Source organism: Actinoplanes rectilineatus, assembly GCF_000962825.1.
In the GTDB taxonomy this organism is placed as follows: Bacteria; Actinomycetota; Actinomycetes; order Mycobacteriales; family Micromonosporaceae; genus Actinoplanes; species Actinoplanes rectilineatus.
The window spans coordinates 1-53632 of the sequence record NZ_JZKF01000024.1 but is presented as its reverse complement, the minus strand read 5'-3'; the positions used below and the strand labels follow the sequence as shown (position 1 = coordinate 53632).

The window sequence follows — 53632 nt, the reverse complement described above, 5'->3', positions numbered from 1 at the left end:
TGCACTTTTCTGCATATCACGGGTAACACCTGTGGCCATGCGGAACCGGTACCTGGACCTCCTGCGCGCCGTGGCCACCGTTCGGGTGGTGGTGTACCACCTGACCGGATGGGCTGCGCTGACCATCGTCTTCCCGGCGATGTCGGTGATGTTCGCGCTGGCCGGCTCGCTGATGGCGAACTCTCTGGACCGGTTCGGGGCGTGGGCGGTGGAACGCCGCCTGCGCCGCCTGCTGCCCTCGCTCTGGGTGATCGGCGTGATCGCGGTGACCGCGATGCTGGCCACCGGCCGGCCGTGGGACACCCGGATGCTGCTCTGGGGGTTCCCGCTGGCCGACGCGACCGCGCACGGCTGGTGGGCGCAGGCGCTGAACCACACCTGGTACCTGCGCGACTTCCTCTGGTTCGTGCTGCTGTCGCCGCTGGCGCTACCGGTCTTCCGCAGGTTCCCGCTCGCCTCGGTCGTCACGCCCTACCTGGCGCTGATCGTGCTTACCCTCAGCGAGATCGAGATCCCGGCGGTCGCCTTCCACATGGCGTTCTACGGCGGGGCGTGGATGCTCGGCTTCGCCCACCACGACGGGCACCTGAACCGCCTCGGCCGTAAGAAGATCTTCCTGCTGGCCGGGGCACTCGCGGTGCCGGCCGCGATCTGGGTGCTCACCCACCCCGGGCCGCGGGGGTACGACCTCAACGACATCCCGCTCGGCAACGCCCTCTGGTCGGCCGCCTTCATCCTGATCGCGCTCGGCATCACGCCGCCGATGGTCAAGGAACGCCGTGTGCTGACCGTGCTGAACGCCCGGGCGCTGACGATCTATCTCTGGCACATTCCGATCATCGTGACGGTCGTGCAGTTCGGCGAACGGCACCATCTGCCCGGCGGCAACGCCGGACTCCTCTGGCGCAGCGCCGTCGTGCTCACGCTGCTGGCCCTGGTCACGCTGGCGGTCGGCTGGATCGAGGACCTGGCCGCCGGGAGGCGTCCCGCGCTGGTGCCGGGGCGCCGGCCGCCGGTCCCGGTGTCGCCGGCGCCCGGCGCCTCACCGAGCAGCGACCGTGATGTCGCCGTCGCTCGTTCGTAGGTTCAGCGTGTTCGTGGCCTTCGGGTCGTCGACCAGGTCCTCCACCCGGGCCTCGCCGCTGCCGGACTGCGCGCTGACCCGGTAGGCGCCCCGCGGCACGACCAGCTCGAGGTCGCCGTTGGCGAGGGTGGCGGTCACCGACGACGGCCCGGCCAGGTTGAGGTTGATGTCGCCCGAGGTGACGCGCGCGGTCACCGGCCCGGTCATGCCGACCGCGGTGATGTCGCCGGAGGTGGCCTCCAGGGTCATCTCGCCGCCGCCGAGCACGCTGATGTCGCCGGAGGTCGACCGGACCGACACGGCACCGGTCACGTCCTCCACCATCACGTCGCCCGAGGTCAGCTTCACGTCGACCGGGCCGACCCGGGTCAGGGCCACGTCGCCGGACCGCAGCTCGCCGCGGACCTTCACCCCGGGCGGGGCCTCGATGTCGTAGGAGACGCTGCAGCGGGAACCACAGTCGGTGGTCAGGGTCAGGACCCCGTCCGTCAGGGTGTAGGAGGAGCCCGGAGCGGTCCCGCCCTGGACCACCCGCTGGATCCGGGTGCCGGTCCCGGTGCCGGCCCGGACCAGTACGTCCCCGCTGCCGCCGGCCAGCACGATGTCGGTGACCTTGGCCGTCTCGGTGTCGTCGAAGGTCATCCGCGCGCCCACCGCCCGGTCGCAGCCGGTCAGGGCCACGACGGCGGCGGTCGCGGTGGTGAGGAGCAGAGCGGCACGTCGGGTCATGCCCTGACGCTATTTCCGGGAACCCCGGGGCACCACCGGACCCGCCCCGGAGCCGACCCTGAGATCCGGGTCAGGGTATGTCGTAGGCACCGGGCACAATGGCGGGGTGCCAGCCGCCGGATACCGCCGACAGCTCTACCGCGACGACGCGGTGGTGCTGCGTGTGCAGAAACTCGGCGAGAGCGACCGGATCGTCACCCTGCTGACCCGCCGGCACGGCCGGTTGCGCGCGGTGGCCCGGGGCGTGCGCCGCACCAACTCCCGTTTCGGTGCCCGGCTCGAGCCGTTCGGGCACATCGACCTGCAGCTGGCCGGTTCCCCCGAGGGGGTGGGCAGCTCGCTGCACTCGGTCAGTCAGGTCGAGGCGGTCGCGCTCTACGGCAAGAACCTGCTCGGCGACTACCCGCGATACACCGCCGCCAGCGCGATCTGCGAGACCGCCGAGCGACTCACCCCGGTCGAGCGGGAGCCCGCGCTGCGGCTGTTCCAGCTGACCCTCGGCGCGGTCAAGGCGCTGTCGTCCGGTGAGCACGCCGGCACCCTGGTGCTCGACGCCTACCTGCTGCGCGCCATGGCGTTCGCCGGCTGGGCACCGGCGGTCGCCGAGTGCGCGGTCTGTGGCACCCCCGGGCAGCACGCCGCCTTCGCCGTCCCGGCCGGCGGTTCGGTCTGCCCGGACTGCCGGCCACCCGGCGCGGCCCACCCCAGCCCTGCCACACTCGGCTTGATGAGCGCCCTCACCTCCGGCGACTGGACCGTCGCCGACGCCTCCGAGGCCGAGGTGCGCCGGGAGTGCAGCGGCCTGGTCGCCGCCCACCTGCAATGGCACATGGAACGAGCGCTGCGATCGCTGCCGCTCGTCGATCGACGGGAGTTGAACCCTTGAGCCCGCGTCCGCCCACCCCGCACATCTCCGGTGCCCAGCCGCCCAAGCTGCCCGCCGCGGCGATCCCGAAACACGTGGCGATCGTCATGGACGGCAACGGCCGCTGGGCCAAGGACCGGGGACTCTCCCGCACCAAGGGGCATGAGCAGGGCGAACACAGCCTGTTCGACACCATCGAGGGTGCCATCGAGCTCGGGATCCCCTATCTCTCGGCCTACGCGTTCTCCACCGAGAACTGGAAGCGTTCGCCCGAGGAGGTGCGCTTCCTGATGGGCTTCAACCGCGACGTCATCCGCCGTCGCCGCGACCAGCTGGTCGACCTGGGCGTGCGGGTGGTCTGGTCCGGCCGGTCCGGTCGCCTGTGGAAGAGCGTCATCTCCGAGCTGCAGACCGCCGAGGAGATGAGCAAGGGCAACAAGACGCTCACCCTGCAGTTCTGCGTCAACTACGGCGGCCAGGCGGAGATCGCCGACGCGACGGCGGCCATCGCCCGCGACGTGGCGGCCGGCAAGCTCAAGGCCGACAAGGTCAACGAGAAGACCATCGCCAAATACCTGTACCACCCCGAGGTGCCGGAGGTGGACATGTTCCTGCGGCCCTCCGGCGAGCAGCGCACGTCGAACTTCCTGCTCTGGCAGTCGGCCTATGCGGAGATGGTCTACCTGGACACCCTCTGGCCCGATTTCGACCGTCGCCATCTCTGGTATGCCTGCGAGCTCTACGCGCAGCGCGACCGGCGTTTCGGCGGAGCGCTGCCCAACCCGGTGAGTCCGACATAAAAGATTAAAACCGATGTCGTAGCGGGGTGGTGGGTGCGGACCGTCGCTCCCGCCGAGGGCCCGGCGACTCCCGCTGGCCGCTGCGCGTCCAACCCGCGAGAGCCACCGGGCGGCCTGCGTGAGTGGTGGCGCCCCTCAAGGTTTACGGCCGACGGCGGCCCACACGTTGATGTCGGAGCGGTCCGGGATCAGGGTGCCCGGGTCGGGACGCCACTCACTGGCCGGCACGACCCCCGGATCGACCAGCTCGAGACCGGCGAACAGGTCGGCGAACTCGTCCCGGGACCGGGTCCAGACGTCGGATCTCCCCTGCTCGACCAGCTGCTGATAGAGCGCCTGCTGCTCGGGCGTGCCGAAATCCGAGGTGGCGTGCGTGGCCACCAGGAAACTGCCCGGCGGCAGCGCGTCCAGCAGCCGGCCGACGACCGGTTTCGCCGCGCCGGGACCGTGCAGGAAATGCAGGACCGCGATCAGCATCAGGCCGACCGGCTGCGACAGGTCGAGGGTCTCGCGCAGCGTGTCGTGCGCGAGGATCGCCGCCGGGTCCCTCAGGTCGGCCTCGAGGTATGCCGTCCGGCCCTCGGCACTGCTCGTCAGCAGGTTTTCGGCCATCGAGGTGACCATCGGGTCGTTGTCGACATAGACGATCCGGCTGTCCGGGGCGTGCCGCTGCGCCACCTCGTGCGTGTTGTCGGCGGTCGGCAGGCCGGTGCCGATGTCCAGGAACTGCCGGATCCCGGCCTCGGCGGCCAGGAACCGGGTGGCCCGCTGCAGCAGCGCCCGGTTTGCCAGCGCTCCGACCCGGACCTTGGGGAAGAGCCGCTCCAGCTCGTCGCCGGAAGCGCGGTCGGCGGCGAAGTTGTCGGTGCCGCCGAGCCAGTAGTTGTAGCGGCGCGCGGGATGTGCCGTCTCTGCGTCCACGGCATCCACATTAGATGTTCGAGAGCGCCCTGACTGCCCTCTCGGTGTCGCTGAGGTCGGGCAGGACGACATGCGCGCCGGCCGCCACCAGATCGGCGGCCGCGGTCGCACCGGTCGCCACGCCGATCGCGACCGCGTCGTTGGCCAGGGCCGCCTCGATGTCGCGCACGGTGTCGCCGATGACGACCGGGTGGAAGTCCTCGCCGTACTTGGCGCGGGCCCGCTCCAGGCTGCGCCGCACCAGGGTGGCGCGCAGGCTGTCGTCGGTGCCGTAGCCGCCCACCTCCGCGTCGAACGAGCCGGTCAGCCCGAACGCCGCGACCTTCGCCGCCGCGACCTGCGGGACGTTGCCGGTGACCAGGGTCTGCACCACGGCCGGGTCGTCACCGAGCCGGGTCAGCACCTCGCGGACCCCGGGCATCAGGGTGCCCTGCTCGGCGAACTCGTGCCGGTTGTCGTGCACGATCGCGACGTAACGGTCGAAGAACCGCTCCGGCGTGCAGTCGGTCACCCCGTGGGTGGCGAAGACCTCGGCGCAGATGTCCAGATCGGTGCGCCCGCCGAAGATCGGCGTCGCCCGCCAGTCCAAACCGGTGATCTCGGTGAACGCGGCGATCCAGGACCGGGCGGCGACCCCGCCACCGCGCAGCAGCGTGTAGTCGATGTCCCACATCACCAGGCGCCTCATGAGTCGCCCAGGACCCGCTCGATGTGCGCGACCTTCGCGGTGAGGGCGTCGGTGACGCCGGGGCGGACGTCGGCCTTCAGCGAGAGGCTGACCCGCGGCGCGACCGCGGCGACGGCGTCGACGGCCTGCTTGACGACCGCCATCACCTCGTCCCACTCGCCCTCGATCGTGGTGAACATGGCGTCGGTGCGGTTCGGCAGCCCGGACGCGCGAACGACCCGGACCGCCTCGGCGACGGCGTCCCCGACGGAGTCGCCCGCGCCGATCGGCGTGACGGAGAAAGCGATGAGCATGCCGTCATTCTTCCCGGTGATCCCGCTTGAGTCGATCAATGTACGGATCTAACGTGTGCATGCGACCAGATACATGGAGCTAGTCGCAAGGGACTAGTCACGTCCCGCTTTTCGTCTAGATTGGGGAGGGCTCGACACGTGGGAGATGTGATGACGGAACTACGGGTCAACGTGGAGGTCGAGGCGCTCAAAGCCGCGGCGAAGATCCTTGGAACGGAGGGCGATCCGGAGGCCACCATCAATGCCGCGCTGCGCGAGGTCATTGCTGTGCGCCGCAGAGTCGAGGCATTCGAGCGGTTGGCGGAAATGGGCGACGCCGGCGAGTTCGACGCCCTCGCCGACAAGAAGAACTACCGCCCGCGATGATCAGGTATCTCATCGACACGAGCGCGTTCTTTCGGCTGCTGCGTAATCCCGAGCTGCAGGAGAGGTGGCGAGGCCCCATCGAGTCCGGTTCGATGGCGATCTGCCCGTTGACCGAGCTGGAGATCTACCATTCCGCGCAAACCCCCGAGCAGCGCGCGAGATGGAAGGAGGTGCTCGAGGAGAGCTACTGCTGGGTTGTCATCACCGACCGGGTGTTCGATCGGGCTCCAGAGATCCAGGAAGGGCTCTTCAACATTGGCGCGCATCGCTCCGCCGGGCCCGTTGATCTGGTGGTCGCGGCGGTGGCCGAAGACCACCGGATGACGCTTCTGCACTACGACAACGACTTCACGCAGGTGGCTAAGGTCACCGGGCAGCCGACCCGATGGGTGGCGGCCCCCGGGTCGGTCAACTGAGGCGCCGCCTGCCTCCCCGCGTCAGAGGAGGTAGGTGGCGATCAGCTGGCTCAGCTGGCGGATGTCGACGTTGCGCTTGAACTCGAGGCGCACGTTGCCGAGACCGCTGAACCACAGGTCCAGCTCCGAGTCGCGGTCGAAGCTGCCCGCGGTCTCCACCGAGAAGGCCTGGATCTTGTTGTACGGCAGGGTGGTGAAGTCCGTCTTCGAGCCGGTGATGCCCTGCACGTTGGCGGCGATCAGGCGCTTGTCGGTGAAGACGACGAAGTCGCGGACCGTCTTGAAGGTGAAGACGACCCGCTCGCCCGGCACGAGGAACGGGGCGATCTGGGAGTGCACCTCCTGCGGGTCGCACGGGTTGAGCTTGAACACGGAGTCGGTCTTGAAGTCGATCACGCAAACCACGGTAGCCGGAGCGGGCCAGCGGTCACGCCTTCCGCAGCAGGGCGGCGACCTCGGTGGCGAGGTCGGTGGTGGCCTCGATCTCGGCTTTGCGGATGGAGACGCTCTCGATGTTGAAGCCGTACGGGACGCCCAGGTGGTCGCAGAAGTCGATCAGGTCGCGGGCGATGGCGACGCACTGCCGGTAGGACTCGGCCAGCGGGTCGGGGGAGTGTTCGATCGAGTTCTGCAGCCAGCGCGGGATGTCGACGCCGAGCCAGCGGACGAACTCGAGGGTCTTCAGTGAGCCGCAGAGCGACAGCGTGAAGATGATCGTGCGCGGGGTGACGCCGCGGCGGCGGCACTCGTAGAAGTAGTCGGAGACCAGGTTCTTCGTCTCGTTGACGTGGTAGACGACCTGGGAGACGAAGAACGACGCGCCGCGTTCCTGTTTGGTGAGCATGCGCAGGTGTTCGTCGGCGCGTTCGCTGATCGCCACGGCGCCCAGCGGCAGGTCCGGCCGGACTTCGGCGCGCAACTCCTGGGCCCGTCGCAGGCCGGTGTGCACGTCCTTGCCGCCGGAGGAGGCGCCGACGAAGACGCCGAGGACCTCCGGGCCGGCGGAGGCCATCCAGTTGCGGAGTTCGTCCTCCGGGTATTTGCCGACGCAGCGGTAGATGATCACCGGCTTGTCCCAGCCGCCCAGGTGGTCGGTCAGGTAGCGGGCCGGGTCCAGGGTCGGCAGGTACGGGAACGGGCGCTCGTCCGGGTTGCGGTCGGATTCGTCGTCGATGTCGTACAGGATCAGGCCGTCGAGGTCGAGGCCGCCCAGCCGGTCGAGGGTGACCGTGGCGATCTCCTTGATTCTCTCCGCGGTGGCGCTGCGGCGGGGCGGGGTGATGCTGAAGAGCAGCACGCCGCCGCGTGCCTCGGCGAGTGATGTGTGCAGAGTGGGACGCGACGACATCCCCTCAGCCTAGGGAACCCGTGATCAGTGGGCGGCGTGGCAGGGAGTCGCATCCCGCCTTTCGAACGGGACCATCCCGCCACCGGTGGCGGGCGTGACGGTCGGCACCACTCGGGCGGCGAACGGTCAACTGATGACCGGCTGGAAGAACCCGGTGAGCACGGCGACGGTCAGGATCAGGGCGGCCAGTCCGGCCGCGCCGGCCAGCAGGGCGGTGTCCGCGCCCGTGAATCGCTGCAGGCGGGCATGGGTGCGGGGTGTCCGCGCGTCGAACCCCCGGGAATCCATCGCCACCGACAGCCGGACACCGCGCCGCAGCGCCCCGACCAGCAGCGCGAACGCGGTCGACGCGAACAGCCGCAGCCGGGCCACCGGGTTGCGCCCGGCGTCCACCCCGCGGGCGCGGCGGGCCAGGGCCAGCGCCCGCCACTCCTGCCCGAGCAGCGGCAGGAGCCGGAACGCGGCGAGCGCCCCGATCGCGAAACGGGCCGGGGCCTTGGCGTTCTGCACCAGCGCGTCGGCCAGGTCGGTGGGGTCGGTGGTGGCGAACACGATGATCCCGGGCAGCGCCACCGCGAAGATCCGCAGGATCAGGGCGGTGGCGGTGGTGAGTACGCCGGTGGTGATCTGTATCGGTCCGAGGGCCAGCAGTAGGGTGCCGCTGCGGTCGGCCGCGAACAGCACCATGGAGACCAGGATCCCGGCGGCGGCGAGCAGCAGCGGGGCGAGACGGCGGGCCAGCACCCGCATCCGGACGCCGAAGGCCGGCAGCAGGGCCAGTTCCACCAGCAGGGCGGCGGCCGGCGTGACCGGATCCACCGTGGAGATCAGCGGCAGCGAGAAGAGCAGCGCGGCGCCCAGTTTGGCGACCGGGTTGCGGCGGGCCAGCGGGGCGGCCGGGTCGGCGACCGGGGCGGGAGCGAGGATCACGGCCGCGATCTCCGGGGGAGTGGTTGCGGGTCGGGCGCGCCGAGCGGGAAGGTGCGATCAGCGAGGGTACGCACGAAGTCCTCGTCGTGGGTGACCGCGACGATAGCGTGCCCCTCGTCCCTGAGCCCCGCGAACAGTCCGATCAGTTCCCGCCACGTCCGCCGGTCCTGGCCGAATGTCGGCTCGTCCAGCACCAGCAGCCGCGGGGCGGTGGCCAGCGCCGTCGCCACGCTCAGCCGCCGCGCCTCGCCGCCGGAGAGGGTGAACGGGTTGGCGTCGGCCAGCCGGGTCAGGCGCAGACGGTCCAGCAGGTCGTCCACGATCCGCCGGATCTCCGCCGGGGACCGGCCGAGCCGTCGCGGGCCGAGGGCCAGTTCGTCGGCCACCCGGCCGGTGACGAACTGGTGTTCCGGGTTCTGGAAGACCGATCCGATCCGCCCGGCCAGGGTGGCGGCCCGCCATCGGTGCGGGGGCCGGTGGTCGCCGGTGACCCGGACCTGCCCCGTGTCCGGGGCGGTCAGCCCGCCGAGCACCAGGGCCAGGGTCGACTTGCCGACGCCGTTGGGGCCGGTCACGGCGAGGACCTCGCCGTCGCGGACGGTCAGCGAGACGGGGTCCAGCCGGCCGGTGACGGCGGCGCTCGTCACGCGTACGACATCGGTTGTCGGGGTTGAGGTGGCCTTGACCGGCGGAATGCTGAAGCCGGGCACCCAGACCCCTTCCGCCGCCAGCCGGTCGCCGTAGGCGGTGAAGACCACGTCGGGGGAGCCGTCGGCGCGCACGCCACCGCCGGGCTCCAGGACCACCACCCGGTCGACGAGTTCCAGTGCCTCGGCGACCCGGTGTTCCACGACGATCAGGGTGGTGTCGGCGCCGGTCGCGCGGGCCACCGCGTCGCGGATCAGCGTGGCGCCCGGCGGGTCGAGGTTGGCGGTGGGCTCGTCCAGCAGCAGAAGCCCGGGCCGCAGCGCCAGGACCCCGGCGAGAGCCAGGCGTTGCGCCTCACCGCCGGAGAGGGCCGCGGTCGGGCGATTGATCGGGTACGGGAAACCGACCCGGTCCAGTGCGTCGCTGACCCGTGGCCAGATCTCCGCGGCCGGCACACCCCGGTTCTCGAGACCGAAGGCCACGTCGTCCCCGCTGCGGGCCATCACCAGCTGGGTCTGCGGGTCCTGGAACACGATCCCGGTCCGGTCCCGGGCCTTGCGCGGCTCGAGGCCGTCGATCTCGATCGTGCCCTCGGCCTCGCCGGAGTCCTCGGGCAGCAGGCCGGCCAGCGCGGCGAGCAGGGTGCTCTTGCCGGCCCCGGAGGGACCCAGCAGCAGCACCCGCTCGCCGTGCCGGATGTGCAGGTCGAGGCCGCGGACCGCCCAGGCGCGGCGCCCGGCGTGCCGCCACCCGAAGTCACGGATCCGAACCTCGGACATGACTAGATGAGTGCCCGTTCCCGGCCGGGTCCGAACCGGTCGAGCACACCGGTCGGTGCCAGCGCCTTCACCAGCACCCAGCCGCCGAGTCCGGCGAGCAGGGCGCCGCTGACCACGGTGAGCAGCGCGTACGGCACGCGGTAGTCCCACAGTGCGTACTTGGCGTTCCAGACGAAGAAGTCGAACAGCGCCGCGGTCACCCCGGTCATCGCGCCGGCCAGCAGCGCGGCCGGCAGTCTCCAGGACCGGTAGAACAGGACCGCGAACGCCAGCTCGGCGCCGAGCCCCTGGACCAGTCCCTGCGGGATGACGGTCGCCCCCCAGGCACTGCCGAGCAGCGCGGAGACGATCGCCGCGACCGCCTCGGTGTACAGCGACGCGCCCGGCTTGCGGATGATCAGGCCGCCCAGCACGGCCGGCAGCAGCCAGACCCCGTAGAGCAGGGTCTGCGCGGGCGGGAAGAAGGCGAAAGCGGCCTCGGTGACGCCCCAGACCGTGTTCCAGGCCCAGAAGATCACGCCGAACGCCACGGCGATGACCGAGGCGATCACGATGTCTATCGTGCGCCAGCGGTGACGGTTGTCCATGATTTGCCTCCCAGCGGGTACCGGGAGGAGACGCATGCCGGCACCGGGCGACGTTGCCCGGAACGCGGCACGGCTGTGAGAGACCGAACTTCCTGCGCTGGCATTACCCAGATCAGGTACGAGGGTCTGCGGGTCCACCCGCACTCTCAGCGCTGTGCGCTCCCCTGTCGGATTACATGTGCTTCGATGACGCTAACACCCGGTTAACGGTGCGGCACAGGGAGGGACCGGTCACATGGAGATCAAAGCCCGAGGCATGACCTTCGACCTGTACGAGGGGGGACCGTCGGACGGCGAACCGGTGCTCCTGCTGCACGGCTTCCCGCAGGATCACCGGGAGTTCGATGCGATGCTGCCGCACCTGCACGCGGCCGGGCTGCGGACGTACACGGTGGACCAGCGCGGATACTCGCCCGGCGCCCGGCCGGGCGAGGCCGCCGCGTACCGGATCACCGAGATGACCGCGGACGTCCTCGCCCTGCTCGACGCGCTCGGGCTGGAGTCGGCGCACATCGTCGGGCACGACTGGGGCGCGAGCGTGGGGTGGCTGCTCGCCGCCAACCACCCCGGCCGGGTGCGGACCCTGACCGCGGTCTCGGTGCCGCATCCGCGGGCGATGATGCTGGCGATGCGGGTCCGGGCCTCGCAACGGGCGCGGATGGCGTACTTCCAGGTGTTCCGGTCGGCGTCGGCGGAACGGCTGCTGCTGGCCCGCAACGGGACCCTGCTGCGCTGGATGCTGCGGCCGCTGCACCACGCCGAACAGTACGTGGCGGCGATGCACGAGCCGGGCCGGCTGACCGGCGGTCTGAACTGGTACCGGGGATACCGGACCGCGGACGTCGCGGACACCCCCACGGTCACCGTGCCGACCACGTACGTGTGGAGCGACCGGGACGGGGTGGTCGGCCGGACCGCGGCGCTGCGGACCGCGGACTGGGTGGATGCGGACTACCAGTTGGTGGCGATGCGCGGGGTCAGCCATTGGGTGCCCGAGCAGGCGCCGCGGGAGCTGGCCGGGTTCGTCCGGTCACGCATCGGCGTTTGACCATGTGGTGGACGGGGAATGGCCGGGCGATGGCCCCCTCGTCGCACCAGGAAAAATCGCACCAGGAAACCGAGAAACAGCGGTGGGACCGGAACTTCGCGGATCTCCTCCAGGAGTTGCGCGTCGCGCAGACCGGCGTGCAGATCCTCTTCGCGTTCCTGCTCACCCTGCCGTTCAGCAGCGGATTCCCGAACACCACCGACATCCAGAAGGACATCTACGTGGTCGCCCTGATCAGCGCGGCGTTCGCCACCGCGATGATCATCTCGCCGGTGGCGTTCCACCGCGCGCTGTTCCGGCAGGGCCGTAAACCGGAGCTGGTCCGGTACGCCCACCGGATGGCCACCGGCGGCCTGGCGTTCATGCTGATCGCGATGGTCAGCAGCGTCCTGCTGATCACGGACTATCTGCTGACCTGGAAGTGGGCGATCCCGCTGACCGTGCTCACCGGCGGCTGGTTCCTGACCTTCTGGGCGCTGCTCCCGTTCGGCCACCGCAACTGGGGCGATGACACCGACCAGGACGGTTACATCATGGACGACGCCGCAGACCGAGCTTCCTGAGTTCCAGCTCCGCCAGGGCGTCCACCGCCGCGCCGTCCCCGGCCCGCCAGCTCTGGGCGATGTCCGGGCCCAGCTTCGCCAGCTGGTTGAGCGGACGGGAGGTGAGCGCCCGCAACGCCAGCAGATCCCGGCCGGCCGGGTCGTCGCGGACCGCCGCGGCGACCCCGGCCCGCCGGATCCAGCGCAGCCGCAACGGCAGCCAGAGGAACAGCACCAGCGCGATCGGCACCGCGATCGCCACCAGCGGCAGGATCAGCGCCAGCTGGTCGACGAACGCCTGCTGGTCCCGGCCGGCCTCGGCGAGGTTGCGGGCCGCGTCGGCGGCGCTGGTGAACGGCTTGGTGAGCTCGTCGCCGACCAGTGGGACCCGGCCCACCTTGCCGCCGGCCTCGGCCAGGTTGTCGGCGATGCCGCCGCCGGCGCTCTCCAGTTTCTGACCGGGCACGGCGAGCTGCAGCACCACATCGTGCACCCACAGGGCGACGCGAATCCACAGGTAGACCCAGAGAACGACGAGTATGTCGGTGATCAGTTGGCGGATCGCGGTCGGCATGCGGTCGGCGTAGAGCTTCACCCCGGAAGCGTCGCACCCCGCGCGCCGTGGCGCATCACCGGAGAATCAGCGGCCCTCACGGGCGTGACTGACCGCGTCGGCCACGATGTGCGCGACGTGCTCGTCGACCAGCGAGTATTCGATCTCGCGGCCGCGGCGGACGCCCCGGACCACGCCGGCGCCGCGCAGCACCCGCAGATGCTGGGACACCAGCGGCTGCGGGGCGCCGAGCTTCTCCACCAGGTCGTGGACGCAGCGTTCGCCGGCGCCCAGCTCGACCACGATGGCGACACGGATCGGCGCGGAGAGCGCCCGCAGCAGCGCGCTCGCCGGCTCGTAGGCCTCGTAACCGGTGACAGTCATATGTGTGACAACCGTACAGGTGGGGTGGTCAGGACTGCAGGACGACGTCCGGCGGCTCGGTGTCGGCGGCGGCCCGCGCGGGACGTCGCAGGCGCCCCCGGACGGTCGCGGTGATCGCGGCACCGAGGAAGGCCGCCAGCGCGAGGAGCACGGTGGTGGCGCCCGGCGCGGTGTCCGCCTCGGCCGACACCAGGATGCCCGCGCCCGCCGAACCGACGCCGACCAGCATGGCCAGCGCCATCGTGCCCTTGAAGCCGCGGGTGACCTGCTGTGCGGCGGCGACCGGGACCACCATCAGGGCGGAGACCAGCAGCAGGCCGACGGTGCGCATGGCGATCGTGACGGTGATCGCGGTGGTCACGGCGAGGAGGATGTTGAGGGTCCGTACCGGCAGGCCGCTGACCTTCGCGTACTCCTCGTCGTTGCAGAGGGCGAACAGGGCCGGCCGGAACACCAGCATCGCCACCAGTACCGCCGTGCCCAGCACGCCGATGACCACGATGTCCTGCGCGGACGTGGTGATCAGCGAACCGAAGAGGTACTGCATCAGGTTGGCGTTGCTGCTGTTGTCGGAGAGGCCGACCAGCACCACGCCACCGGCGATGCCGCCGTAGAAGAGCAGTGCCAGCGCCAGGTCGCCGGAGGTGCGCCCGCGCTCGCGGATCAGCTCGACGCCGACCGCGCCGATCGTGGCGACCAGTACCGCGGTCACCACCGGGGAGTTGTCGGTGAGCAGGCCCAGACCGACGCCGGTGAGGGCCACGTGTCCAATCCCGTCGCCGATCAGCGACAGGCGCCGTTGCACGAGGTAGATCCCCAGGGCGGGCGCGGCGAGACCGATGATCAGGGCGCCGGCCAGGGCGCGGAGCATGAAGGGGTACGCCAGGAGCTCCATCAGAACGTCGTCGTCCCTTCCGTGGGAGCCCACTCGCAGATGGTCGCCTTGACCTCGTCGGCGTGCGGGTGCACGTGGTCGTGTCCCGGCTCGGCGTGGTGCCCGGCCGGTTCCGGTGGCGTCCCGGAATACGCGATCCGGCCCTCGTGCACCACGACGGACCGGCCGATCAGCGGGCGCAGCGGGCCCAACTCGTGCAGGACCAGCAGGATGGTGCCGCCGCCGGCGGCGAACCGGGCGAGCGACGCGGCGAACGCCTCCTGGCTGGCGGCGTCGACGCCGGCGTTCGGCTCGTCGAGCACCAGCAGGTCGGGTTTGCCGGCGAGCGCCCGGGCGATCAGGGTGCGCTGCTGCTGGCCGCCGGAGAGGGTGGCCACCGGGTCGTTGATCCGGTCCAGCAGGCCGACGTCGGTGAGCGCGTCGCGGACCGCGGACTTGTCGGCGGCGCCCGGGAAACGGAAGATGCCGCGCCGGGCCAGACGGCCCGACGCGACGACCTCGCCGACGGTGGCGGGCACGCCGCTGCCCGCGCCGAGGCGCTGGGGGACGTACCCGATCCGTTCCCAGTGCCGGAACCGGCGCTGGGGTGTGCCGAACAGTTCGATCTCGCCGCGGCGCAGCGGGACCAGGCCGAGGACGGTCCGGATCAGTGTGGACTTGCCCGATCCGTTGGCGCCGAGGACCGCGACGACCTCACCGGCGGTGACGCTCAGGGAGATGTCCCGCAGGATCTCGCGACCGTCGTAGCCCGCGGCGCCGTGCCGTACCTCGACGACACTGTCGGCATCGGTCATGCGGAACACTCCAGTGCTGTGGTCAGGGCGGCCAGGTTGGCGCGCATCACCGAGAAGTAGTCTGCTCCCTCCTCGGTGATGCCCTCGAGCGGGTCCAGGACCGCGGTCTTGGCGCCGACCTCCTGCGCGATCGTCTCGGCGACCTTCGGGCTGACCAGGGTCTCGAAGAAGATCGTGGTGGTGCCGCTGGCCTTGGCGGTCTCGGCGACCTCGGCGAGGCGCTGCGGGGACGGCTCGGCCTCCGGGTCGATGCCGGTGATGCCGACCTGGGTCAGGTCGTACTTCTCGGCCAGGTAGTGGAACGCGGTGTGGCTGGTGACCAGTTCGCGGCGGGCGCAGGTCTTCAGGCCGGCGGTGTACTCGCCGTCGAGCGTGGTGAGCTCGGTGTGCAGGGCGGCGGCGCGGGCGGTGTAGTCGGCCGCGTGGTCCGGGTCGGCCTGGCCGAGGCGCTCGGCGAGCTTGTCGCCGATGGTGGCGAGCCGGGTCGGGTCGAGCCAGACGTGCGGGTCGGTGCCGTTGGTGCTCTCCTGCTCGTGCTCCTCCTCGCCCTCGGCGTGCTCCTCCTCGCCGTGCGGGTCGGCCTCGGTGGCGGCCAGCAGCTGGACCGCGGAGCCCGCGTCGAAGACGTGGTCGCCACCGTTCTGCTTCACCGCGTCGTCCACGGCGGGCTGGAAGCCGCTCAGGTAGACGACCAGGCCCGCCTCGGTGATCTGCCCGACCTGGCCGGCGTTCAGTTCGAGGTCGTGCGGCTCGGCGCCGGGCTTGGTGAGGTTGGTGACGCTGACCGCGTCGCCGCCGATCCGCTCGCTGACGAACTGCAGCGGGTAGAACGCGGTGACCACGGAGAGTTTGCCGTCGTCGGCGCCCGCGGTGCCGCCGCAGGCGGCGAGGGGGATGGTGAGGAGCAGGGCGGGGAGCAGGCGGCGCATCATGCCACCAACTGTCGTCGATAATGACAATGATTGTCAAAAGCGCATGGGTTCCACCGATCAGGTGACGATCTTGGAGATGGCCCCCGCGATCAGCAGCGTGAGCAGGACCAACCGGACCACCCGGGTGACCCCGGTCTGCACCGGCCAGGTGGTGAAGGTGAGCGTGCCCACCCCGGCCGCCAGCACCACCAGCAGCAGGGCCCCGACGATGCCGGGCAGGAACAGCCCGGCCAGCAGCAGGACGAGCGCCCCGGCGAACGCCGCCGTCGGGTTCACCCGGGACAGCCGGCGCAGAAGATGATCGGGCGGGGTCACTGGCGGCTCCTGTCGGCGTGCGTACCCTCGGTCACATGCTGGTGCTCAACCGCTTCACGGTCCCGCCGGACACGCAGGACGACTTCGCCGCGCGGGCCCACGCCGCGCTCGACGCCCTGGCCCGCAGCAACGGGTACCGGTCCGGCAAGCTCACCCGGGCCATCGAGGATCCGGAGCACTGGATCCTGGTCACCGAGTGGGAGTCGGTCGGAGCCTACCGGCGCGCGCTCGGCGGATTCGACGTCAAGGTGCACGCCACCCCGCTGCTCGCGCAGGCCCTCGACGAGCCGTCCGCCTTCGAGACCCTGGCCGAGGCCGCACCGGGCGAGCCCGTGGTCGTCAGCGCCAGTGACCGGGCCGCCGATCCCTGGCGCTGACGGTCAGGTGCACTCGCGCGATCCACGACACAGGACCTAGGCTGGGAGACATGAACCCGGCGCCGCCCACCGCATACTTCCCGCCGCCTGAGCCGGGTTCCACGGTGCCGCCGCCGCCCCAGGGTCCCGGCGTGCACCCACCCTTCCCGGCGCCGCCGGTCGAGGGCCGGGGCAAGCGGATCGGACTCGGGCTGGGCATCGGCGCCGGTGTGCTGCTGCTGGTCTGCGGTGGTGGCACGGGCGCGCTGATCGGGCTGGGCGCCGCGATGGAGTCGTCCTTCGACGAGCAGGCCGGGGTCGTGGTCAGCCGCTACCTCGACGCCGTGCAGGACCGGTCGTTCTCCGAGGCGTACGACCAGCTGTGCCAGGACGCGCAGGACGACGAGAGCAAGGCGCAGTTCATCGCCCGGATGTCGACGGGGGATCCGTTCACGTCGTACACCGTCGGTGATCTTGATCTGGTGACCGGCTCGGTCCCGGTGGATCTGCGCTACGCCGACGGCGACGTCGAGCAGGTCTATGCCGAGCTCGGGCAGAACACCACGACAGGCGCGTTCGAGGTGTGCGGCGTCGGAGAGTAATCTCACTGTTCGTCCTGACACATCCACGTTTCCCCGCCGACACCCAGCCGGCGTAGGAGGAGATCCACATGCCTGCCGACCGTATCGACGCCGTCGTCAACCTGGCCAAGCGCCGGGGCTTCGTCTTCCCCTCCAGCGAGATCTACGGAGGCACCCGCTCGGCGTGGGACTACGGTCCGCTCGGCGTGGAGCTCAAGGAGAACGTCCGCCGGCAGTGGTGGCGCACCATGGTCCAGCAGCGCGACGACATCGTCGGCCTGGACTCCGCCGTCATCCTGTCCCGCGACGTCTGGGCCGCCTCCGGCCACCTCGACGCGTTCGTCGACCCGCTGACCGAGTGCCAGTCCTGCCACAAGCGGTTCCGGGCCGACCACCTCGAGGAGGCGTGGGAGGCCAAGCACGGCAACCCGCCGGCCTCGCTGCAGGAGCTCAACTGCCCGGACTGCGGCAACAAGGGCACCTTCACCGAGCCGAAGATGTTCAACGGCCTGATGAAGACCTACCTGGGCCCGACCGAGAGCGCCGAGGGCCTGCACTACCTGCGCCCGGAGACCGCCCAGGGCATCTTCGTCAACTACAACAACGTGGCCACCGCGGCCCGCAAGAAGCCGCCGTTCGGCATCGCCCAGATCGGCAAGAGCTTCCGCAACGAGATCACCCCGGGCAACTTCATCTTCCGTACGCGTGAGTTCGAGCAGATGGAGATGGAGTTCTTCGTCGTGCCCGGCAGCGACGAGGAGTGGCACGAGTACTGGTTGCAGCAGCGCTGGAACTGGTACACCGACCTGGGCCTGTCGGAGAGCAACCTGCGCTTCTTCGAACACCCCAAGGAGAAGCTCTCGCACTACTCGAAGCGGACCGTCGACATCGAGTATCGCTTCCGGTTCGGTGGCACCGAGTTCGCCGAGCTCGAGGGCATCGCCAACCGCACCGACTTCGACCTGGCCACGCACTCGAAGCACTCCGGCGTCGACCTGTCCTACTTCGACCAGGAGAAGGGTGAGCGCTGGGTTCCGTACGTCATCGAGCCGGCGGCCGGCCTGACCCGCGCCGTGCTGGCGTTCCTCCTCGAGGCGTACGACGAGGACGAGGCGCCCAACACCAAGGGCGGCGTCGACAAGCGGACGGTCATGCGCTTCGACCCGCGGCTCGCGCCGATCAAGGTCGCGGTGCTGCCGCTGTCGCGCAACCCGGAGCTGTCGCCGAAAGCCCGCGAGCTGGCGGCGAACCTGCGCAAGCGCTGGATCGTCGAGTTCGACGACTCGCAGGCGATCGGCCGCCGCTACCGCCGGCAGGACGAGATCGGCACCCCGTTCTGCGTCACGGTCGACTTCGACACCCTCACCGACGACGCGGTGACGGTCCGGGACCGCGACACCATGAAGCAGGAGCGCGTCTCCCTCGACCAGATCGAGGACTACCTGATCAAGCGCCTGCCCGGCTGCTGAGGTCTCCGCCCCCGCCCCGGCGTCAGAAGACGAAACCGCCGGGGCGGTGGTTGCGGTCGGCGATCAGGCCGGCCAGGGTGGCGACGGCGATCTCCGCCGGGGTACGCGACCCGATGTTCAACCCGACGGGCCGGTGCACCCGGGCGATCTGATCCTCGGGCACGCCCCGTTCCCGCAGGGCCGCCACGTGCGGGCCCTCGTGACGCGGGTTCCCCACGATCCCGACCCACCGGGTCCGGGCCCGCAGCGCCTCCTCCAGCAGGATCCCGATCTCCGGCCGGTGGTGGTCGGTGAGCAGCACGTCGGTGTGCTCGTCGAGCCCGGCCGCGGACAGGTCGTGGACGAGCGCGTCGCCGTGTGCCCGCGGGGTGCCGCCCAACCGGGCCGGGTCCGGTTCCACCAGCACGGTCCGGAAGCCCAGCTCGACGCCGAAGCGGACGAGCATCTCCGCCGTCGGTGACGCGAACACCGCCACGAGCCGCCTGGGCCCATCCACACTCATCCTGCCGACTCTGCCAGAAGTGCCGATGGCCCGCCTGCTGGACGTCGACTGTGGCCTTGGCCACACATTCACCTTCTGTGATCATCCTGTTGACGGAAAGAAACGCCTGGTTAACCATCGTGGTCGATGCGATGAGCTGGGCGGCCGCCGATTTTCCGGGGCATCGCGCCGTTGAGCGATGCTCTATAAAGAGTCGATCTTTTTTGAGTGAAGACACTCGATCGACTAAGGCGGGAACATTTGCGGAACAGAACAATCCTCGCCGGGCTGACGATCTCCGCGGTCGCCGTGGGGCTGGCCGGAAGTGCCCCGGCCCTCGCTGTGGTCAACGGCTCGGCCGTCGCTGACGGCACCTACGGCTTCGTCGCGCACGTCGCGGTCGGCACCCCGGAGACCGGCGGGCAGGCCTGCACCGGCGCGCTCGTCGACCCGCAGTGGGTGATCACCGCGGCGGCCTGCTTCGCCGTCGACGGGCAGGCCCCGGCGGCCGGCAAACCGTCCCGGCCCACCACCGTGACGATCGGCCGCGCCGACCTGAGCGGGACCGCGGGCCAGGTGCGCACCGCCGCCCGGCTGGTGCCGCACCCGAGCCGCGACGTGGTGCTGGTCCGGCTGAACCAGCCGACCACCGTCACCCCGGTCGCCCTGGCCGCGACCGCTCCGGCGACCGGTGACCTGCTGCGCGTGGCCGGGTACGGCCGGACCGCCACCGAGTGGGTGCCGGGCCGGCTGCACAGCGCCCAGTTCCAGGTGAACACGGTCGGCGCCGGCCTGCTCGACGTGGCCGGCGTGACCGAGAACCAGCCCGGCGTCTGCAAGGGCGACGCCGGTGGGCCCGCGCTGCGCGAGACCGGTGGCGTGACCGAGCTGGTCGCCATCAACCACGCCTCCTGGCAGGGGGGCTGCATCGGCGTGGACGAGACCCGCCGGGACGCGACCGAGACCCGGATCGACGACCTCGGCTCGTGGATCCGGACGTACGCGCCCGGTGGGTTGGCGGAGGACCACCGCGACGACGTCAAGATGGTCTACAGCTACGCCGACGGCTCGGTCGGACCGTTCACCTTCACCACCGCGGCGGACGGTGCGATGACCGCCCGCGGTGGCTGCCGCACCGCCGTCGGGCTGTACAACGTCAACCGCCTGAAGACCTTCAAGGGCGACTTCAACGGTGACGGCCGGATCGACCAGGTGGTCCTCAACGGCGTCGCCGACGCTCAGACGCTCACCCTGGACACCTTCCTGACCAACGCCGACGGCACCTGCTCGGCCGGCGTCCGGTCCTGGACCAGCACCACCTTCGGCACGTACGAGCGGCTGCTGATGACCAGCGGCGACTACAACGGCGACGGGCGCACCGACCTGGCCGGGTTCTACAACTACGCGAACGCCTCGATCGGCCTGTTCACCTGGATCGCCCGGGCCGACGGCACGTTCGGGTCGCCGACCCGCAGCTGGTTCAACGACGCCACCCCGTACTGGGGCGAGATCGCCCGGATGAAGGTGTTCAGCGGCGACTTCAACGGTGACGGCCGCGACGACGTCGGCTCCTTCTACAAGTACGCGGACAACAGCGTCGGCATCTACAGCTGGACCTCGACCGCGGCCGGTGGCTTCGGCGAGGACGCCCGCGTCTGGTCCGTCCCGGCCTCCCCGTACTGGGGCGACCCGGACCGGCTGCGGATCGCCGCCGGCGACTTCAACGGTGACGGCCGTGGCGACGTGGCCGGCTTCTACAACTACGCCAGCGGCGAACTGGCCATGCTGACCTGGACCGCCAAGGCGGACGGCACCTTCAACAGCCCGTTCAGCTCGTACAAGTCCACCACCAGTGGCTGGGGCTCGTGGGACCGGACCCGGTTCACCTCGGGCGACTTCAACGGTGACGGCCGCGACGACCTGGCCGCGCTCTACGGGTACGCCGACGGCAGCCTGGGCCTGCACACCCTGGTCGCCAACGAGCAGGGCGGCTTCGCGTCCCCGGTGCGGTCGTGGACGTCGGCCACCTTCGGCTCGTACGCCAGCATCAACCTCGCCGAAGACCCGGTCTGATCTCACCGATTCGAGTCCAGGGTGCCCTTCGTGGCACCCTGGACAGCGTGACTGCACCGCTCATGCTCGGCAACCATGCCGTCAATCCGCCCGTCGTGCTGGCCCCGATGGCGGGCATCACCAACGTGGCGTTCCGGCGACTCTGTCGCGAGCAGGGTGGCGGGGTCTACGTCTGCGAGATGATCACCACACGGGCGCTGGTGGAGCGGATCCCCAAGACCCTCAAGATGATCGCGTTCGCCGAGGACGAGGGCTTCCGCAGCCTGCAGCTCTACGGCGTCGACCCGGACGTGACCGCGGCCGCGGTGCGGATGATCGGCGAGGACGGCCTGGCCGACCACATCGACCTGAACTTCGGCTGTCCGGTGCCCAAGGTGACCCGTCGCGGTGGCGGTTCGGCCCTGCCCTGGCGCCGCCGGCTCTTCGCCCGGATCGTCCAGCAGGCGGTCGCGGCGGCGAAACCCTACGGCATCCCGCTGACCATCAAGATGCGCAAGGGCATCGACGACGACCATCTGACGTACGTCGAGGCCGGTCTCGCCGCGCAGGAGGCCGGCGTCGCCGCGGTCGCCCTGCACGCCCGCACCGCCGAGCAGCGCTACTCCGGCAAGGCCGACTGGGATGCGATCGCCACCCTCAAGCAGGCCCTGGACGTGCCGGTGCTCGGCAACGGCGACATCTGGGAGGGCTCCGACGCGCTGCGCATGGTCGCGCACACCGGCGTCGACGGGGTCGTCGTCGGCCGCGGCTGCCTGGGCCGCCCGTGGCTCTTCGCCGACCTGGAGGCCGCGTTCACGCAGGGCGACGGCTACCGTCCGGTGCTGCCCACCCTGGGCGAGGTCGCCAAGATCATGTCGCGGCACGCCCAGCTGCTGGTCGAGGCGCTGGAGGACGAGAAGCACGGCTGTGCCGACTACCGCAAGCACGTCGCGTGGTACCTCAAGGGCTTCCCGGTCGGCAGCGACCTCCGCCGCCGGCTGGCGATGATCTCCTCGTTGGCCGAGCTCGATGACCTGCTGGCCCAGCTAGACCCGTCGATCCCGTTCCCCACCGACGCGCTGGGTCAGCCCCGGGGCCGGGTCAACGCCCCCGGCAAGGTCTCCCTGCCGCACGGCTGGCTCGACAGCCGCGACGAGGACGTCGTCCCCGAGGGCGCCGAGACCGACGAGTCCGGCGGCTGATTCCTCAGGTACGACCTACCGGGAGCCCCCACCCACCCGCGACCTGAGCGTCACTCCGGCCTGTGCCGCCACCGCCGGGCTGAGATCGGTGTGCATGCACCCGTTCCGGTGAATCCATCGACTATCCTCTTGGCTGAAAATAAGTCAGAACTTATTTTTTGGTGTCATGTGGGAGGTTGTACTGCTGGCCCCGGTGGAGGAGTGGTTTCTCAGCCTTTGCGAGGAGGACCCGACGACCGCCAACCGAATCACGGAGGCGATCGACCACCTCTCGGAGGTCGGGCCGGGACTGGGGCGGCCAATGGCGGATCGGGTACACGGAAGCACGCTGCATCATTTGAAGGAGTTGCGTCCCGGCTCGGCCGGTCGTTCAGAGATTCGGCTGCTGTTCGTCTTCGACGTTCAGCGTGAGGCGGTGATCCTGGTCGGTGGGGACAAAGCCGGGCACTGGAATCGCTGGTACAAAGAAAACATCCCGATTGCCGAGAGCCGGTACGAGGAATACCTGATCGAACGCGAGAAGGAGAAGCCATGACCGGTCGGCGGTGGAGTGAGGTCAGGGCCGAGGCGATGGAGCGGCAACCCGCGCTGGCGACTCCCGAGGCAGCAGCGGAACGTGCTGCCGTCCGGGTCGAGAACGTCGGCCGGATCCGTGGGCACGAGCTGGCCGAGATGCGGAAGTCGGCCGGCCTCACGCAGGCCGACGTCGCGACCGCACTCGGTGTGACCCAGGCCCGTGTCTCGCAGATCGAGCACGGCCATGTCGACAGCCTGGACACCCTCCGGGCCTACGCCGAGGTGTTGGGCGCCGAGGTCTCCGTCGTGGTCTCCCGAGGGCCGATCACGCTCCGGGTCGCCTGAGACGGCCCGGAACCGGGTGGTCAGCGGGGGACGTGGTCGGTGGACCGGGTCAGGGACTGCCAGCGGTCGGTCTCCTCGGCGACCGCGGCCAGTTTGGTGCGGATGTCGGTGAGGGTGGAGCTGCCGAGCGGGATCCTGGCCGGCATCTGATCCAGCCCGGCGACGGTGAGGATCGCGGCGGCCGCGCGGACCGGGTCGCCCTCCTGGTTGCCGTCGGTGGCGTCCGCCCAGGCCCGGGAGGCGCCGCCGGTCGGTGTGTAGTCGTCGATGACCAGGGCGGCACGCCGCAGGGAGGTGCCGCTGAGGAAGTCGGTGCGCAACGGGCCGGGCTGCACCGACGTCACCTGGACGCCGAGTGGGGCGAGTTCCAGCCGCATCGCCTCGGTCAGCCCCTCGACGGCGAACTTGGTGGCGCTGTAGACGCCCCCCAGCCCGCCCAGGCGGCCACCCCGCCGGTGGAGCTGATGTCGAGGACCCGGCCCCGGCCGGCGGCCCGCATCACCGGCAGCACCGCGCGGGCGACAGTGAGCAGGCCGAACACGTCGGTGTCGAAGACGTCGCGCACCTCGGCGTCGCTGCTCTCCTCGACCGCGACCACCGGGTCTCCGAACACCGGCACGGGGTGAAACGGTTCTTCCACGAGGCCGTCGGCGATATGCGGCTCAACTGGCAGACGCTTCTATCTGCCCGGCGGCCTCGGGCAGAGCGTCGTCGTCTACAGCGCCGACACCGGCTCCCCGTCCGAGGAGAAGCTGCGGCTGCTGGCCAGCTGGACCGCCGCCCCTACCGATTCAGTTGAACCGCCACGATGATCGCGGCGATCAGGGCGAGGGCGGCGACGATCGCGGCGGCGATCTTCACCGCGCTGTACGGACGCTCGCCCGCCACCTCGGCGGTGCGGCCGTTGACCACCACGTTGAACGTCCGGCCGGCGTGCAGGTAGCAGGCGATCCACACCGGCAGCAGCATCAGCTTGAACATGACGTGGTGGTACTCGGTGTCGACCGCGTCCACCCGCTGCTCGTCGCCGCCGATGTCGTCCCGGCAGTCCCGTTCGATGACCGGGGCCATCCGGGACTTCGCCCGGTCCAGGCCGGTCTCCGGTTCGACGTCGTAGCGCAGCGTCTCGTGCCCGGCCAGGAACTCCGGCCGGTACGCCTGCGACTCCAGCAGCGGCCACGGCTCGAGACCGTCCAGGTGGTCGGGCAGCACCCGCCCGGTGCCGGCGACCAGCACGTCGTCGAACGTGCGCTGGACCGTGCCGGAGGCCGGCCACCAGCGGGTCTTACGGACCTGCCGGGACTTGGTCTCGCCGTTCTCGGTGTACGTCTCGGTGACCCAGTAGTGCTCGCCGCGCTGCCCCCGGTAGTGCGACACGGTGTGCGCGTCGTACGTCCAGTGCGGCAGGTACGAACTGTGCGCCGACTCCGCCTCGGTGACCTTCTTGAGGCTGTTCGGCGCGAACCACCGCGACGACGCCCAGCCCTGCAACGCCTCGCGCAGGGCCGGCTTGTCCACGGTGAACGGCAGCACCGCCTCCGGGACGACCTGTTCGCCGGAGGTCACGTCGGCGACCAGGGGCGCGCCGCAGAACCCGCACCGGTCCGAGATCTTGTCGCTCTGGGTGACCGCACCGCAGCCCTGGCAGGTGAACGTGTGCGGCGCCAGGCTGGCGATCGGTTTCCGGGGCAGGACGGCGAACGAGGCGTACGCGTGTTCCCGCACCGCCCGTGCCGGGGCGGCGATCGGCGTCTCGGCACCGCAGTACGGGCATTTGAGGACGCTGGTGCCGGGCGCGAACTCGACGTTGGCCCCGCAGTTCGCACACGGGTACTGGGTCTGCTGGGCCGTCATTGCGGCGGCAGGGGCGGCGGAACCGCGGCGAACACGCTGTTCAGTTCGGCGACCTGCCCGGCGGCGGTCCACCCGGCCATCCCGCTGCGCCACACCAGGGTGTCCCGGGTCAGCGTGCCGGAACCGGCGTGCCCGGTGAGCGCGGCCAGGTCGAACGGCCCCTGCTGCTGACCGCCGAGGGCGGCGAACCACTCGCCGGCCGGCAGCGGCGGGGGAACGATCGGTGGCGGTGTCGCGGCCATCGACTGCGCGGCCCGCTGCCCGGCGGCCATGCCCAGCCCGAGGCCGATCGCATCGCCGGCGCCACCCGGGTTGCCGGCGGCGTCCTCGATCGCGTTCGCGGTCTGGAACTTCGTGTACGCGTCCAGGTCGCCCAGCACCCCCATCGAGGTGCGCTTGTCCAGCGCCTGCTCCACCTCGGGCGGCACCGAGATGTTCTCGATGACGAACTTGGGGATCGCGATGCCGGACGAGTCCAGCTCGTCGGTGAGGACGGCGGCCAGGGTGCTGCCGATGGAGAGCTGCTTGGCGGCCAGGTCCAGCATCGGCACGTTCGCGGTGGCGAGCGCGCTGCCCAGGTGGCTGACGACCAGCTGCCGCAGGTATTCCTGCACCTCGGCGGTGCGGAACTGCGGGTCGGTGCCGACCAGTTCGGTGAGCAGCTTGCCGGGGTCGGTGACCCGCATGGCGAAGGCCCCGAAGGCGCGCAGCCGGACCGCCCCGAACTCCGGGTCGCGAACCATCACCGGGTTCTGCGTGCCCCACTTCATGTCGGTGAACTGCCGGGTGTTGACGAAGTACACCTCGGCCTTCCACGGCGACTCGAACCCGTACTTCCAGCCCTTGAGGGTGGACAGGACCGGCATGTTCTGCGTGGTCAGCGTGTGGGTGCCCGGACCGAACACGTCGGCGACCCGGCCCTCGTTGACGAACACCGCGGTCTGCGACTCGCGGACGACGAGCTTGGCGCCCATCTTGATCTCGTTCTCGTAGCGGGGGAACCGCCAGACGATCGTGTCGCGGCTGTCGTCCAGCCACTCGATGATGTCGACCAGCTCACCCTTGAGTTTGTCCCAGAGTCCCACGCCGGTGTCCCCTCGCCTGTGCCGATCTTCGTGCGGCGCCGACCGTACCAAAACCGGTCTAGCTGGGAGAAGGCCTACCGGCGGAGGGTGACCAGGGCGGCGGCGAGCAGCGGCACACCGGCCAGCACGAACAGGGTGCTCAGCGGGAGCGGCACGGCGAACAGGGCGTAGATCGCGACGGCGAACACCTCGGCCCCGAAACCGCTCACCGACAGCACCGTGGTCCGGGCCGGGCCGCTGATCGCCTCCTGCAGGCGCGTCCCGGTGTGCACCACCGCGAACTGCAGCGCCCCGAAAGCCACCGCGACCACCAGCAGGCCGGCCGGATGCGGCACGGTCGCGCCCATCGCCAGCAGCGCCGCCGCCAGGGTGAGGACGCCGGCGAGGCGCCGCGGCGAGGTGCGGGGCAGTCGTGCGGCAAGTGCGCTTCCCCCGGCCATCGCCGCCGCGGTCAGAGCAAACAGTGGGGGTACGCCGTGAGCGCCCGCACCCTTGTCCGCGGCGAGCAGCGGAAGGTACTCGTCGAGCGCCCCGAACCCCGGGACGAGTGCCGCCACGAGCAGCAGCCGCAGGACGCGCCCGTTCCCGGTGGCCTCCCGCAGTCCCGCCCGCAGGACCGCCCGGTAGCCACGGTCGTCCGGCGCCGGCACCACGGGAGCCGCGATGCCGGGGGCCACCCCGGGACGGTTCGTGCTGCGGTCGTCGGGGGTGTGGCTCGTACCCCGGCGTGGTTCTTCCGGGAGACGCAGCGCGAGGAGACCGCCCAGGGTTACCGTCGCGATGCTGATCGCGCCGACCAGCCGATAGCCGCCGGCGGCCAGGGCGGGAGTGGCGAGCAGGGCCGCGGCAAGCATGCTGAGCTGCGCGATCGTGCCGCCGCGGCCGATCGTCCTGGTGTAGCTCTCCGGATCGCCGGACCGGTCGTGGACCAGCGACTCGAGGGTGCCGGAACTCAGCGCCCCGCCGGCGCCCCACAGCACGAAGCCCAGTGCGAAGCCCGGGTAGGACGGCCGGAGCAGCCAGACGGCGTAACCGGTCGCGGTGAGGAACTCACCGAGCGCGTAGACACGCTTGCGGGACCAGACGTCGGCGAACGCGCCGGACGGGATCTCGCAGACGAAGGACACCACCGACCAGATCACGAACAGCGACGAGATCTCGCTGGTGGTGAGCCCGGCGCCGGCGAAGATCAGCGCGTAGACCGGGTAGAGGAGCACGCCCTCGGAACAGGCGCGAACCGTGTAGTAGAGCCGCTGTCAGCGTCAAACCGGGTGCATGAGGCCAGTCTGCCGCACGCGTCAACGCAATTCGGCCTCGTCGGCGGCGGCCCGGCCGGACTCCCAGCCCTCGAGGCTGTCGATGCGGCTGCCGCGGGCCCGGACCGTGCGGGGGAAGACCTTCTCCATCTGCTCACGCACCTGGATGTCCCGGGTCCGCAGCACCGGCAGCAGATCGTCGCGCTCGGCGAACTCGCGCTCGGCGACCTGGCGCAGCCGCTCGCCGATCCGGTGTGCGTAGGCGACCAGGAACGACCGGCGGAACGCCTTCACCCGGGCGCGCCCCTTGCCCGGCTCGTCGCGGGTCATCGCCCGGTTCGCCTGGACCAGCAGCGAGGTGTGCAGCAGTTCGACCGCGTCGATGTCGGCGTCGAACCCGAAGACCGTGCTGAAGCCCAGCTCCGGCGACCAGACCGTGCGGCACGAGTTGGCCCGGGCCACCGCGTCGAGCAGGCTGGCCTTCTCACTCTCGTAGGGGTGGTCGACGCCGATCCGCCGGGCGAACGGGGTCAGATCGACCGCCGGGGCGGTGACCTCCTCGATCCGGTATCTGGTGATCAGCTCCTGGGCCTTGGCGCTGTAACTCTCCGCCTCGGCCGGGAACTCGGTGGCCTCCGCCTTGGCGAGCAGCGCCCGCACCCGGTCCAGCATCTTCGAGTCGCCGTGCCGCGGCACGGTGGTCAGCGGGGTGCCGGGCGGCGGGATGAGGATCTCGATGCCGGGCAGCCGCCGCAGCTCGGCGAGCAGGTCGAGGGAGGCGTCCAGCACGGCGATCCGGTCCGGCCGGCGACCTTCCGGGGTACGCGTGACGCCGGCCTGATCCTGCCAGCGCGGGTCGACCGGGCTCTTGCCCCGGAGGAAGGCGGCCGCGGCGTCGGCGACCAGGGGCGGCTGGAGCGGGTTGCCGCGGCGCGCGACGGCCCGCTGCAGTTCGAGGGGTTGCCAGCCGGACCGGAAGAGCCGGTCGAACTCGGCGTCGAGGGCCACACGCATGGCGATGTCGACGTCAGCGGCGGTGACCCCGGTGAGAGCGTCGAGGGCGGCCTCGTGTCCGAGGGCTCCGGAACGCAGCCCGTCGATGATGGTCCGGGCGCTCATGGAACAGGATGGTAGTTGCCGGGGTCCTGGTTCCCGGCCAGGACCCCGGCACCGTGCTCGCCGAGCGACCGAACGGGCACGGACGCAAAACGCCACCGACGGGATAAACCTCACGTCAGTGGACCTTTCGGTGCTGCCTTCACAGCATGCACGCCGCTCAATCATCAAACAAGGGGTAACGTCCCGGAAACTTAGAGTTCCGTAGTCGAGCCCGCTGCTATGGATCTGCCGAGGGGGTGGGCGGGGAGGGCGGTGCGGGCCCTCCCCGCCAGGGGTGGCGATCATGGGATCCGCCGGCCGGGCTCAGACGTCGAGGTCGTTCTCGATGCGCTTGAGCTGGTGGCGGGACATCGCCAGGTTGGCCCGGTCGCGGCGCAGCGCCACATAGAGGAAGAGGCCCTTCCCCGAGCGGCTCGTCAGCGGCCGGATCATGTGGTACTGCGTGTCCAGCGTGATGAGGATGTCCTCGATCTTCTCGGAGAGGTTGAGCATCTCCATCGCCCGGAGCTTGGCCCGGACCACGTCGGTGTTGCCCGCGGCGGCGACCGTCAGGTCGAGTTCCTTGCCGCCGCCGAGGGTGCCCAGGGCCATGCCGCTGGTGTGGTCCACGAGCGCGACGCCGATCGCGCCGTCGATCTCCATGACTTCCTTCAGTGCGGTGTCCATGTCGGGCATGGGTCGTTCTCCTATCACTGTGGTGGGTGGTGATGGAAACTGCCGGTCAGCCGGCCGCCTGGTGGTGGCGGGCCACGGTCGGCAGGGTGGCCATCGGGGTACGCCGGGCCAGCGGTGCCGACGGGCCGGACTGCGTGGGGATCTCCGGCCGCGGCGGGGGCGGCGGCGGGGGGAGTTGTTGCTGCGCGGCGGTCGCGTTCTGGACGGCCATGAGCTTCACGAGCCGGCGCACCGAGCGCCGTGCCTCGAGGTGGACCATGGCGAGGTTGGCGTCGCCGGAGGTGACCAGGGTGAGTAGCCCGTTCAGCCCGGCGGTGTACGACGTGATGTACCCGCCGTCGCACTCCACTACGGATTCCCGCAGGTCACCGTGGCTGACCGCGTGCGCGAAGCGCCGGGCCAGGGCCAGGTGGGCCGCGGCGAGCGCGGCCAGGGTGTCCGGTTCCAGTCCGTGCGAGTCGTGTGCGACGACCAGCCCGTCGGCGGTGGCCAGCACGCTGCCGGAGAGTTCGGGCACTCTGCTGCGCAGGCGTCCGAGTTCCTCGAGTACCGCCGGATCGACCGTGGTCATCCTCTCCTCGCTCCTTCAGCTGATCGGGGGTGCGCGGGTCACCGCAGTGCCCTCAAGGCGGTGCGGATGCGCTTGAGAAGTACTTCGTCGGTGCCCTGATGCACCGGCGGGTTCTCGGCGGCTGCCATCTCCTTGGGCAGCTTGGCGCCGGGCTTGCGGCGGGCCAGCCGGGGAAGCCGGTTCATCCCCGTCGCGCTGTCGCCCCCGCCGGAGGCGGGTGGTGGGTCACTGTTCGCCGGCGACATCCGGGCGGTGTGCCCCGCGCCGTTGATCACGGGTACGAGCGGAACGTCCGTCTCGTCCATCGGTGCCCGGTCGAGCGGCACCCGGGGCCGTTCGCGGGGTGCCGGCGTGCGGTCGGCCGGTGCCTGCGCCCGTCCGGCCGGTGGCGCCACCGCGGCCGGTGCCCGGTCGAGTGCCACCGAGGCGCCACGGGGCTGCGGTAGCCGGATCAGGTCGGTGCCGTCGCCGGCGCGTACGTCCGGAAGCTCGATGAGGCCCAGTGCCGCGAGGCGCCGCAGTTCCTGGATGGTCGCGTAGCCCGCGCGGCCCAGCAGCTGGGCCAGGTCGCCCGGGGTGCGCTGGCCGTCGGCGTGCACCAGCAGCTCCCATTGCAGGGAGGTCAGCGTGACGCGTTCCCGCGGGGCCCGGGTCACCGGGATGACGGCCGCGGTGTCGATGCGCTGGTCGGGGAAGATGTCGTCGAGCAGCCCGATCCGGCGGCGCACCTCCCGGCTGACCGCGGTCGCGTCGATGTGCACGACCGGGCCGAGCCAGTGGGTGGCGCCGGCGACGAACTCGACCGGTGCGGCGGTCGCGCCGAGCACGAAATACGCCGCGTCGTAGGTGGCGCCGAGCACGCAGAGTTCCAGTTCGCCCTGTGTCAGGTGGCCCTGCTCGACGATCAGCCGGCCGACCCGGGAGTGCGAGCCGCCCATGTCGAGCGCGCTCTGCCAGGTACGCCCGGCCAGCCGGCCGGAGGAGGTGAGCAGTTCGCCCACCCCCGGCGCGGACGACGACTCCGCGTAGATGACCCGGCCCTCGAAGATGTAGACCGCGCCGCCGGGGTGGCCACCGACCACCAGCGCTCCGGTCTTCCGCTCGCCGGCGGCCCGCGTCAGCAGGTTCCCGGGCGTCGCGGTCTTCGTGGGGGCCACCTCGTGCTCCTGTCCGTCTTCTTCGTCGGGTTCTCCGGGGATCCGCCTGCCGTGCTCATCGGGCCGTGACCAGCTCGTCGGCGAGGCGTTGCATCTTGCGGCGAGCCACGGCGAGGTTGCCGCGGACCCGGTCCAGCCAGACGTAGAGCACCAGTCGGCTGTCGAACTCGGTCTGGACGAGCCGCAGGAGGTGATAGCCGCCCGCGGTGGTGATGATCAGGTCTTCGAGCAGGTCGTGCGGTACGGCCGAGACGTACAGCGATCGGCTGGTCGCGGCCTGGACCACGTCCGCCGTACCGGCCGCGGCGGCTTCGTGGTCCTCGTTGGGTGCGGCTCCGGTCGTGGCGACCGGGAAGCCGGTGGTGTAGTCGACGATGCTGGCCCCGACCGCGCCAGGGATCGTCATGGCCTCCTGTAGACAGTGGTCGACGCCGGGCACTTCACTCCTCAGCGCTGTTCTTGTCGCTTCCGGTGACGAGGATTGATTCCTCACCACCACCGTGGGCCATCCTCCGGTGACCCTGCGACGACAAGTCGCACGTTTTGTGCGTCATGGTCCGGTCGGCGGTGGCCGTTGGGGTTGCGGACCGGTGGTGGTGGCGAACCGCCGCGGCCGTCGTCGCTGCCGGGGCGGCACGATCAGCCGTGCGTCGATCTCCACCCGCGGCAGCTCACCCAGCCAGTGACGCTCGTCGGGGGCGAACCAGGCCGGGGCGCCGCTCTGGCGCACCAGCACGTGGGTGGCGTCGGCGATCACCGCCACCACCCGCAGGGCCAGCTCGTGCTGACCCAGCCAGCCGTCCCGCAGCAGCACCCGGGCCACCTGGCAGGTGTCGCGTCCCTCCGCGTACGCGTCCCGCCAGGTCTGCGGGTTCAGCCGCCCGGAGGAGACCAGTCGTTCGCCGATACCGGGGCAGGCCGGCGATTCGGCGTACGTGATGCGGCCGGCGACCAGGTAGAACACCCCGCCAGGGGTGCCGCCGACGTGCAGCGCGCCGGTCCGTCCCGACTCGCCCAGATCGGTGAGCAGGCGCCGCATGGTCGCGGTCGCCGGTGAACCAGGAATCACGGAACGTCATCCTGGGGTCCATCGAGCGATGTCGTCGCACCTGAGGTGCGCTGTCGGTACCGGGGTCATTCTTTAGGGTGCGGCCGGGCGATCAGGAGACCGCGGCGGAACACCTGGTGGCCATGGGTGCGCGACCGGTCGACATCGGTCAGCGGAGCGTGCCGTGGATGGTGCCGGCCGACCCGGAGGGCAACGAGTTCTGCTTCCTCAGCAGCCGGACCATGCCTTAGGCGGCCTAGTCTGGGCACATGCCGGTCCCGGACACGCAACGGTTCTCGCCCGAGCCCGCCAAGGACAGTGGGTACGGGCGGACCCCGTACCAGCGCGACCGGGCCAGAGTGCTGCACTCGGCCGGGTTCCGCCGGCTGGCCGCCAAGACCCAGGTGCACACCGCCGGGTCGGACGACTTCCTGCGGACCCGGCTCACGCACTCCCTCGAGGTCGCGCAGATCTCCCGGGAGATGGGCGCCCGGCTGGGGTGCGACCCGGACGTGGTGGACGTCGCCGGCCTGGCCCACGACATCGGGCATCCCCCGTTCGGGCATAACGGCGAGGCGGCCCTGGACCGGGTGGCCGAGCCGTGCGGCGGGTTCGAGGGGAACGCGCAGACACTGCGGGTGCTCACCCGCCTGGAGGCCAAGGTGCCCGGCGCCGGTCTCAACCTGACCCGGGCCACCCTCGACGCGTGCTCCAAGTACCCGTGGTTCCGCAAACCGGGGAGCCGCAAGTTCGGCGTCTACCCGGACGACCGGCCGGTCTTCGAGTGGCTCCGCGACGGCCGCGACGACGAGCGGAAATGCCTGGAGGCCCAGGTGATGGACTGGGCGGACGACGTCGCCTACTCGGTGCACGACGTGGAGGACGGCGTGCACGGCCGGTTCATCGACCTGCGCCGGCTGCTGGACGACCCGGTGGAGCGGGCCGCGCTCTGCGCCGACGTCGCCACCAGCTACTCCGAGGAGACCCCGGACGAGCTGGGCGCCTCGCTCGAGCTGCTGCTCGCCGACCCGGCCGTGATCGGTGCCGCCGGCCACGACGGGAGCTACGACGCGCAGGTGGCCCTCAAACGGATGACCAGCGTGCTGACCGGGCGGTTCGTCTCGTCGGCGGTCGGCGCCACGCACAGCCGGTACGGCACCGACCCGGTCCGCCGGTACGAGGCCGACCTGATCGTGCCGTGGACCGCCCGCAACCAGTGCGCCCTGCTCAAGGGGATGGCCCTGCGGTACGTGATGCGGGCGCGCGCCGCGGAGGAGTGGTACGAGCGCCAGCAGAGCATCCTGGTCGAGTTGGTGGCGGCGCTCACGCGTACCCCGGAGGCTCTCGATCCGCTCTTCGGCCCGCAGCATGCCGCCGCGGCCGACGAGGCCGCGGCCCTGCGGGTGGTGATCGATCAGGTGGCGTCGCTCACCGACCACGCGGCCGTCGCCTGGCATCGATCCCTGGTGGCGACGCGTCACTGAGTCGCGGGCCACCCTGCTGGCGGCGCGCCCCCGCGGGGAGGCAGGATGTATGCCGTGGCGGGCAGGGTCAAGGACGAGGACATCGCACTGGTCCGGGACCGGACCTCGATTGCGGACGTGATCAGCGAGACGGTGACGCTGCGGTCGGCGGGAGGCGGCAACCTGAAGGGCCTGTGTCCCTTCCACGACGAGAAGACGCCGTCGTTCAACGTCTCACCGGCCCGCGGGGTGTACTTCTGCCACGGCTGCGGCCAGGGCGGTGACGCGATCAAGTTCCTGATGGACGCGGAGCACCTGTCGTTCATCGAGTCGGTCGAGCGGCTGGCCGGCAAGGCCGGCATCGTGCTGCGCTACGACACCGAGACCGGCGGCCCGGCCACCCCGCGCCCGCAGGTCGGCCAGCGTCAGCGTCTGCTGGCCGCGCACACCGCGGCCCTGGAGTTCTACCGCGACCAGCTGGGTTCGCCGGGTGCCCGCAAGGCGCGGGAGTTCCTCGCCGAGCGCGGGTTCGGCCGGGACTCCGCCGAGAAGTACGGCTGCGGGTTCGCCCCGGACTCCTGGGACGCGCTCACCAAGCATCTGCGGCTGCAGGGCTTCACCAGCGACGAGCTGACCACCGCCGGGCTGTCCAAGGCGGCCCGGTCCGGTTCGCTGATCGACCGGTTCCGCCGCCGGCTGCTCTGGCCGATCAAGGACCTGGGCGGCGACGTGATCGGGTTCGGCGCACGCAAGCTGTTCGACGACGACGACGGCCCGAAATACCTGAACACGCCCGAGACGCCGATCTACAAGAAGTCGCACGTGCTCTACGGCATCGACCACGCGAAACGGGAGATCGCCAAGCGGGGCCGGGCGGTGATCGTCGAGGGCTACACCGACGTGATGGCCTGTCACGAGGCGGGCGAGCCGACCGCGGTGGCCACCTGCGGCACGGCCTTCGGCGTCGACCACATCCAGGTGCTGCGCCGGCTGCTGATGGACAGCGACAGCTTCACCGGCGAGATCATCTACACGTTCGACGGCGACGCGGCCGGGCAGAAGGCGGCGCTGCGGGCCTTCGAGGAGGACCAGCGGTTCGTCGGGCGCACCTTCATCGCGGTCTCGCCGGACAACATGGACCCCTGCGAGCTGCGCCTGGCCAAGGGTGATCTGGCCGTGGTCGACATGATCGCCAGCCGGGAGCCGCTGGTCGACTTCGCGTTGCGCCAGACCATCGCCCGTTTCGACCTGGACACCGTCGAGGGGCGGGTCGAGGCGATGCGCCGGGCGGCCCCGCTGGTTGCCAAGATCAAAGACCGGGAGAAGCGCCCGGAGTACGCCCGCAAGCTCGCCGACGACCTCGGCATGGACCTGGAACCCGTGCAGCGTGCCGTGCGGGCGGCCCAGTCCGGGGCTGCGGCGGCCGGCGACTCCCGGCCGGTTCCGGTGCACAGCACCCAGCTCCTGGTCGAGCGGGAGGCGCTGAAACTCGCCCTGCAGTACCCGGGGCTGGCCGGCGCGATGTTCGACACCTCGGAGCCCGACGACTTCAGCGACGAGATCCTCCGGTCGATCCGGATCGCCATCGCCTCCGTCGGCGGGACCACCTCGGCGAACACCGGCGCCACCTGGATCGAGGCGGTCCGGGAGGCGGCCGGGGACCTCGGGGCCAAGGCACTGGTGGGGGAGTTGTCGGTCGAACCGGTCCGGGTGGACCGCGAGGCCGACCCGTCGTACGTGTCGCAGCAGATCGCCAAACTCCAGATCCCCCGCGTCCTGTCCCGGATCCGGGACATCAAATCGAAGATCCAGCGGATGAACCCCGTCAAGAACCGGGACGAGTACTTCGCGCTCGCGGGGGAGCTGTTCCCCCTGGAGCAGCACGCGAAGGCGCTCCGGCAGGCGGCGTTCACCTACGACTCGGTGAACGGGTAGGTGGTTGCCGGTGTTCGGGTTCCTCCGTCGGCGTGCCGCTCTTCCAGGTGCGCTCAAACCGTCGCTGGAGCCCGAGGAACGGATCCTCGCCTGGTCCGCGGTCGAGGAGGCCGCCCTCGTGGTCACCAACCGGGGGATCTGGCTGCCCGGTGCGGACGCCCGGCTGGGCTGGCACGAGATCCACAAGGTGGCCTGGTCCGGTCGCGAACTGCGGATCACGCCGGCCGAGGTGACCGGCGAACGCAACGGCTACACGGTGCTGTCCGACGGCCCGGTGGTGTCCTACCTCCTGCTCGAACCCGGTGAGGTGCCCGACCAGGTCCGCACCCGGGTCACCCGGTCGGTGGCGTACACGTCGCATCACGGCCTGCCGCAGGGCGGGGTGCGGGTGGTCGGCCGCCGGGTCAGCGGGCGCGACGGCCTGAGCTGGGCGGTGCGCTACGACGAGGGCACCCCGTCCGACCGCCCGGAGATCGCCGACGCCACCGACGCGGTGGTCACCGTGGCCCGCACCTCGGCGGCGGCGCCCGGTCGTTGAGAAAATGTGTCGCACCCCCTCCGTAGGGTCAGGGGGTGACTTCACTCATCCACGCGCGCGGGCTGGTCAAACGGTTCGACGGATTCACCGCGGTCGCCGGCATCGACGTCGACGTGCAGGCCGGTGAGGCGTTCGGTTTCCTCGGGCCCAACGGTGCCGGCAAGAGCTCCACCATGCGCATGATCGGGTGTGTCTCACCACCGACCGAGGGCACGCTGGAGATCCTCGGCCTCGACCCGCGGCGTGACGGCCCGGCCATCCGGGCCCGGCTGGGCGTCTGCCCGCAGACCGACAACCTCGACCCCGAGCTCACCGTCCGGGAAAACCTGACCACCTACGCCCGGTTCTTCGGCATCCCGCGCCGCACGGCCCGCGCCCGTGCCGACGAGCTGCTGGAGTTCGTGCAGCTCACCGAGCGCGCCGACGCCCGGGTCGAGCCGCTCTCCGGCGGCATGAAACGGCGGGTCACCATCGCCCGCGCGCTGGTCAACGAGCCCGACATCGTGCTGCTCGACGAGCCCACCACCGGCCTCGACCCGCAGGCCCGCCACCTGGTCTGGGAGCGGCTGTTCCGGCTCAAGAAGCAGGGCGTCACGCTGGTGCTGACCACCCACTACATGGACGAGGCCGAGCAGCTGTGCGACCGGCTCGTGGTGATGGACGGTGGCCGGATCGCCGCCGAGGGCTCGCCCCGCGACCTGATCGAGCGCTACTCCACCCGTGAGGTGGTGGAGCTGCGGTTCGCCACCGAGGACCAGAGCGCCTACGCGGACAAGCTCGACGGCATCGCCGAGCGCGTCGAGGTGCTGCCCGACCGGGTGCTGCTCTACACCGACGACGGCGACGCGGCGCTCGCCGAGGCGCAGGGCCGCGCTCTGGCCCCGGCCAGCGCCCTGGTCCGCCGCAGCAGCCTGGAGGACGTGTTCCTGCACCTCACCGGCCGGACCCTGGTGGACTGAGATGACCTCCTCCGGCTACGTCCTGGAATACCACCTGGTCAACTACCGGCGCACCTGGCGCGGCAGTGTGCTCTCCAGCCTGGTGCTGCCACTGCTCACCGTGCTCGGTTTCGGTCTCGGCGTCGGCGCCTACGTGAACGGCGGCGTCGACGGCGTCGCGTACCTCGACTGGATCGTCCCCGGCCTGATCGCCTCGACCGCGGTGCAGACCGCCCTCGGCGAGGCCACCTGGCCGGTCCTGAGCTACTTCGAGTGGAACAAGATGTACTTCGCGCAGGCCTCCGCACCGCTGCGGGTCACCGACATCCTCGGCGGCCACCTGGCCTTCATGGCGTTCCGGGTGCTGACCGCGGTCGCGGCGTTCCTGCTGATCGCGGCGGCGTTCGGCACGCTGCACTCACCCTGGGCCCTGGCGGTGCCGCCGCTCGCGGTGCTGGCCGGCCTGGCGGTCGCCGCGCCGGTCACCGCCTACTCCGCCTTCGTGACCACCGACAGCTACCTGGCGATCCTGTTCCGGTTCGCGGTGCTGCCGATGTCGCTGTTCTCCGGGGTGTTCTTCCCGGTCGAGTCCCTGCCGGTGGCCCTGCAGTGGGTGGCCTACGCCCTGCCGCTCTGGCACGCGGTCGACCTGAGCCGGGCCGCGACACTGGGCCTCGACCCGGGGTCCGGTGCGCTCTTCCAGGTGCTCTACCTGCTGCTCTGGTGCGTGGGCGGCTGGCTCCTGGCGTCCTGGCGGTTCCGCGCACGGCTGGTGGTCTGACATGGTTCTGACGGCGATGCTTCCCCGCCTGCTGACGCCCGGATCGGCCCGGCGGTCCGCCTCGGTGACCGCCCGCAACATCACCGCCCTCAAGCCGGCGTACTGGTTGGTCATGCTCGGCGGCTTCCTCGAACCGGTGCTCTACCTCTTCTCGATCGGCGTGGGTGTCGGCGCGCTGATCGGCGACATCACGCTGCCCGGCGGCCAGGTGGTCGACTACGCGGTGTTCGTCGCGCCGGCCATGCTCGCCGCATCGGCGATGAGCGGCGCCCTCTCCGAGACCACCTTCAACTTCTTCGGCAAGATGAAGTACTGGCGGCTCTACGAGGGGGTCCTCGCCACCCCGGTGCGACCGGTCGAGATCGCGATGGGCGAGCTGACCTGGGCGATGATGCGTGGCAACGTCTACTCCGCCGCCTTCCTGGCGATCATGGTGGCGATGGGCCTGACGACCCCGCTGCGGGCGCTCGCGGCCTTCCCGGCGACGATCCTGGTCGGTTTCGCGTTCGGCGCCCTCGGCATGGCCGTGTCGACGACACTGCGCGGCTGGCAGGACTTCGACGTGATCAATGTCGGACAGTTTGCGCTCTTCCTCTTCTCCGGGACGTTCGTGCCGGCCACCGCGTACCCGGTGGTGCTGCGCTGGCTGGTCGAGGTCACCCCGCTCTACCGGGCGGTCGACCTGATCCGTGGGGTGACCACCGGGACGGCGGGCGCCGGCCAGGCGGTCGACGTCGTCTACCTGCTGGCCCTGCTCGCCGCCGGCCTGGCGATCACCGGCCGCCGGATGGAACGCCAACTCTGCCGGTGACCCGCCCGGCCCGGGGGTGCCCATCCACACCGGCGCCCCCGCCCGGGTGGTCCCGCGATTAGTGACCTCTCCCAGCGGGCAACACCCTGACAGGCTGTTTCCGCACGTCCCCGCGGAGATCACGGCCCGATCCACCGGGAGAGAAGAGCAGCGATGAGACTTCACCACAAGGCCGACGAGAAAGCCGATCCGGTGTCCTCGGAGGGGTCTGCTGCGGCCCGGCGTCGCGGTGAGACCGATTTCGATCTCGCAGCGGCGGCCACCACCCGCACCGGCGACGAACCCCGCGCCGACAACCTGAACGGCCCCGGCCCGGACGCCGGCCCGGACCGCCCGAGCCAGCTGCGCCTGCGGGGCGTGTGGGCCGCGGTACGCCGCACGTTCAAACAGTTCGACGAGGACAACATCTCCGACTGGGCCGCCGCCCTCACCTACTACGGCGTGCTGTCGATCTTTCCGGCTGTCGTGGTGCTGGTCTCCCTGCTCGGCCTCCTCGGCGCCGACGGGCAGCAGTCGGTCCGCGACGCCGTCGACCAGATCGCCCCCAACCAGCAGCAACTCCGCGAACTGGTGGACACCGTCCTCGGCCAGGTGCAGAACCAGAACAGCGCCGGCCTCGCCGCGATCGCCGGTCTGTTCGTCGCCTTCTGGTCGGCGTCCGGCTACATCGGCGCGTTCATGCGCGCGTCGAACGCCGTCTACGACGTCCCCGAGGGCCGCCCGATCTGGAAGACCCTGCCGATCCGCGTCGGCGTCACCGCCGCCGTCGGCGTGATGCTGGTCGCCTCCGCCGCCATCGTCATCTTCACCGGAGACCTGGCCCGCGTCGTCGGCGAGAAGATCGGCCTGGGCGGCGTCGCCGTCACCACCTGGAACATCGCCAAGTGGCCGGTTTTGATAGTGCTGGTCAGCCTGATGTTCGCGATCCTCTACTGGGCCTCGCCGAACGCGAAGACCGGCGGTTTCCGCTGGATCAGCCCCGGCGGCATCTTCGCCGTGTTCCTGTGGGTGGCGGCCTCCGGAGCCTTCGCGATCTACTTGGCGAACTTCGCCGACTACAACAAGACCTACGGCACACTGGGCGGCGTCATCGCCTTCCTGGTCTGGCTCTGGATCTCCAACATGGCCATCCTGCTCGGCGCCGAACTCGACGCCGAACTCGAACGCGGCCGCGCCATCGCCGCCGGCCACCCCGCCGACGACGAGCCCTTCCTGGAACTGCGCGACACCCGAAAGCTCAAAAAAGGCAGCGATCACGGCCTGAGCCAGAACTGACCCGTCGAGGCTGGGGGCAGACCCGCAAACCCCTTTCCCGGGTACGCGTCGAAACTCCCCAGCCACCACACCTCCCGTAGCTCCCCAGGTCTGTCCGACTCCAGCCGCTCCGCTACTCGACCCACTCCCACCGGTCGCCGGGCGTCTTGTCGCTCTGTTCCAGCTGGCCACTCGGGGTTGCCGCGTCCCGTTGCTCGGTCCACGAATCGAAGAGGGCGGGTGTCAGGGTCCAGCGGTCCGGTGACCGAGGGCGGGGCGCCCGTGCCGGCGTGGCGCCCACCTCCAGCACGCTCACCGCACCCGATCGCATGATCGGGTGCGCCCACCGGCGTTTTCCGGCGGGTGACCGGTGGGTGACCGTTCCCAAGGCCTTGATCGGGTGCGGTGGTTGCCCTCTGGGGTGGTGAATGCACCCGATCACGTTGGCGGGTGCGTTGACCGGCTCTCTCGGGCGGTGCCCGCACCCGGCCACGTGATCGGGTGCGCCCACCGGCTTTTTCCGGTGGGTGAGCGTTCCCAATGTCTTGATCGGGTGCGGTGGCCGTCCTTTGGAACGGTGGCTGCACCCGGTCGTGTGATCGGGTGCGGTGGCCGTCCTTTGGAACGGTGGCTGCACCCGGTCGCGTGATCGGGTGCGGGCGCCGACCTTTTGCGGCGGGCGAGCGCACCCAGGGTCTTGACCGGGTGCGCTCACCCGCCTCTGCGATGGCGAGCGCACCCAATGTCTTGATCGGGTGCAGCGGCTGTCGTTCGGGGTGCTGGTTGCACCCAGTCGCATGATCGGGTGCGCCCACCGGCGTTTCCCGGCGGGCGACCGCTCCCGATGTCTTGATCGGGAGCGGCGACTGCCCTTCAGGGAGGTGAGCGCACCCGATCACCTCGGCGGGTTCGGTCACCGGTTCCTTGGTGGTGGTCAGAACACCCGGTCACGCCGGCGGGTTCGGCCACTGATCCCTTCGTGCTGGTCAGCGTCCCCGATCATGTCGGCGGGTTCGGTCACGGGTTCTTCGGGGAGGTCAGCGCACCCGATCATGCTGGCGGGTTCGTCTGCCGGTCCGTTGGGGGAGGTAGGCGCACCCGACAGCGTGATCGGGTGCGCTCACTGGTTTTGCGGGTGCGCTTACCGGCTTTTGCGGGTGCGCTTACCGGCCTTGCGGTGCGGTCTCCGGATCGTGAACGGCTGTCAGGGCGCTGATGGAGTCGGTTCGGGGCTCTACCGCGGCTGGCTGTTGAGAGACAGCACCGGTTGCACCTTGCGCCGGCCGGCTCGCAGTGGGTGTGTGCGGATGCGCGAGGCGTTTGTCCCGTGCATCCGCACAGTCATGCCTCGGCACGCGACAGACGCACGGGCAGGGGAACATTGCATGTCCGTTTGTGCAAAATATGAACACGCCGACTGTCCGACAACGGTCTCATTCGGCTGGCCCCCAGGCGCTACTCGCTGGTCACCACCCCCTGTTATGTCGACAGAACTCGATGTATGCGACCGCTTTGGATCATGTTGTGGCCGGTCATCGCGTCGCACGGTGGGTGCGCCGGTGATCCGTCTCACGACGCACGCTCGTACCCGAGGATAGGTATTCCACGAAAGGAGGCGGCGATGGCACCCCGGGGTCAAGACGGCGGCCGATCAAGGGCGGGCACTGACATGGTCCATACTGGAAGCGTCAGCATGTGCGGATGCACGTGCACCTGCACGGGTGACCTCGTCCGGGGAGGAAATTGATGCGCCTGCGACATCCCTCCGGCCGAATCGTGCACCTCGGCTGCGGACTCAGCCTAGACCAGGCGGACTCACTGTCCGCCGCCGTCGAAGGGCTGGATGCCGTCACTCCGGCACTTCGATCCCGATGCGGTAGCGGCACCCTGGGAGTCGCCCTCAGGCTGTCCTACCCTCTCGCCGCCGTCCTCGTCGCCGACGGGCGCGCCAGAACCCGACTCCGTGCCGAACTTGATGCCCGAGGCCTCGAGGTGGTCACGTTGAGCGGAGGGCCCGACGCCGAGGACGGCGGCGAGAACACCCCCGGCGACTGGAGCGAGGCGGCCCGGCTGCGTCACACCCTCGAACTGGCCCGCATCCTGGTCGACCTGCTCCCCGCCGAGGAGGTCCGCGGTGCGATAGCGACCTGCGGGCTGGGCCTGCGCGAGGGCTGGGACGAGACCAAGGAGAAAGCCGTCGCCCGCAACCTGGGCCGGTTCTCCGGTGGTCTCGCCGACCTGGCCTGGCGGGTCGGGCGCGCGGTCCGCGCCGGATTCCAGCCCGGACCCGGCCGGGTGCTGGACAGTCCGGAGGAGACGGTCGCCGCGCTCACCCGCATCGACAAGGATCGCCTCGGCGTCTGCCTCGACCTGACCACCACGATCCGCGACTGGCCCGACCCGCAGGCCGGCATCGACCGGATGACCGACGCCGGGTTGTCCGTGATAACCGCCCTGATAACCGACCCGGCCGTCGCCTGGCAGCCGGTGCTGCGTCATCTGCTGGCCGCCGACACCGCCCGCACCGAGTACGTCATCGTCGAGACGTCCGCCGACCCCGGGCAGTCCGCCGGTGACCTGGCGTTCGTGCTGGACGAGATGACCGCCCTCGGCCTGGTCCGCGAACAGGAGCCCTGCACCGCTCCCTGAGCGGGCGCCGCCCGACGACGGGACCCGCCCGCGTGGAGGGATCCCAGCTCACGAGCCATGGGTGTGTTCTCCGCCCGGGCCCGGTCCCGGTTCCGCATGTCATGATCTGCGACCTGAAGATCGACGCGGACGTGGGCGCCATGCCGGAAGAACTAGTCCACCGTCCGTGGGGTCGAAACTGACGGAGAATCCCCATGTCGGACGGTCCTGACACCCCGAGAGCTCGGATTCGGCTGACCATCAGCGCCCAGTCGACGATGCTAGGTGGCAGCCTCCACCAGCGGCGGCATGCGCGCCAAGGACGTCTGTCACGCTCTGGGCATCGGCACCGAACCCAACAACACCGAGGGCATCGCGCCAAACTGAAACGTCTGGTCAACCGGCAAATTAACCGGTGCCAGGTCCGACGTTCAATCGGTGTCGGATGAGGTGGAGATAACCATCCGTCGACATGTCCAGGCATCTCCCGGAGGAGACGTTCTGAATCTGGTAACCGCCGGTGCCCGCCACGATCTCGGTGACCACCCACATCTGGTTCGCGGTGAGAGGCTGGTTGCGATCCCAGATCTGGACCGGGCCGCGATTGTCTCTTCCAGGGCGGATCAACGGTATGGATCCAGGTCGCTACATTGCGGGTTTCGATCTTCTTCTACATCGGAGATGCATGAGACCGCTTTCTCTTCTCGCCGCCCTGCTCGCCGCGGCGGTCCTGCTGCCCGCGGCGCCGGCCCAGGCCGCGGACACGGCAGCCGCGCCCCTGCGGGTGATGCCGCTGGGTGACTCGATCACCCGGGGTACCGGCAGCGATCCGATCTACGGCTACCGGAACCGCCTGTGGAACCTGGTGAGCCAGCAGGACCAGTACACGATCGACTACGTCGGATCCGTGACCAGCGACGCCGCGATGGCCGACATGGATCACGAAGGACACCGCGGCTGGACCACCGTCCAGCTGCGCGCCGAGATCGACGCTTGGATGGACGCCCAGCAGCCGGACGTCGTACTGCTGCATGCCGGCATCAACGACCTGAACCGGGAGGGCGTCTCCGGGGAGACCGCGGTGAACCGGCTGGACGATCTGGTGAATCGGATCATCTTCAACCGGCCGAGCGTCACCATCGTGCTGAGCGGTCTGATCCCGGTGAGCACCGGCCTGCAGGACAAGGTCGCCGTGGTCAACGCCGGGGCGCGGACCATCGCTGCGAAGGAGGTGGCCGAGGGCAACAAGGTCCGGTACGTGGACATGCCGCTCACCGCTTCGCAGATGGCCGACGACCTACACCCCAACAACAGTGGGTACGTCACGATGGCCGACGCGTACTTCGGCGCCCTGTCGAAGGTGGTCGCGGACGGCTGGGCGCGCGGGCCGTACGACAGCTTCAACGGTGACGCCCGGGCTGACCTGGTGGTGCACACCGGCACCGACCTGACGGTTCGCAAGGGGGTGTCGACCGGAGGTTTCGACGCCGGTAGCAGCGTGTCCTCCGGTTGGGGCCGGTATCACGGCCTCGACGTGACCGACGGTCTCGGCCGGCTCCACTACGCCGATTTCGACGGTGACAGCCGCACCGACCTGATCGTGCACGACGGTTCGGACATCTACGTACGTCTCAACACGGGCACCGGTTTCGACGGCGGGCGGCTCGTGTCGTCGGGGTGGGGCCGGTACCACGGTCTGCAGGTCAGCAATGGTCTTGGCCGGTTGTATTTCGCCGACTACGACGGTGACGGCCGCGATGACCTGATCGTGCACGACGGCTCCGACGTCACCGTGCGTCTCAACACGGGTACCGGCGGTTTCGACAGTGGACGCCTCGTGACCACCGGGTATGGCCGGTACCACGGTCTGCAGGTCAGCAACGGTTTGGGCCGACTGTACTTTGCCGACTACGACGGTGACGGCCGCGATGACCTGATCGTGCATGACGGGACCGACGTCACCGTGCGTCTCAACACGGGCACTGGCGGTTTCGACAGTGGACGCCTCGTGACCACCGGGTATGGCCGGTACCACGGTCTGCAGGTCAGTAACGGTCTGGGCCGGTTGTATTTCGCCGACTACAACGGCGACGGCCGCGACGACCTGGTCATCCACGACGGGACCAACGTGGACGTACGCCTGACCAAGGCCGGCGGCGGTTTTGAGGCCGTCCGGACCGTGACCACCGGTTACGGCCGCTACCACGGCTTGCAGCTCACCGACGGTCTCGGCCGCTTGTACTTCGCCTGACCGGGCGACTGAGCAGCCCAAGCAGCAGACCCGGTCGGTGAACATCCAGCATGAAACCGACCGGGTCGAGCCCTGCGTCAGTCCGGAGTTTGCCGGAACTGGTGGGTCTGTCTCCGCGAGCCCGACAGCAGAATCAGTCGAGCCGGGCCCGGTCGAAACGGTCGATCAGGCTCGGCTCGCGGGCATGCCGCTCCCGCAGCCGGGCCATCTGCTCCGCGAAAGTGAAGACACCCGCGCAGGATAGAGAACCGCCTCCGGTCGCTTCGCCAGCAGCCGTCGACAGCCAATCACACGGTGCCGAACTCGTACCGACGTCCAGCGACTGACCCGACCCGTCGCGGTGAGCGTTCGTGCCGACCCAGCCGTTGGCGGCCGGCATCGCTACCTCAGATCGCAGGTGACCGCGGCCGCTCGGCACCATCAGGTCCGGTGGCACGCACCGCCCGGAAACCCGAATCGTCACCGTTGTGGAAGAAGATCCGCCCTTCAAGGGCGCCGTCATCAGCGACCGCGGCCCAGCCCCGTCCGCTGACCTCGTCACCCTCGTCGCTGCCCTCCCAAGTGAACTCGACACCAGCCCGGCCTGACGGCGTCGCCGCCCGACAGTCCATCCATCCGTCGACGGCGATGAACTGAATCCGTCCATGGAGATCCGAGCCGAACTCGATGAAGGCCGGCCCCACCAGATCGAAGGCGTCGGCGTCCCACAGTTCCATCTCCACGATCCGCCACCAGCCGACGAAACCCATGGGCGCACCGGCAACCGGATGCTTCGCCATCACCGGTCGCCGCTCGGGAAGCCGATCCGGAGACTCACCGCGTACCGATCGCAAGGAACCTACTCATCGACCACACCTCACTTGCGACGCCCGGCGGGAGGGCGCCGCGCTGAGCCGTTCTCGTGCGCCGCCTTCAGTGAACGTTACGCAACCCACTACCGCTGGGTACACGCTGGTTCCCGAACCCGAACGGCCGCTTCAGCCTGCTCGACCAGGTCGAGCATGGCCGACGTCACGGGCCGTGGGTACAGAATCTCGATCTCGGCACCCTGGCGACGACCGGCGTCTTCCGTACCCGTGAACTCCCACCGGGGTCCGGCGGTCACGTTCGACGCCTCGCACCTTCAGCGGTCAGCGCCGGGGAGGAGCGCACCGGCTTCGATACCGACATCGAAACCGGTGCGTCACCCGGTCGGGGGTCAGGGTTTGTGGACTTTGTCGACCTTGATGGTGAGCAGGACGCGCTGCTGAGGGCCGCCGCCGAAGCCCGGGTACGGGCGGCCGATGTACTTCTGGGACAGCTCGTCGATGTTCTCCCGGGCGCCCTCGGTCGTGGCGTTCACGACGCTGCCGCGTAGAGCCCAGGACCGTGACGGCGCGGCCGGGTCGGCGATCCCGATGGCGATGCGCGGGTCGCGCGCGATGTTGCGGGTCTTCTGATGGGTGTCGACCGTGTTGATGAGCACGTGCTCGCCGTCGGTGGTGGCCCAGGTCTGGGAGATCTGCGGTGACCCGTCGGGCATGAGTGTGGTCACGAAGCAGATTGCCTTGGCGTTGAGGACCTCGAGCAGGTCGTCGGGCAGAGCCATGATGGGCGGACCTTCAATTCTTCGGATCGTTGTAAAGGTGATCGATGATCACTTCGTCCGGCGGGTCACCGGAGAGATCGGCATGGCGCAGGCCCGCGAGGGCGATCCGGAGCGCACGCCGCCACATCTGTGGGGCGGAGGTGCGGGAGGCGTCCATGACTCCACCCACCATCACGTGCGCAGCGGCGAAGTCGGCGGGGGTCGCTCCGGCCGGCAGTTGACCCGTGCGGACCGCGCGAGCGATCAGGCCGGCCACGAGCGGGGTCATCCGCTCGTGCGCGCGCCGCACCAGGGCGGTGGCCTGGTTCCGGCTGCGCAACAGCTCTCCGAGACCCCTGCTCTTCGCCTCGATCTCGAGTTGCCGCTCGAGGAACCAGGTGAGCCCAGCCCATGCGTCGTCGTACCGTGCGGCCTGCTCAGCCAACTCGATCACCGTATCGATGTGCTCGCTGAACAGGGCGTCCAGTAGGTCCTGCCGTTGTGGGAAGCGCCGGTAGACGGTGCCCATCCCGGTGCCGGCGGCCCGGGCGATGTCCTCGTAGGAAACGTCCAGACCGGCAGAAGCCATCAGGTCGTACGCCGTGCGCAGCAGCAGCTGACGGTTGCGTTCGGCATCGCGACGCAGGGGAGGGTCTGATGCGGCCACGTACCAGACCCTATATAACTGGAAGAATTTTTCCAAGTTGAATTTTTCTTCCAGTTATTGCCTACTATGACGACCCCGACCACCGGACAGCTGGGAACACCTGATGACAGCCCGCCACATGGACCTCGTGGAGCCGTACCCGATCTCGGTTCCCGAGGATGAACTGCAAGACCTGCTGCACCGCCTCGCCGCCACCCGGTGGCCGGACCGCGAAACCGTCCCGGACGCCGGCCAAGGCCCCCAGTCGGAGCGCATCCGCGCCCTCTGTGACCACTGGGCCACCGGCTACGACTGGAGACGCGCCGAGCGGGACATCAACAGCTTCGGCTCATCCCGTACGGTGCTCGACGGGACCGCCGTCCACTTCCTGCACGTGCGTTCGGCTGAACCCGGGGCGGTACCGCTGCTGCTGTGCCACGGCTGGCCCGGCTCGATCCTGGAGTTCCGGCACCTGATCGGGCCGCTGACCGATCCGGTCGCCCACGGCGGCAACGCCGAGGACGCCTTCCACCTCGTGATCCCCTCCATGCCGGGCTTCGGGTTCTCCGGCAAACCCACCACGACAGGCTGGAACATCTCGCGAGTCGCCGACGCGTGGATCACCCTCATGCAGCGGCTGGGCTACGACGACTGGTTCGCCCAGGGCGGCGACTGGGGCGCAGCCGTCGTCGAGCAGATCACCCGCACGGCGCCGGAGAGGTGCCGGGGAGCGCATTTCAACCTCCCGCTGGTGTTCCCCACCCCGCAGGAGATGAGCGAGGCGACGGGAGAGGAACAACAGATGATGGCGCGCGCTCAGCGCTACCAGACCGAACTCGACGGGTACGCCCGCGAGCAGGCGACCCGGCCCCAGACGGTCGGCTACTCCCTCGCGGACTCACCGGCCGGACTCGCCGCCTGGATCTACACGCTCTTCCAAGACGTGACCGACAACGACGGCAACCCGGAGGACGTCATCGACCGCGACGAGATCCTCGACGACATCATGCTCTACTGGCTGCCCAATGCCGCCGCATCCTCCGCCCGGCTGTACTGGGAGGAGAGGCAGAGCAGCGCCAGGCACGCCGGATCCTGGGCACCCAACCCCGTTCCCGCGGGGTTCAGCATCTTTCCCGGCGAGGCCGTCCAGGCATCCCGGCGCTGGATCGAGCGACGCTACGAGACGGTGCTGCACTACGCCCGACTCGAACGCGGCGGACACTTCGCCGCCCTCGAGCAGCCTGGCGTCCTCGCCGACCAGATCCGGACAACCTTCCGGTCGATACGGCCGTCCTGACCGGCCCGTGGAACCGCTCTGCATCACCCGAGCGGAAGGCGGCCCCCGCCATGATCAGTCATCGCGCCGACCTGGCGGCGGTCCTATAGCAGTGCATTCACCGGGTCGGGTAGCGCTGGAGACGCGGGCGTCGTCACCGACGATCACGACCGTGCGGCCGGTCTCATGGACGGCGAAAAGCATGTCTTCGGCGCCGGCGAGGGGCGCTCCCGGCGACAGCGGTGATCTCCGCATCGCGGAACGCGACGGTCACCTCACAGGTGAAGCGGTCGATCTCCAGCATGTGGACCCTGCCCCAGGCGTACTCGCCAGCGGTTCGTCTGGAGCGACCACCGTGACGCGAGGTCTGTGGGCGACGGAGCACGTCCATGGTCAAGCCGGGGTGAGATCGAGTTGGTCGAGGAGGAAGTCATCGGGGTGGATGGCCGCGATGTCGTAGGGCTTGAGGGCCGGCTCGGGGAAGTCGCTGAGGTTGAAGGTAACGATGACTTCGGCATTGGCGCGTACGGCGGCAGCCAGAATGTGCCGGTCCTTCGGATGGTTCGGCATACCGTCGACAAGTGACTCATAGCCAGCGACCAGGGCGTCGGGGAATGACCGGCTCATCTGGCCGAGCCGCCGATCGACCCGATCCGGTGGTAGCCCACGCTTGGTGAGGTTGCGACGTAGTTCGGCGAAGACGTCGGCCGACCAGAGTGGCCGGTATGCGGAGGCTTCGGCGAGGCGAAGCAGGGTGTCGCACAGGTATGCCGGGTAGAGCACGCAGGTGTCAAGGAACGCGGGAAACGCCACCATGACCGGCTGTCACCTCGACGGCGGGGAGTCGAGGGTGATCTCGTACAGGTCGTCGTCCTCGGCGTCGGCTGCCATCTGGTCCAGGGCTCGGCGGCGTTCAGTGCGGGTGCGTTCAAAGTAGTCGAGGATGTCACGCAGCAGAACTCGCCGATGCCGGCCGCGCAGGCTGTGCGGAATCTCGCCGTCGGTCAGCAGGCGGACCAGCGTAGGTCGTGAGATGTTGAGCAGGTCAGCGGCCTCTTGGGTGGTCAGCATCGTGTTATGCGGGGCGATCGAAATGGCCATCCCCTGCGACAGGGCACCGACGACGTCACGTAGCAGTTCATAGAGTTCGGCGGGGATGTCGAGCTGCGAACCGTCCGGGCCCGCCAGCTTCGCTCGGGCGGGGGCCTCGATGACGGCACTCCCGTGCTGGCCGACTGGGACAGCGCTTCCACCGGACCTCGCATGTGGGACATCGCCACGGTGGCGGTGCACTGCCGCCGGTTCGGCAGCCACGACTTCGGCGACTTCGTCACCGCGTACGGACGCGACCCTCGCGATGGGGACCACTTCGAGGATCTCTGTCTGCTCCGTGAGCTCCAGATGATCGCCACCAACGCCCGCAAGTCAGCGCCCGGCAGCCCCGCCGCGACCGAGGTTCACCACCGTATTGCTGGTCTCCGCGAAGACCTACAGGAACTGACCGCCTGGAGCATTCTGTAGGGGCCCGCTCCGTGGTCCAGCGAAGGACTCAACCCGGACGTGTCATGGCAGCGAGTTCGCGGTCCGGGCTGACGTTGCGGCTGTACAACGGGCGGAAGGGCGTTCTCGACAGGCGCAGCGACAGATCGAGGTGACTCGGCTCGTCGCCGTGATTGCGATGGGCTTTGGCGAGGCTGACGTAGTCGTTCATGACGCCGACGATGCTCCGGCTGGCGGTCGTGGCGAGGCGGCGGTCGTCCATCTGCCGTACCTCGTTCTCGATAAAGCTGATCGGTACTCCGTGCGCGTCCAGAACCGTAGCGACTGCCGTAGCAATTCTGGTCGGCCAGCCGGCGGCGGGCGTCAGCGGTGTCAGGATCGGCAGAAGCGTTGTCTCGCTGACGAGCAGAGCCACTCGTGGCCGCCACGGCAGCACCGTGGCGTACCACGGGCCAAGCTCAGTCGTGTCCTCGTAGGCCGGCTCGATGTCTGGCGGGCCTACGAGATCGAGCAGTTTCCTAGTCGCTCGCACGATAAGCACCCTGCCATCCTGCCCCACGCAGTACGTCGACCACCTCACCGGCCTGATCACCTGCCCACGCTGCAAGAACAAGTACATCGGAACCTCAGCGAAAGGCCGCACCGCAGCTACCACTACTACACCTGCTACTCCCGCAGCCGATACGGCGCCCACGGCTGCACCAGTCCCCGCCTCGACGCCCCCGCCATGGACGAAGCCGTCCTCCAAGCCCGGCACGACTTCTACCGCGACGCCGACACCCTCATCGCCACCGCGATCAACCAGGCGCGAGCCCACCACCGCGACACCAACGCCGACCGGCACGCCGAACTCGACGCCATCGAAGCCGCCATCACCGCCAAGACCACGGCACGCGACAAATACCGGACCGCGTTCGAGAACGGCACCATGGACGAGGAAGACACCGGCCCGCGCCTCCGCGAACTCCGCACCGAGATCGAAGCCCTCAAGGTCCGTCCTGACGAGATCACCGACCTGATCAGCGACGAACCCGTCGCACCGTCGCCCAGCACCCTCGCGAAGACCCGAGCCCGCCTCGAACATGTGATCACCAACGGCGAGTCAGCCGAGCGCAAGGCCATCATCGAAGAACTGATCGCCGAGATCCGCATCATCGGCGAGGAGATCATCCCGGTATTCCGGCTGCCCCGCTACGTCCACCGGCGACGGCAACGAACCGGATCCGGTTCGCGCAATGCCAAACCTGGTGGGGCGGGCGGGACTCGAACCCGCGACCGAGGGATTATGAGATCAACAAGCAGTGTCGACCTACCGGCACAAACACTCGCTGAGCTGTGAAAACACCTGCCAAGACCTTACAACGTTCCGCTACTCTTGCGGACGTAGTGCGGACCGTTTGCGGACTACTTGACCTTGGTTGAGCCATGTCCTCGGTCCGCTCGCCTACAGCGTACGGGCGCTGAGCGATCGTCCTGGCCTTCGGCGACTCCCGGCCTTGCCGGACCCTGCTAGCTCTGCGACGAGCCGCAGGACTCGACAGCGATGGAGAGGGCCGAAGACGATGCTAGCGAGCATCTACGGTGATCCGGTGACTGCGACGCGACGCCTCTACAGCTTCGATCAGCTCGGCAACTCCGACCTTGTCCTCGACGCCGAGTATCAGGGAGGTACCGCGGGCCATACCGGCGACGACCCACTCCAGCGGCTGCTGCCCGTCGGCAACCAGGGCGGGTTCCGCTACAAGGGCTCGCCGACACGCGAAGGCGTCAAACTCGTCGTCCTCTATACCTCGGGCGAGAACCCGGACTGGCCTGACGTTCTCGACGAGAAGACCGGGTTGTTCACCTACTACGGCGACAACCGCTCACCGGGGCACCTACTGCATGAGACTCCCCGGTCCGGCAACGTCATCCTTCGCGACACTTTCGCCGCGGCGCACTCCGACGACGTTGCTCGGCAACAAGTTCCACCCTTCTTGCTCTTCGCGAAGGCCAACACCCGTGGCCGCAACGTCGTGTTCCGCGGGCTACTCGCCCCGGGCGGCGACACCATGGCGTCCGATGACGACCTCCAGGCCATCTGGCGCAGTACCGGCGGGCAGCGCTTTCAGAACTACCGTGCCTCCTTCACCGTTCTGGACATTCCAGTCATCACCCGCGAGTGGATCGATCAGATCCTGGCTGGGCAGCCTCTCGGCAGTGCCTGTCCACCAGCATGGGCGGAGTGGGTGCACGGCCGGGCGTACCGCACCCTCGTCGCTCCGTCAACGAAGGTCGTCCGGAGCCATGCAGAGCAGATGCCGGCGGACGCCACCGGGCAACAGATTCTCAGCACCATTCATCAGCACTTTGTCGGCCGCTGGACTGACTTCGAAGCCTGCGCTGTCGACCTCTGGCGCATGATGGCACCGAATACCGGTGTCACAGCAGTCACGCGAGCCAGCCGGGACTTCGGACGCGACGCCATCGGCATCTACCAGCTCGGCCCGGAGGCCGACCGTATCTCACTCGACTTCGTGCTAGAGGCGAAGTGCTATGGACCGGACAACTCCGTCAAGGTCAAGGAGACCTCCCGGCTCATCTCGCGAATTCGGAACCGCATGTTCGGCGTGCTCGTCACCACGTCATACGTCCACTACCAGGCATACAGCGAAGTCCGGGAGGACCAGCACCCCATCGTCATCATCTGCGGCCGCGACATCGTCGACATCCTCCGGCAGAAGGGCTACACCACCCCAGAGGCGGTAGCAGCCTGGCTCGACTCAGCGTTTCCTCCGCCGACCGTAAGCTGACTCTTCTCCGCTGCCACCGGTAGACCACGCAGATTTCCCCAGATCCATCATTCGAGGGCAAGCCGCGAAGCGGTGCGGCAGCCACTTGACCGGGACCAGTGGCAACCCATTCACGCAAGCCCAGGCCTCGGGCAGAAATCTTGCTTTCAGCACGCATCACCCGGTGCGCCAAGCCTGACTCAGGATCTATGACTACGTTCGTCGCCCGTTCGCCGCTCAAATGCAACGGGCCGAGCGCTGGTCGTGGGTCCTGTTCGGCTGTTGACGCGAACTTCTCACTGTTACACGGACGGGATCAGCTAAGCGGGCAGCCTCAAGCTACCTACTCGGCTGATCTCTCTGGCCGACCCTTGATCAGCAGCGCATCTGATGTTTCCCTGTAGGCGACGACGCGAGATGCGTCGCGACAAGCCAAAGTGCAGGCGCCGATCTGCACAGAGGCAGGGAGTGCCCAGAACGTGTTCCAGCAGAGCTGGAGCCAGAGGCCAGACCAGATGTCGCGATCGGCAATCTCGGGCCGCTCACGCCGCCGACGGGCCAGAGATCCGTCCAAAGCGAGAGCGAGAGCTGGTAGGCGTCCCAGCTCCCGCGTGTTGTGCCCGCGGGAGAGGGTCTCCCGCGTAGTCAGCGGGACCTTCGGAGGACCCTCATGACCAGCACAATCAATACTTCGCTCCCATCGCCGGTCCAGGTCATCGGTGAGCGAACGGAAATGCCCCGTCCGCTTCGCCGTCTTCCTGACCTTCCGCCGCCCGGAGTCATTCGAGACCTTCGCGCAGCCGTCAAGAAGGCTTTCGGTATGAGCGACCGCGCGGCCGGCGCGATGTCAACGATCTGGGTTCACCCGGACGCGATCCTGCCTCAGATCAGCCAGCCTCGACGCATGCGGATTCCTGGTGGCCACCTGCTTTACATCGACGGCCTGGCCTGGACGCCCCGGCTCATGGCAGACCCGCTCAACCCGCGTAACGCCGACCAGAACTACTACCCACTAGCTGGTGGGGAAGCAATCAGTCACGATGAAAGTCTTATCTCCAGCGCCGAATCGCTGCAGGGCGAGCTGGCGATGACTGCGTCTTCCCCCCGAGAGCTCCTCCATGCCCTCGAAGAGGCGATGAAGAAGACTCGCAAGAGCAACAGTCCAAACCCGCCCATCCGGGACCAGGGCATTATGGATGCGCCGCTCGGCGTCATGACTGTGCTCAGCTTCGACGACGGCTCGCAAGACATCGCCGTTCCGCTTGTCCGTGAGGGCTCCAGCCGGACGAGCTGGGCTCACTTCGAGCTCGGTCTGAGTCCTGAACACACTGTCCTCCGGATGCCGGCTGGCGCCAAAGCTATGACGGAGTTCATCGCTGAGATCAATGCCATTGTGGACAGGCCTGCCTCTGAACTGAACGAGAACGACCGTGCGCGTGTCCGCTGTGCGACGACAAACTTCCAGCTCTTTGTCGGATTCGAGCCGGACAGCGGAACGTGTCAAGATTTTTGAGGCGGGTTGATCACGGATTCTTTGAGTGAATCTGCTGGTCAGCCTGGTTCTCTGCGGGCGGGTTGATCCATGCCGC

65 protein-coding genes, 1 pseudogene and 1 riboswitch are annotated in these 53632 nt (G+C 69.6%); of the genes and pseudogenes, 30 read left to right on the top strand and 36 right to left on the bottom strand.

Annotation, left to right across the window (positions count from 1 at the left end):
- The first annotated feature begins 37 nt into the window (after positions 1–37).
- On the top strand, positions 38–1084 hold the full coding sequence (locus WH85_RS19685; RefSeq protein ID WP_045743376.1) for an acyltransferase family protein: 1047 nt from the start codon (positions 38–40) through the stop codon (positions 1082–1084).
- On the opposite strand, the gene WH85_RS19680 is transcribed toward WH85_RS19685, so the two are convergent.
- On the bottom strand, positions 1043–1813 hold the full coding sequence (locus tag WH85_RS19680; protein WP_052720553.1) for a DUF4097 family beta strand repeat-containing protein: 771 nt from the start codon (positions 1811–1813) through the stop codon (positions 1043–1045). The two genes, WH85_RS19685 and WH85_RS19680, sit on opposite strands and share 42 nt — an antisense overlap.
- 106 nt (positions 1814–1919) lie before the next feature.
- On the opposite strand from WH85_RS19680, the gene recO reads away from it, so the two are divergent.
- Both recO and WH85_RS19670 read left to right on the top strand, forming a co-directional pair.
- Positions 1920–2699 (top strand): DNA repair protein RecO, encoded by a 780-nt coding sequence (recO, locus tag WH85_RS19675; RefSeq protein ID WP_045743375.1) that lies wholly within the window; start codon positions 1920–1922, stop codon positions 2697–2699.
- Positions 2696–3478 carry an isoprenyl transferase gene (locus WH85_RS19670; RefSeq protein WP_045743374.1) on the top strand — a complete coding sequence of 261 codons (783 nt, stop codon included), beginning with the start codon at positions 2696–2698 and terminating at the stop codon, positions 3476–3478. The genes recO and WH85_RS19670 overlap by 4 nt, the downstream gene beginning before the upstream one ends.
- 135 nt (positions 3479–3613) lie before the next feature.
- On the opposite strand, the gene WH85_RS19665 is transcribed toward WH85_RS19670, so the two are convergent.
- The 3 genes from WH85_RS19665 to WH85_RS19655 are packed head-to-tail and all read right to left on the bottom strand — an operon-like array spanning position 3614 to position 5380.
- On the bottom strand, positions 3614–4399 hold the full coding sequence (locus WH85_RS19665; RefSeq protein ID WP_245674012.1) for an SAM-dependent methyltransferase: 786 nt from the start codon (positions 4397–4399) through the stop codon (positions 3614–3616).
- 10 nt (positions 4400–4409) lie between these two features.
- A complete protein-coding gene (locus WH85_RS19660; RefSeq protein WP_045743372.1) occupies positions 4410–5087 on the bottom strand; it encodes an HAD family hydrolase in 678 nt (225 codons plus the stop codon).
- Positions 5084–5380 (bottom strand): MTH1187 family thiamine-binding protein, encoded by a 297-nt coding sequence (locus WH85_RS19655; RefSeq protein ID WP_045743371.1) that lies wholly within the window; start codon positions 5378–5380, stop codon positions 5084–5086. The genes WH85_RS19660 and WH85_RS19655 overlap by 4 nt, the downstream gene beginning before the upstream one ends.
- Before the next feature lie 150 nt (positions 5381–5530).
- On the opposite strand from WH85_RS19655, the gene WH85_RS19650 reads away from it, so the two are divergent.
- Positions 5531–5746 carry a hypothetical protein gene (locus tag WH85_RS19650; RefSeq protein ID WP_045743370.1) on the top strand — a complete coding sequence of 72 codons (216 nt, stop codon included), beginning with the start codon at positions 5531–5533 and terminating at the stop codon, positions 5744–5746.
- A complete protein-coding gene (locus WH85_RS19645; protein WP_045743369.1) occupies positions 5743–6162 on the top strand; it encodes a PIN domain nuclease in 420 nt (139 codons plus the stop codon). The genes WH85_RS19650 and WH85_RS19645 overlap by 4 nt, the downstream gene beginning before the upstream one ends.
- A 21-nt stretch (positions 6163–6183) precedes the next feature.
- Here the strand turns inward: WH85_RS19645 and WH85_RS19640 are convergent, their stop codons facing one another.
- The 5 genes from WH85_RS19640 to WH85_RS19620 form a co-directional block, all read right to left on the bottom strand.
- Complete coding sequence (locus tag WH85_RS19640) at positions 6184–6558, bottom strand: PH domain-containing protein (RefSeq protein ID WP_045743368.1); 375 nt, start codon at positions 6556–6558, stop codon at positions 6184–6186.
- A gap of 31 nt (positions 6559–6589) precedes the next feature.
- A complete protein-coding gene (locus WH85_RS19635; protein ID WP_045743367.1) occupies positions 6590–7510 on the bottom strand; it encodes a methylenetetrahydrofolate reductase in 921 nt (306 codons plus the stop codon).
- Positions 7511–7636: 126 nt separating this feature from the next.
- A complete protein-coding gene (locus WH85_RS19630; RefSeq protein WP_425394654.1) occupies positions 7637–8440 on the bottom strand; it encodes an energy-coupling factor transporter transmembrane component T family protein in 804 nt (267 codons plus the stop codon).
- On the bottom strand, positions 8437–9867 hold the full coding sequence (locus WH85_RS19625) for an ABC transporter ATP-binding protein (protein ID WP_045743366.1): 1431 nt from the start codon (positions 9865–9867) through the stop codon (positions 8437–8439). The genes WH85_RS19630 and WH85_RS19625 overlap by 4 nt, the downstream gene beginning before the upstream one ends.
- 2 nt (positions 9868–9869) lie before the next feature.
- Positions 9870–10454, bottom strand: coding sequence for an ECF transporter S component (locus WH85_RS19620; protein WP_045743365.1), 585 nt, complete (start codon positions 10452–10454; stop codon positions 9870–9872).
- Positions 10455–10525: 71 nt separating this feature from the next.
- A riboswitch (TPP riboswitch) is annotated at positions 10526–10630 on the bottom strand.
- A gap of 59 nt (positions 10631–10689) precedes the next feature.
- Here WH85_RS19620 and WH85_RS19615 point away from each other — a divergent pair.
- Both WH85_RS19615 and WH85_RS19610 read left to right on the top strand, forming a co-directional pair.
- The gene (locus WH85_RS19615; RefSeq protein ID WP_045743364.1) at positions 10690–11502 is read left to right on the top strand and encodes an alpha/beta fold hydrolase; all 813 of its coding nucleotides are present in this window, start codon (positions 10690–10692) and stop codon (positions 11500–11502) included.
- Positions 11503–11531: 29 nt separating this feature from the next.
- Positions 11532–12065, top strand: coding sequence for a DUF6328 family protein (locus WH85_RS19610; RefSeq protein ID WP_045743363.1), 534 nt, complete (start codon positions 11532–11534; stop codon positions 12063–12065).
- Here the strand turns inward: WH85_RS19610 and WH85_RS19605 are convergent.
- Genes WH85_RS19605 through WH85_RS19580 form a run of 6 tightly spaced genes read right to left on the bottom strand, consistent with a single transcriptional unit; the run spans position 12034 to position 15917 of the window.
- The gene (locus WH85_RS19605) at positions 12034–12639 is read right to left on the bottom strand and encodes a hypothetical protein (RefSeq protein WP_045743362.1); all 606 of its coding nucleotides are present in this window, start codon (positions 12637–12639) and stop codon (positions 12034–12036) included. The two genes, WH85_RS19610 and WH85_RS19605, sit on opposite strands and share 32 nt — an antisense overlap.
- 45 nt (positions 12640–12684) lie before the next feature.
- Positions 12685–12981, bottom strand: a complete 297-nt coding sequence (locus WH85_RS19600; protein WP_045743361.1) for an ArsR/SmtB family transcription factor — start codon at positions 12979–12981, stop codon at positions 12685–12687.
- 28 nt (positions 12982–13009) lie between these two features.
- Positions 13010–13876 carry a metal ABC transporter permease gene (locus WH85_RS19595; protein ID WP_045743360.1) on the bottom strand — a complete coding sequence of 289 codons (867 nt, stop codon included), beginning with the start codon at positions 13874–13876 and terminating at the stop codon, positions 13010–13012.
- The gene (locus WH85_RS19590; protein WP_045743359.1) at positions 13876–14670 is read right to left on the bottom strand and encodes a metal ABC transporter ATP-binding protein; all 795 of its coding nucleotides are present in this window, start codon (positions 14668–14670) and stop codon (positions 13876–13878) included. The genes WH85_RS19595 and WH85_RS19590 overlap by 1 nt, the downstream gene beginning before the upstream one ends.
- On the bottom strand, positions 14667–15602 hold the full coding sequence (locus WH85_RS19585) for a metal ABC transporter substrate-binding protein (RefSeq protein WP_045743358.1): 936 nt from the start codon (positions 15600–15602) through the stop codon (positions 14667–14669). The genes WH85_RS19590 and WH85_RS19585 overlap by 4 nt, the downstream gene beginning before the upstream one ends.
- A gap of 57 nt (positions 15603–15659) precedes the next feature.
- Positions 15660–15917 (bottom strand): DUF6703 family protein, encoded by a 258-nt coding sequence (locus tag WH85_RS19580; protein WP_045743357.1) that lies wholly within the window; start codon positions 15915–15917, stop codon positions 15660–15662.
- 35 nt (positions 15918–15952) lie between these two features.
- On the opposite strand from WH85_RS19580, the gene WH85_RS19575 reads away from it, so the two are divergent.
- The 3 genes from WH85_RS19575 to WH85_RS19565 all read left to right on the top strand — a co-directional run bounded on the left by WH85_RS19575 (position 15953) and on the right by WH85_RS19565 (position 18323).
- Positions 15953–16294 (top strand): antibiotic biosynthesis monooxygenase family protein, encoded by a 342-nt coding sequence (locus WH85_RS19575; protein WP_045743434.1) that lies wholly within the window; start codon positions 15953–15955, stop codon positions 16292–16294.
- A gap of 50 nt (positions 16295–16344) precedes the next feature.
- A complete protein-coding gene (locus WH85_RS19570; protein ID WP_052720551.1) occupies positions 16345–16875 on the top strand; it encodes a hypothetical protein in 531 nt (176 codons plus the stop codon).
- 68 nt (positions 16876–16943) lie between these two features.
- Positions 16944–18323 carry a glycine--tRNA ligase gene (locus WH85_RS19565; protein ID WP_045743356.1) on the top strand — a complete coding sequence of 460 codons (1380 nt, stop codon included), beginning with the start codon at positions 16944–16946 and terminating at the stop codon, positions 18321–18323.
- Between the two features lie 22 nt (positions 18324–18345).
- Here the strand turns inward: WH85_RS19565 and WH85_RS19560 are convergent, their stop codons facing one another.
- A complete protein-coding gene (locus tag WH85_RS19560; protein ID WP_045743355.1) occupies positions 18346–18825 on the bottom strand; it encodes an XdhC family protein in 480 nt (159 codons plus the stop codon).
- Positions 18826–19065: 240 nt separating this feature from the next.
- Between WH85_RS19560 and WH85_RS47095 the strand changes: the two genes are divergently transcribed.
- The 4 genes from WH85_RS47095 to WH85_RS19540 all read left to right on the top strand — a co-directional run bounded on the left by WH85_RS47095 (position 19066) and on the right by WH85_RS19540 (position 22919).
- Positions 19066–20877 carry a trypsin-like serine protease gene (locus WH85_RS47095; RefSeq protein WP_169792468.1) on the top strand — a complete coding sequence of 604 codons (1812 nt, stop codon included), beginning with the start codon at positions 19066–19068 and terminating at the stop codon, positions 20875–20877.
- A gap of 62 nt (positions 20878–20939) precedes the next feature.
- Positions 20940–22058, top strand: a complete 1119-nt coding sequence (gene dusB, locus WH85_RS19550; RefSeq protein WP_045743354.1) for a tRNA dihydrouridine synthase DusB — start codon at positions 20940–20942, stop codon at positions 22056–22058.
- A 166-nt stretch (positions 22059–22224) separates the two neighbouring features.
- A complete protein-coding gene (locus WH85_RS19545) occupies positions 22225–22593 on the top strand; it encodes a type II toxin-antitoxin system RelE/ParE family toxin (protein WP_045743353.1) in 369 nt (122 codons plus the stop codon).
- The gene (locus WH85_RS19540) at positions 22590–22919 is read left to right on the top strand and encodes a helix-turn-helix domain-containing protein (RefSeq protein WP_045743352.1); all 330 of its coding nucleotides are present in this window, start codon (positions 22590–22592) and stop codon (positions 22917–22919) included. The genes WH85_RS19545 and WH85_RS19540 overlap by 4 nt, the downstream gene beginning before the upstream one ends.
- A gap of 20 nt (positions 22920–22939) precedes the next feature.
- Here the strand turns inward: WH85_RS19540 and WH85_RS52310 are convergent, their stop codons facing one another.
- From WH85_RS52310 to WH85_RS19490, 11 genes are all read right to left on the bottom strand, one after another.
- Positions 22940–23296: a Rossmann-fold NAD(P)-binding domain-containing protein gene (locus WH85_RS52310; RefSeq protein ID WP_052720549.1), complete on the bottom strand. Its 357-nt coding sequence runs from the start codon at positions 23294–23296 to the stop codon at positions 22940–22942.
- Between the two features lie 8 nt (positions 23297–23304).
- A complete protein-coding gene (locus WH85_RS53745; RefSeq protein WP_052720548.1) occupies positions 23305–23538 on the bottom strand; it encodes an SDR family NAD(P)-dependent oxidoreductase in 234 nt (77 codons plus the stop codon).
- 164 nt (positions 23539–23702) lie between these two features.
- Positions 23703–24773, bottom strand: a complete 1071-nt coding sequence (locus tag WH85_RS19530) for a TFIIB-type zinc ribbon-containing protein (protein WP_045743351.1) — start codon at positions 24771–24773, stop codon at positions 23703–23705.
- A complete protein-coding gene (locus tag WH85_RS19525) occupies positions 24770–25858 on the bottom strand; it encodes an SPFH domain-containing protein (RefSeq protein ID WP_045743350.1) in 1089 nt (362 codons plus the stop codon). The genes WH85_RS19530 and WH85_RS19525 overlap by 4 nt, the downstream gene beginning before the upstream one ends.
- 74 nt (positions 25859–25932) lie before the next feature.
- Complete coding sequence (locus tag WH85_RS19520) at positions 25933–27075, bottom strand: MFS transporter (RefSeq protein WP_083449112.1); 1143 nt, start codon at positions 27073–27075, stop codon at positions 25933–25935.
- An 81-nt stretch (positions 27076–27156) separates the two neighbouring features.
- The gene (locus WH85_RS19515) at positions 27157–28233 is read right to left on the bottom strand and encodes a DUF2786 domain-containing protein (protein WP_045743349.1); all 1077 of its coding nucleotides are present in this window, start codon (positions 28231–28233) and stop codon (positions 27157–27159) included.
- A 303-nt stretch (positions 28234–28536) separates the two neighbouring features.
- Complete coding sequence (locus WH85_RS19510) at positions 28537–28908, bottom strand: hypothetical protein (RefSeq protein ID WP_045743348.1); 372 nt, start codon at positions 28906–28908, stop codon at positions 28537–28539.
- A gap of 46 nt (positions 28909–28954) precedes the next feature.
- Positions 28955–29479 carry a roadblock/LC7 domain-containing protein gene (locus WH85_RS19505; RefSeq protein ID WP_045743347.1) on the bottom strand — a complete coding sequence of 175 codons (525 nt, stop codon included), beginning with the start codon at positions 29477–29479 and terminating at the stop codon, positions 28955–28957.
- Positions 29480–29517: 38 nt separating this feature from the next.
- Positions 29518–30636 (bottom strand): DUF4388 domain-containing protein, encoded by a 1119-nt coding sequence (locus tag WH85_RS19500; RefSeq protein WP_045743346.1) that lies wholly within the window; start codon positions 30634–30636, stop codon positions 29518–29520.
- A 55-nt stretch (positions 30637–30691) separates the two neighbouring features.
- Positions 30692–31042 carry a roadblock/LC7 domain-containing protein gene (locus tag WH85_RS19495; RefSeq protein WP_245674011.1) on the bottom strand — a complete coding sequence of 117 codons (351 nt, stop codon included), beginning with the start codon at positions 31040–31042 and terminating at the stop codon, positions 30692–30694.
- Between the two features lie 144 nt (positions 31043–31186).
- Complete coding sequence (locus WH85_RS19490; RefSeq protein ID WP_157411096.1) at positions 31187–31705, bottom strand: hypothetical protein; 519 nt, start codon at positions 31703–31705, stop codon at positions 31187–31189.
- Between the two features lie 77 nt (positions 31706–31782).
- Between WH85_RS19490 and WH85_RS19485 the strand changes: the two genes are divergently transcribed.
- The 8 genes from WH85_RS19485 (at position 31783) to WH85_RS19450 (ending at position 39425) form a co-directional block, all read left to right on the top strand.
- Complete coding sequence (locus tag WH85_RS19485; protein ID WP_245674010.1) at positions 31783–31935, top strand: VOC family protein; 153 nt, start codon at positions 31783–31785, stop codon at positions 31933–31935.
- Between the two features lie 18 nt (positions 31936–31953).
- Complete coding sequence (locus WH85_RS19480) at positions 31954–33168, top strand: deoxyguanosinetriphosphate triphosphohydrolase (RefSeq protein WP_045743343.1); 1215 nt, start codon at positions 31954–31956, stop codon at positions 33166–33168.
- 45 nt (positions 33169–33213) lie between these two features.
- A complete protein-coding gene (gene dnaG / locus WH85_RS19475; protein WP_045743342.1) occupies positions 33214–35082 on the top strand; it encodes a DNA primase in 1869 nt (622 codons plus the stop codon).
- A gap of 10 nt (positions 35083–35092) precedes the next feature.
- Entirely contained in the window at positions 35093–35620 is a 528-nt protein-coding gene (locus WH85_RS19470) for a molybdopterin-binding protein (protein WP_045743341.1), read from the top strand.
- 35 nt (positions 35621–35655) lie between these two features.
- Complete coding sequence (locus WH85_RS19465) at positions 35656–36579, top strand: ABC transporter ATP-binding protein (protein WP_045743340.1); 924 nt, start codon at positions 35656–35658, stop codon at positions 36577–36579.
- Position 36580: 1 nt separating this feature from the next.
- Entirely contained in the window at positions 36581–37339 is a 759-nt protein-coding gene (locus WH85_RS19460; RefSeq protein ID WP_045743339.1) for an ABC transporter permease, read from the top strand.
- Between the two features lies 1 nt (position 37340).
- Entirely contained in the window at positions 37341–38150 is an 810-nt protein-coding gene (locus WH85_RS19455; protein WP_045743338.1) for an ABC transporter permease, read from the top strand.
- 153 nt (positions 38151–38303) lie between these two features.
- Positions 38304–39425, top strand: coding sequence for a YihY/virulence factor BrkB family protein (locus WH85_RS19450; protein WP_045743337.1), 1122 nt, complete (start codon positions 38304–38306; stop codon positions 39423–39425).
- Positions 39426–39537: 112 nt separating this feature from the next.
- On the opposite strand, the gene WH85_RS19445 is transcribed toward WH85_RS19450, so the two are convergent.
- Positions 39538–39720 (bottom strand): hypothetical protein, encoded by a 183-nt coding sequence (locus WH85_RS19445; RefSeq protein WP_045743336.1) that lies wholly within the window; start codon positions 39718–39720, stop codon positions 39538–39540.
- Between the two features lie 1685 nt (positions 39721–41405).
- On the opposite strand from WH85_RS19445, the gene WH85_RS19440 reads away from it, so the two are divergent.
- On the top strand, positions 41406–42053 hold the full coding sequence (locus WH85_RS19440; RefSeq protein ID WP_245674009.1) for an apurinic/apyrimidinic endonuclease family protein: 648 nt from the start codon (positions 41406–41408) through the stop codon (positions 42051–42053).
- 387 nt (positions 42054–42440) lie between these two features.
- Here WH85_RS19440 and WH85_RS54135 read toward each other — a convergent pair whose 3' ends face one another.
- A complete protein-coding gene (locus WH85_RS54135; protein ID WP_353050962.1) occupies positions 42441–42584 on the bottom strand; it encodes a hypothetical protein in 144 nt (47 codons plus the stop codon).
- A gap of 133 nt (positions 42585–42717) precedes the next feature.
- Between WH85_RS54135 and WH85_RS19435 the strand changes: the two genes are divergently transcribed.
- The gene (locus tag WH85_RS19435; RefSeq protein ID WP_045743334.1) at positions 42718–44283 is read left to right on the top strand and encodes an FG-GAP-like repeat-containing protein; all 1566 of its coding nucleotides are present in this window, start codon (positions 42718–42720) and stop codon (positions 44281–44283) included.
- Positions 44284–44416: 133 nt separating this feature from the next.
- On the opposite strand, the gene WH85_RS19430 is transcribed toward WH85_RS19435, so the two are convergent.
- From WH85_RS19430 to WH85_RS19415, 4 genes are all read right to left on the bottom strand, one after another.
- Entirely contained in the window at positions 44417–44662 is a 246-nt protein-coding gene (locus tag WH85_RS19430; RefSeq protein WP_045743333.1) for a hypothetical protein, read from the bottom strand.
- A gap of 7 nt (positions 44663–44669) precedes the next feature.
- Entirely contained in the window at positions 44670–44999 is a 330-nt protein-coding gene (locus WH85_RS19425) for a hypothetical protein (RefSeq protein WP_045743429.1), read from the bottom strand.
- Between the two features lie 482 nt (positions 45000–45481).
- Positions 45482–45871 (bottom strand): TIGR03618 family F420-dependent PPOX class oxidoreductase, encoded by a 390-nt coding sequence (locus WH85_RS19420; RefSeq protein WP_045743332.1) that lies wholly within the window; start codon positions 45869–45871, stop codon positions 45482–45484.
- 13 nt (positions 45872–45884) lie between these two features.
- On the bottom strand, positions 45885–46553 hold the full coding sequence (locus WH85_RS19415; RefSeq protein ID WP_245674008.1) for a TetR/AcrR family transcriptional regulator: 669 nt from the start codon (positions 46551–46553) through the stop codon (positions 45885–45887).
- Between the two features lie 67 nt (positions 46554–46620).
- Here WH85_RS19415 and WH85_RS19410 point away from each other — a divergent pair, with 67 nt between their 5' ends.
- Positions 46621–47793: an epoxide hydrolase family protein gene (locus WH85_RS19410; RefSeq protein ID WP_045743330.1), complete on the top strand. Its 1173-nt coding sequence runs from the start codon at positions 46621–46623 to the stop codon at positions 47791–47793.
- A 372-nt stretch (positions 47794–48165) separates the two neighbouring features.
- Here WH85_RS19410 and WH85_RS19405 read toward each other — a convergent pair whose 3' ends face one another.
- Positions 48166–48588 carry a PIN domain-containing protein gene (locus tag WH85_RS19405; protein WP_245674007.1) on the bottom strand — a complete coding sequence of 141 codons (423 nt, stop codon included), beginning with the start codon at positions 48586–48588 and terminating at the stop codon, positions 48166–48168.
- 9 nt (positions 48589–48597) lie between these two features.
- On the bottom strand, positions 48598–48843 hold the full coding sequence (locus WH85_RS53020; RefSeq protein ID WP_245674006.1) for a helix-turn-helix domain-containing protein: 246 nt from the start codon (positions 48841–48843) through the stop codon (positions 48598–48600).
- Positions 48844–49035: 192 nt separating this feature from the next.
- Between WH85_RS53020 and WH85_RS19395 the strand changes: the two genes are divergently transcribed.
- Positions 49036–49293 (top strand): hypothetical protein, encoded by a 258-nt coding sequence (locus WH85_RS19395; RefSeq protein ID WP_245674005.1) that lies wholly within the window; start codon positions 49036–49038, stop codon positions 49291–49293.
- Between the two features lie 28 nt (positions 49294–49321).
- On the opposite strand, the gene WH85_RS19390 is transcribed toward WH85_RS19395, so the two are convergent.
- The gene (locus tag WH85_RS19390; protein ID WP_045743426.1) at positions 49322–49813 is read right to left on the bottom strand and encodes a DUF6933 domain-containing protein; all 492 of its coding nucleotides are present in this window, start codon (positions 49811–49813) and stop codon (positions 49322–49324) included.
- On the opposite strand from WH85_RS19390, the pseudogene WH85_RS54000 reads away from it, so the two are divergent.
- The 4 genes and pseudogenes from WH85_RS54000 to WH85_RS19375 form a co-directional block, all read left to right on the top strand.
- A pseudogene (locus WH85_RS54000) lies at positions 49778–49972 on the top strand (hypothetical protein); the annotation flags it as partial. The gene WH85_RS19390 and the pseudogene WH85_RS54000 sit on opposite strands and share 36 nt — an antisense overlap.
- A 27-nt stretch (positions 49973–49999) precedes the next feature.
- The gene (locus tag WH85_RS19385; protein WP_052720545.1) at positions 50000–50611 is read left to right on the top strand and encodes a hypothetical protein; all 612 of its coding nucleotides are present in this window, start codon (positions 50000–50002) and stop codon (positions 50609–50611) included.
- Between the two features lie 250 nt (positions 50612–50861).
- Positions 50862–52064 (top strand): restriction endonuclease, encoded by a 1203-nt coding sequence (locus tag WH85_RS19380; protein WP_211275397.1) that lies wholly within the window; start codon positions 50862–50864, stop codon positions 52062–52064.
- 649 nt (positions 52065–52713) lie between these two features.
- Positions 52714–53556, top strand: a complete 843-nt coding sequence (locus WH85_RS19375) for a hypothetical protein (protein WP_169792466.1) — start codon at positions 52714–52716, stop codon at positions 53554–53556.
- The last annotated feature ends 76 nt before the right edge of the window (positions 53557–53632 follow it).

Excerpts from the sequence above, each read along its gene's own strand:
- WH85_RS19685 (WP_045743376.1), top strand. The coding sequence starts at position 38 with ATGCGGAACCGGTACCTGGACCTCCTGCGCGCCGTGGCCACCGTTCGG.
- WH85_RS19680 (WP_052720553.1), bottom strand. The coding sequence starts at position 1,813 with ATGACCCGACGTGCCGCTCTGCTCCTCACCACCGCGACCGCCGCCGTC.
- WH85_RS19660 (WP_045743372.1), bottom strand. The coding sequence starts at position 5,087 with ATGAGGCGCCTGGTGATGTGGGACATCGACTACACGCTGCTGCGCGGT.
- WH85_RS19655 (WP_045743371.1), bottom strand. The coding sequence starts at position 5,380 with ATGCTCATCGCTTTCTCCGTCACGCCGATCGGCGCGGGCGACTCCGTC.
- WH85_RS19650 (WP_045743370.1), top strand. The coding sequence starts at position 5,531 with ATGACGGAACTACGGGTCAACGTGGAGGTCGAGGCGCTCAAAGCCGCG.
- WH85_RS19645 (WP_045743369.1), top strand. The coding sequence starts at position 5,743 with ATGATCAGGTATCTCATCGACACGAGCGCGTTCTTTCGGCTGCTGCGT.
- WH85_RS19635 (WP_045743367.1), bottom strand. The coding sequence starts at position 7,510 with ATGTCGTCGCGTCCCACTCTGCACACATCACTCGCCGAGGCACGCGGC.
- WH85_RS19625 (WP_045743366.1), bottom strand. The coding sequence starts at position 9,867 with ATGTCCGAGGTTCGGATCCGTGACTTCGGGTGGCGGCACGCCGGGCGC.
- WH85_RS19620 (WP_045743365.1), bottom strand. The coding sequence starts at position 10,454 with ATGGACAACCGTCACCGCTGGCGCACGATAGACATCGTGATCGCCTCG.
- WH85_RS19615 (WP_045743364.1), top strand. The coding sequence starts at position 10,690 with ATGGAGATCAAAGCCCGAGGCATGACCTTCGACCTGTACGAGGGGGGA.
- WH85_RS19610 (WP_045743363.1), top strand. The coding sequence starts at position 11,532 with ATGGCCCCCTCGTCGCACCAGGAAAAATCGCACCAGGAAACCGAGAAA.
- WH85_RS19600 (WP_045743361.1), bottom strand. The coding sequence starts at position 12,981 with ATGACTGTCACCGGTTACGAGGCCTACGAGCCGGCGAGCGCGCTGCTG.
- WH85_RS19595 (WP_045743360.1), bottom strand. The coding sequence starts at position 13,876 with ATGGAGCTCCTGGCGTACCCCTTCATGCTCCGCGCCCTGGCCGGCGCC.
- WH85_RS19590 (WP_045743359.1), bottom strand. The coding sequence starts at position 14,670 with ATGACCGATGCCGACAGTGTCGTCGAGGTACGGCACGGCGCCGCGGGC.
- WH85_RS19585 (WP_045743358.1), bottom strand. The coding sequence starts at position 15,602 with ATGATGCGCCGCCTGCTCCCCGCCCTGCTCCTCACCATCCCCCTCGCC.
- WH85_RS19575 (WP_045743434.1), top strand. The coding sequence starts at position 15,953 with ATGCTGGTGCTCAACCGCTTCACGGTCCCGCCGGACACGCAGGACGAC.
- WH85_RS19570 (WP_052720551.1), top strand. The coding sequence starts at position 16,345 with ATGAACCCGGCGCCGCCCACCGCATACTTCCCGCCGCCTGAGCCGGGT.
- WH85_RS19565 (WP_045743356.1), top strand. The coding sequence starts at position 16,944 with ATGCCTGCCGACCGTATCGACGCCGTCGTCAACCTGGCCAAGCGCCGG.
- WH85_RS19560 (WP_045743355.1), bottom strand. The coding sequence starts at position 18,825 with ATGAGTGTGGATGGGCCCAGGCGGCTCGTGGCGGTGTTCGCGTCACCG.
- dusB (WP_045743354.1), top strand. The coding sequence starts at position 20,940 with ATGCTCGGCAACCATGCCGTCAATCCGCCCGTCGTGCTGGCCCCGATG.
- WH85_RS19545 (WP_045743353.1), top strand. The coding sequence starts at position 22,225 with ATGTGGGAGGTTGTACTGCTGGCCCCGGTGGAGGAGTGGTTTCTCAGC.
- WH85_RS19540 (WP_045743352.1), top strand. The coding sequence starts at position 22,590 with ATGACCGGTCGGCGGTGGAGTGAGGTCAGGGCCGAGGCGATGGAGCGG.
- WH85_RS52310 (WP_052720549.1), bottom strand. The coding sequence starts at position 23,296 with ATGCGGCTGGAACTCGCCCCACTCGGCGTCCAGGTGACGTCGGTGCAG.
- WH85_RS19530 (WP_045743351.1), bottom strand. The coding sequence starts at position 24,773 with ATGACGGCCCAGCAGACCCAGTACCCGTGTGCGAACTGCGGGGCCAAC.
- WH85_RS19515 (WP_045743349.1), bottom strand. The coding sequence starts at position 28,233 with ATGAGCGCCCGGACCATCATCGACGGGCTGCGTTCCGGAGCCCTCGGA.
- WH85_RS19510 (WP_045743348.1), bottom strand. The coding sequence starts at position 28,908 with ATGCCCGACATGGACACCGCACTGAAGGAAGTCATGGAGATCGACGGC.
- WH85_RS19505 (WP_045743347.1), bottom strand. The coding sequence starts at position 29,479 with ATGACCACGGTCGATCCGGCGGTACTCGAGGAACTCGGACGCCTGCGC.
- WH85_RS19495 (WP_245674011.1), bottom strand. The coding sequence starts at position 31,042 with ATGACGATCCCTGGCGCGGTCGGGGCCAGCATCGTCGACTACACCACC.
- WH85_RS19480 (WP_045743343.1), top strand. The coding sequence starts at position 31,954 with ATGCCGGTCCCGGACACGCAACGGTTCTCGCCCGAGCCCGCCAAGGAC.
- dnaG (WP_045743342.1), top strand. The coding sequence starts at position 33,214 with ATGTATGCCGTGGCGGGCAGGGTCAAGGACGAGGACATCGCACTGGTC.
- WH85_RS19460 (WP_045743339.1), top strand. The coding sequence starts at position 36,581 with ATGACCTCCTCCGGCTACGTCCTGGAATACCACCTGGTCAACTACCGG.
- WH85_RS19455 (WP_045743338.1), top strand. The coding sequence starts at position 37,341 with ATGGTTCTGACGGCGATGCTTCCCCGCCTGCTGACGCCCGGATCGGCC.
- WH85_RS19450 (WP_045743337.1), top strand. The coding sequence starts at position 38,304 with ATGAGACTTCACCACAAGGCCGACGAGAAAGCCGATCCGGTGTCCTCG.
- WH85_RS54135 (WP_353050962.1), bottom strand. The coding sequence starts at position 42,584 with ATGTGGGTGGTCACCGAGATCGTGGCGGGCACCGGCGGTTACCAGATT.
- WH85_RS19435 (WP_045743334.1), top strand. The coding sequence starts at position 42,718 with ATGAGACCGCTTTCTCTTCTCGCCGCCCTGCTCGCCGCGGCGGTCCTG.
- WH85_RS19430 (WP_045743333.1), bottom strand. The coding sequence starts at position 44,662 with ATGCCGGCCGCCAACGGCTGGGTCGGCACGAACGCTCACCGCGACGGG.
- WH85_RS19425 (WP_045743429.1), bottom strand. The coding sequence starts at position 44,999 with ATGGAACTGTGGGACGCCGACGCCTTCGATCTGGTGGGGCCGGCCTTC.
- WH85_RS19420 (WP_045743332.1), bottom strand. The coding sequence starts at position 45,871 with ATGGCTCTGCCCGACGACCTGCTCGAGGTCCTCAACGCCAAGGCAATC.
- WH85_RS19410 (WP_045743330.1), top strand. The coding sequence starts at position 46,621 with ATGACAGCCCGCCACATGGACCTCGTGGAGCCGTACCCGATCTCGGTT.
- WH85_RS19405 (WP_245674007.1), bottom strand. The coding sequence starts at position 48,588 with ATGGTGGCGTTTCCCGCGTTCCTTGACACCTGCGTGCTCTACCCGGCA.
- WH85_RS53020 (WP_245674006.1), bottom strand. The coding sequence starts at position 48,843 with ATGCTGACCACCCAAGAGGCCGCTGACCTGCTCAACATCTCACGACCT.
- WH85_RS19395 (WP_245674005.1), top strand. The coding sequence starts at position 49,036 with ATGTGGGACATCGCCACGGTGGCGGTGCACTGCCGCCGGTTCGGCAGC.
- WH85_RS19385 (WP_052720545.1), top strand. The coding sequence starts at position 50,000 with ATGGACGAAGCCGTCCTCCAAGCCCGGCACGACTTCTACCGCGACGCC.
- WH85_RS19375 (WP_169792466.1), top strand. The coding sequence starts at position 52,714 with ATGACCAGCACAATCAATACTTCGCTCCCATCGCCGGTCCAGGTCATC.